The following is a 57,671-nucleotide window of genomic DNA, read 5'->3' on the forward strand; positions in this document are numbered from 1 at the left end:
GAGTAAAATATCCCCAATCGCTACTTCCTCGATTGGTATGGTCTTTTCTTCGCCATTTTTTATGACCTGTGCTGTTTTTTTCTGAAGAGACATCAACTGCTTGATGGCATCGCCGGTTTTACTTTTGGCTGTGTGTTCCAAATATTTTCCTAACAAAATCAGCGTGATGATCATATTGCTACTTTCAAAATATAAGTCCGATGAATGTGTACTGAAAAAACCATTGTATACACTAAGCGCAAATGCAGCGGTCGTACCGATTGCCACTAACACATCCATATTGGGTGCGTTTGTTTTGATGGCATGATACGCTCCTTCATAAAAGCGCCAACCAATATAAAACTGGACAGGAATTGCTAAAATCAGTTGGACCCATGGATCATGGAAAAAATGGACAAGCGTTCCATGAAAACCTAACATCATTGCAATCATCGCGATCATCATAGGAAGCGTCAAGAGAGCACCTATGATGACATCTCGCTTCATTTTTGTTAAATAAGTTTGCTTTTCTTCTGCAATTTTTTGCTTATGGGCCTCATCATATAAAATCGCACCATAACCAATGGTTTCAACACTTTGGATCAGTTCTTCGATCGATACTTCCTGATAATTGATCGTCGCTTTTTCTGTTGCCAGATTAACAGTCGCAGATAATACACCGGGCTGTTCATTCAACTCTTTTTCGATTCGTGCAGCACAATTGGCACAAGTCATTCCAGTAATCACCAGTGTGTCTTTTTTAGCTGGATGCTCCATTTAAATCACCTCTGCTTGATAGCCTAAATCATTGATTGCTTGACATACGGTTGATGGTTGGATCACTGTTTCATCTAATGACACAGTTCCGATCTCTTTTTTTAAGTTGACATTGATTTTTTTTACACCCGGTAGCGCATTGACCGTTTCTTCCACTCTTGCAACGCAATGTTTACAGCTCATTCCTTTGATCGTTACTTTTGTTTTCATCGCTGGTTTCCTCCTAGTTGTTTTGATGGCAATGACATTGTCCTGGAATGCAATTGCACTGGATATTTGTTACTGGCTCTTTTTTCTTTAGTTCTGCCATGATTTGGTCAATATCTGCTTGTGTTAAAGTTGCTTCTGAGACAAGATCTGCAATCGTCTCGCCGATTTTCTTCGCGCAAATATGTGAGAATAAATTCTCTGCGGCACTTTGCACAGTATCTGTTTCAGACACCGCTGGATGATAAATAAATTTTTTCCCTTCTTGTTCTGTCCAAATCGCTTCTTTTTTGACAAGTCGTCCTAATAACGTTTTGACTGTTGCTGCTTTCCAGCCCATTGATTCAGAAAGGATCTGTGTGATTTCCTGAGCTGTGGTGTCTCCTAATGTCCAGACGACACGCATGATCTCCCATTCTGAATCACTGATTTTGATTGGCTTTTTCACTTCTTCCATATGTATCACTCTCCTCTTCGTTTACAAATGTAAACTTCATTTCTAAATACAGATTACACTTGTAAACGAAACGTGTCAACTACTTTTACTTCGCCATTGCTCTAGAAATTTTTTTTGCTGTCGTGGACCATTCAAAATGACTAATTTCTCTTCTGCTCCTTGTTCATAGATTTTTTTGATCGCTAAGGGTTCCCTCTCGTTCTTGAAACGCCAAACAAAAAGTAAAAAGTCCAAATATTCTTTGTCGAATTTTTCTATAAATTCTTCTGGAACATCTGGACGGGTACTTTTATCTACTTTTCGTTTGAGCGAACGCTTGATCACACGATACATCGCTCGGTATCTCGGCAAGCGAAGCATTAGGATCAAGTCAGCTTGTTCAATTCGATCTTTTGCAATCGATAGATAATTTCCTTCGATGATCCAATCCTTGTTCTCCGCCATAAATTTTTCCTGTTCTTTTAACAACCATTGCTTGGCTGCTTTTCCATAGTCCGTTGCTAGCCACAATTGATCGAGAGCTAAAAGAGGGCTTCCTGTCGTTGCTTGTAAGCTTCTTGCAAGTGTGGACTTACCTGCACCCGACTGTCCAATAATCATTATTTTCATTTTGTCCTCCTTCGAATGGTCATCTTTTTATTTTACCTCTTATTCTTAATAACGTAAAAAAAGACCGAACCAATCGTTGGACTGATTCGGTCAAATCTTATTTTAAAGTTGAGAAACTGGTTCTTTCAATGGATTTTTCTTATTATCACGACGTGCGATCGCTGGTAAGATCATACCTAGTAAAATCAAAATGATCGGTGTGACGATATTTGAGATCAATTGGAACCACCAAGCTTTTGGATCAGCAGCGTATTCCACTTTTGGTACCATTCCCAAAATACATGCAAACGCAGTGAAAGCAAAACACCAAGCACCAAAGATGAATCCAACTTTAGGATTTTTCACGAACTTATATTCCGACGTGAATTTTTTGTATGCTTTGTTCAACATCATGTAGGCTAGGAATACCCATAAGTAACGCATTGGCATAACGACTGAATTTAAGTTCGTCAACCATTTAACTAATTCATTCATATCTTTGATACCAATAATCGGTAATAGGATGATGATACCGACTAAGATACCAGTTAACATGTAACCATTGACCAACGTTCCTTTACGGTTACGTTTACGTAACCAACTTGGCACAAATTCTGGATCTGCATCGGCTAACAAGATCTTCAATGGCGCATCAATAGAAAATGCCAAGGCAGAAATTTGACCAACCATATTCGTCAATGCATAGATGATCATCAATGCATTGCCAATACCATAATAGTTACCTAAGATTTGGAAGGCACTGTACGCACCGTTTGCCATTAAATCTTTAGGAATATTGTCACTTGCAAATAACATACCCATTGCTACAGAACCTAAAACAGCACAGATACCGACCATCGCTGCCAAAAAGATCATCCCTTTTGGAAATTCTTTTGCCGGGTTACGTGTAGAATTAACATAAGGAGAGATTTTCTCAGCGCCTCCTACAGCAAAGACTAACATTGAAACAGTCGTAAAGTAACTAAAGTCAAACTTAGGAATATACGTTTTGACTTGGTTCATATTTGCTGTCGCAAATTCCATCGTTGGATTGATGAATGGCGCAGTAACAGCAAGTAAAATGAATAATAATGACATGACGAACATCGCTGTACCTGCTAAACCACCGATAACTTTTAACGTTGATAAGCCTTTTGTTGATAGATACAAGAAAGCTAAGAAAATGATCAATGAGATCACTGCGACCATTTGGACAGACATCGTATTGACGATATCGCCATTTCCTTGAACTGCCCAGCCAGCTGCAATCAAAATCGCTTGTGGTTTTTGTGCTAAGTATGGAATGTGAACGACCCAGTATGTCCAGGCAGCATAATAAGCTAAGCGTTTATTCGAAGTAGTATTTTCTACCCAAGAACTAACGCCCCCTTTACTATCTTTGAATGCTGATCCTAATTGACCGACGATCAGTGCATAGGGGATAAAATAAATAGCTAGGATCAATAACCATGAAGTGATTACTGAGATTCCTTGTTGCGCGTAGTTATTGACGACATTCCCCATACCCCAGACCATGTTGAATGCAATCAACGCTACTGTAAACCAGCGCAGTTGTTTTTCGTTCATCTGATTTCTCCTTTATAAATATTTAATAATTATTCATTGACTATCATATTCAATTTTCATAATGTTTACAACACTTCGTTATTTTATTTGTGGATTATTTTAGGTAAAACACATTGTTTTTACATTTATTTTTCATTTTATCCTCTAACACCTAATCTAAAGGCTCACAAACATGAATTATTTTCTAACTATTTTGGAATTTTCAGAACAATTAAAATCTTCCAGTTATTTTAATCACAGAAAAACCACAGTCCTCAAATAAATGATTTCTGTGGTTTAACGGTGCTTTTTTGACTGTTTATTTGACTTTTTTGACAGATAGCCCACGCATGGCGTTTAAAACTGCTATCAGGGTCACACCGACATCGGCAAAGACTGCATTTCCCATAGAAGCAAAGCCAATAGCTCCGAGAACCAATACGATCACTTTTACTCCAATAGCAAACGCAATATTTTGCTTGACGATTTTCAACGTTTTTCTTGAAATTTGAATCGCCTCCGCAAGTTTTGATGGCTCATCGTTCATGATGACGACATCGGCTGCTTCAATGGCTGCATCACTGCCTAAACCACCCATGGCGATTCCCACATCTGCTCGAGCTAATACCGGTGCATCATTGATCCCGTCTCCGACAAAGGCAGTTTTCTGAGTCGTTTCGCTCATCAAAGCTTCTAATTTTTCTACCTTATCTTCTGGAAGCAGTTCACTATAGACTGCATCGACCCTTACCTCTTTTGCGACTTGTTCCGCAATCTTTTTTGCATCACCTGTCAACATCACTGTCTTTTTGACGCCGACTTTTTTCAATGTCTCGATAGCAAATGTTGCATCTGCTTTGATCGTATCCGCAATAACTAAATAGCCCATGAGCTGACTGTCGATCGCTAAATAGATCAATGTTCCTATTTCATGATTCTCTGGTTGCTCGACTCCATAGCGAGCCAATAATTTTTGATTTCCGACAAGTACCTCTTGTCCCTTGACCTGTGCGTTGATTCCTTCACCAGCGATTTCTACAGGTTCTTCAATTTCATATAACGGGCCACTGTAGGTATCCATGACCGCCTTGGCGATTGGATGTGTCGATAGATTTTCTAGACTCGCCACATATTTCATAAACGCTTTCTCGTCAATGGTAGAAACAACTTTTTGTACGGCAAAATCACCCTTAGTCAGGGTACCTGTTTTGTCAAATACCACTGTTTCTGTACGAGCTAAAAGTTCTAGATAATTTCCACCTTTGACAAGTATCCCCCGTTTACTAGCCCCACCGATTCCTCCGAAAAAGCTAAGTGGAACAGAAATGACCAATGCACATGGACAAGAGATCACTAGAAATGTCAATGCTCGATAAATCCATTCAGAAAAATCTCCTCCATAAAGTAAGGGTGGGACAGTTGCTAAAAGAACAGCTAAAGCAACAACGATCGGCGTATAGTAACGAGCAAACTTAGTGATGAATTTTTCAGCTGGTGCCTTTTTACTGCTTGCTGTCTCCACTAGTTCTAATAATTTGCTGATGGTCGAATTTTCATAGTTCTTTTTTACTTCGATGGTTAAAGGATGGGTCTTATTGATAAAACCACTTAATACATTTTCACCACTCATCACTTCTTTAGGCAATGATTCTCCTGTTAATGCAGATGTATCTACGAGGGATTGTCCCTTCAAAATCGTTCCGTCCAAAGGAATTCTTTCACCTGGTTTGACCATGACCGACTCACCGATCTGCACTTCTTCTGGTTGCTTATTTACCAAGCCGGTTTCAGTGATCACATGAGCAACTTCCGGTCGGATCGCCATCAACTCACGAATTGACCGACGAGACTGATCGACCGCAAAATGTTGGAAATACTCACCGATTTGATAAAACAACATGACAGCAACTGCTTCTGGATATTCACCGATCATCATCGCACCGATCGTTGCAATCGACATCAAAAAGTTTTCATCAAACACTTGTCCTTTACGAATATTGACGAACGCTTGCTTGATAACATCAAAGCCAATGAGAACAAAAATGGCCAAAAAAGTAATGAAACGAATTGGCTCAGCAGGCTTCCATAAAAACAATAAAAGCAAGCTAAGTGACGCTATGGCGATACGTAACAATGCTGTTTTATTTTCTTTTTCTGGTTCATGATTTTTACTTGTCTGCTTTTTCACTTCGATTATTTTGACATCTGGTTCTAATTGATGGATTTCTTCTGTTGCTTGCTTTTCAATCGTTTCAATGACAGCTTTATCTGCATCGATCATCATTTTTCCAGTCGCAAAATTGACCGATGCTTCTTTTACGCCAGGTATTGCTTGTACTTTTTTTTCGATTTTCATCGCACAATTTGCGCAATCTAAACCTTCTAATTGATAACTTTTCATTTTAAGTCCCTCCTTACTAAACATATGACTATCTCTTCATAAGTTATTATACATGAATGAGTATTCATATGTCAAATCATAGTAACAACGGATCATGATTTAAGTATCGTTCGGGAGAATCATTATTTCTTTAAGGTGTAAAAGAAGTTTCTTATGTAAAAGTGACGAATGATAAACTTTTTACAATAGAAAATAAAGGAGAATATCTTTGAAAGATCAAAAGATAAGGAGAAGAAATATGCTTGATTTTGACGGACAATACCATCAATTGGCACTTGCTCTAAGATTAGGAAATGCAGCAGCGTTTGAAGTTGTAGGTGCAGACGGGAAAAAGAATTACCAATTTTTATTTTCAAGATTTATCAAAATGATCGAAAATGATGTTGATCATGCCTTGATCAATGAAACGCAAAAAACTAAAGTGATCCAGTCTTTAAAAAGTACGATTACATACTACGAAATGAAAAAACCGGCAGAATTGCAACAGGAAATCGAAAATCTGAAAAAAAATGATCCAGCGAGTTTTATGATTATTCCTTCATACATTGTAAGTCCTTCTTATCATCATAATCATATTTATTCTTTGATCATCTATAAGCAAGAACATGACTATCTTGTCGCTAAAATAGATAAATTTGCGGCAAATACCAACATGGGTAATCAGTTATCAACTATCCCAGCAGATCATTTGGAAACGTTAAGTAAAATACTTTTTGCTACAAAACTCGAACATCATAGCGAATCTAAAGTCAATATCATTGATGCAATCAACCAACTCTCAGAAACGCCACCAAAGAATCTTGATTTTGACATGAGAGGATATGCGCTAATTCCTGTTTGCCCCATCTTAGAACCACTTACTGCCTTTCGAAGTGTCCTTCATCATTGCCAAGAGGCTACATTCACGCCCCCCTTTGCTGAAGGCAAAGTAAAACCAAAATTTTGTACATCAATAGCATTTCGCAAACGTTTCTATCAGACTTTTCTAGGTGAAAACACAAAGCATAATGAAAAATTTTCCCAGCTATGGAAACATTATGAACAGCGAAAAAACATCACTGGTCTAAAAGAAACTATCTCAAGAGATGACTTTGTTGAAATTTCGAATGATTTCGTAAAGAAAGTCTACCAAGATCCTAGAACACCTAAAACATTTGTTAAAAATCAATCCGTCGAGGTCGCACCTTATTATTATCATGTTTTTTATGATGATTCCAGACGATTGAAACCATTGGATGCTCACATCAGCGCAATCATTGATGGAACGGATCAATCATCAAAAGAGGCCTATCGACGAAAAGTAAAAGTTAAGAGCCAGCGATTTGGTGCAACAGCCAAAACATTCAGAGAAAGGATTTTTTCTGATAGACAGACCTCTAAAAGTAACTCCACAGACGTGCTAAGTCCAACTTCTCCAACACATCCGTCCCTTACACAAGCGAATTTTAATCATCGCATAGTAGACGCAACCAACAAATCGAATTTTTTGAGTAAGCAAATACCTAAAAAACATACAGATATCACTCGCTAAGTGTAAAAAAAGTAACTCTTTCGACAGACAAACAACTGTGCAAGAGAGTTACTTTTATATTTAGTGACTATTTAAACGATTTCTGCCCCAAACGGCATCAGCGCTAGGCGGGCTAATTTGAAGGACTGCTTTGCAAAAGGAATACCAATGATCGTGACACAAAGTAAAATCCCACTGATGACATGCCCTAGAGCAATCGGTAGACCTGACACGATCAACCAAATGATATTGACGATCAAAGATACGCCATTGTTTGTATAAATGACTTCTTTTCCAAAGGGTGCAAACGATAAAGAAGCTAGTTTAAAGCATTGTAGCCCGACCGGAATACCAACAATTGTGATACACCATAACACACCTGCTATCGCCCAACTAAGTCCACCGAGTAAACCACCAAAAATAAACCAAATAATATTTCCAATACAACTCATTGTTTCTTTCTCCATTCTAACGAGAGCCTTACGTTAAAAACTATTGAATTCTACTCTCTTGATTTTACGTTTTTTTGCTTCTAATAACCACTGCTCCATAAACTGAGCGGCTACGGTTCTTTCATGATCGACTGCTACAAAAATCGTTTGAATCAGTTCACCAGTTTGCTGATCTGCGTCAGTCGTTTCGATTTGTCTCGCTTGTCCAAAAGCGAAAATCATTGGTTTTTCTGCGTCATCTTGTGCTGCTATAAACGATATATTCAATGGATCGTTTATATCTGGCAACGTTAGTTCCTTCAAGAATCGATTTTCTTGTTGCCTGATCAACGTATTGATCATCGGTAGATCTGCTTCGGTTGCTGGCCGAATGATCATTCAAACCACTCTTTTCTTTTTTTGACCGTTTCTATCCAAATATTGGCAATAGTTTCATGACCCAGTAGTGTCGGATGGACACCATCATCCCCTGTGTATTTCTCATAGCCATATGAGATGCCTAAAGAATTCAACGTTCCATCTAACGGGACAAAAACTGCTTGATATTCTTTTGCTAGTTGACGAATCAAGTGGATCTTTGGATCAAGATCACTACGCCAACTTCTCCGATCTTCAGGCTCTGGCAAAACAAATGGTTCCATCAAGACGATTTTTTTGATGCCACTTTCCACTAAACGATCAAGTAAATACCGATAATCTGCTTCAAAACGAGTAAAGGATTCTTTTGTCGCAAATGCTTCAGGCTCGCCTACATTGTGCCATGTATCATTGATACCGATCAAAATTGAGACGATATCAGGTTTCAAATCGATGCAGTCTGCTTGCCAGCGCTTCTTGAGGTCTGCCAACTTATTTCCGCCGATTCCGCGATTGACGAATGTCCACGTGTTTTCTGGATCACTCGCAGCCAATTTTGCTGCTGTTAACAGTGCATAGCCATGACCGAGATCGTCAGTTTCTCTACCCGCATCTGTGATACTATCTCCAATGAATAAAAGTCGTTGTTCCATCTCATCCCCTACTTTCCATGCTACTTTTACGTTATTATCCCATACACGTCTAGCCAAAGAAAGAAGGAAATGGAACATTAGTGATTTTATAACTACTTCTTAAAAAAATGCGTTCCACGAAAATCCGATGAACGATTTTCGTGGAACGCGTCTTATTTCTTATGGGTAAATACGATTTAACAAACGTGGGAATGGAATTGCTTCACGTACATGATCGATCCCTGAGATCCAAGTCACTGTACGTTCTAAGCCTAAGCCGAAACCAGAATGTGGAACAGATCCGTATTTACGTAGATCTAGGTACCATGAGTATTCTTTTTCGTCTAAGCCATGATTCTTGATTTGTTCAAGTAAGAAATCATAGTCAGTCGCACGTTCACTTCCGCCGATGATCTCTCCATATCCTTCAGGTGCGATCATATCTGCACAAATCACGACATCTTCTCTTGTTGGATGTGGTTTCATATAGAATGGTTTGATCGCTTTTGGATAGTTCAAGATAAAGACTGGTTGTTCAAATGAGTTCGCAATGAACGTTTCGTGTGGTGAACCGAAATCATCGCCCCACTCGATATCGTCAAAGCCATTTTTCTTCAATAACTCGATAGCATCATCATACGTGATACGTGGGAAAGGTAATTTAGTATAAGTTTTCAATACTTCTTTATCACGTTCTAAGACGTCTAAAGCATACTCGCAGTTATCTAATACACTTTGAACTAAGAAAGCAACATATTGTTCTTGTACTTCTAAGCTTTCTTCTTGATGCGTGAACGCCATTTCAGGTTCGATCATCCAAAATTCGATCAAATGACGACGTGTTTTTGATTTTTCAGCACGGAAAGTTGGTCCAAATGAAAATACTTTACCAAATGCCATTGCAGCAGCTTCCATATACAATTGGCCACTTTGTGACAGATATGCTTTTTGGTCAAAGTAGTTTGTCTCAAATAGATCGGTTGTTCCTTCTGGCGCAGAACCAGTCAAGATCGGTGGATCGATTTTAACGAATTGGTTGTTGTTGAAAAATTCGTAGGTTGCACGGATGATTTCATTTCGAATCTGCATCACTGCGTGTTGGCGAGAAGAACGTAACCATAAATGGCGATGATCCATCAAGAAATCTGTTCCATGTTCCTTTGGTGTGATCGGATAATCATGGCTTTCACTTACTACTTCAATGTTCGTGATCCCGATCTCATAGCCAAATTTAGAACGGCTGTCTTCACGAATCTCACCTGTCACAAGGATCGATGTTTCTTGAGAAAGATTTTTTGCCATTTGGAAAACTTCCTCAGGCACTTCACTTTTTACGACAACTCCTTGGAAGAATGCTGTCCCATCTCGTAATTGTAAAAAGGCGATTTTCCCACTTGAACGCTTATTAGCGACCCAAGCACCGATCGTTACTGTTTCGCCTACATGTTTTTTTGAATCGATGATTTGAATTTGTTCCACGTAAAATTCTCCTTTGTCCTATAATAATTTCTATTCGTTTTGACTTTTACTCTCAATAAAACGTTGGATTCGTCGGATTCCTTCTTCTAACGTTGCTAGATTCGCCGCATAACTCAAACGAACATTTTCCGGTGCGCCGAAACCTTCACCTGTAACTAGAGCAACCCCTGCTTCTTCTAGTAGATCTTCGACCCACGGAGTCACTTGTTCATAGCCACATATCGCTAACGTTTCTTTCACATTCGGAAACAAGTAAAATGCGCCTTGTGGTCTTTTGACCGACACCCCGGGCAAATCAGCAACAAGCGGAAATACGATGTCTAGACGTTCTTCAAATGCTTTGCGCATCTCTTCAACGGTATCTTGTTCCCCTTGTAGTGCTTCCACAGCCGCATATTGACTGACTGCAGTTGGGTTACTAGTTGATTGTGACGCAATCGCAATCATCCCATCAATGATTTTTTGATCGCCGACCGCGTATCCGATACGCCAGCCTGTCATTGCATAGGTTTTTGATACACCGTTGATGATTATCGTCTGTTCACGTATTGCTTTTGAAATCGTTGCAATTGGAGTAAACTCATTGTCATTATAAACTAATCGGCCATAAATATCATCAGCAACTATTAAAATATCGTTTTTTACTGCCCATTCACCAATCTCTTGTAGTTCTTCTTTTGTATAGATCATCCCTGTCGGATTGGAAGGAGAATTGATAATGACTGCTTTTGTCTTGGAAGAACGTGCTTGTTCCAATTGTTCAAGGGTCACTTTGAAATCATTGACTTCTTGACCCGTGACAAAAACAGGGACACCTTCTGCTAACTTGACTTGTTCCCCATAGCTCACCCAATAAGGCACTGGAATGATGACTTCATCTTTTGGATCTAGGATCGTTTGGAATAAGGCATAAAGGGCAAATTTCGCCCCGTCTGTCACAATCGTCTGAGAAGCATCGTAAGTCAATCCATAATAGGTTTCCAGATACGAAACGATTGCCTGCCTTAATTCTGGAATACCCGCTGTCGGCGTATAATAACTTGCTTTTCCATTCTTGATGGCTGCGATCGCTGCTTCTTGGATATTTTCAGGTGTAGCAAAATCAGGCTCTCCTACGGTCAAACTGATAATGTCTTTCCCTTGTGCTTTCAATGCCTTTGCTTTTGCTGCAGTTGCTAGTGTTACGGAAGGCTCTAAGCGTTCCACTCTTTTTGACTGTTTCATCCAATCTACCCTTTCATCCGTCTTTTCTATATCCCGCTGATGACTTTGACTTCCTCTCCCGTTTCAAAAGAAATTAAATAATAATTCAACTGGTCATCTGGCGTTTTGGCAATGACTTCCCATACTGGTTCATCTTTGTACATCCCTAAGGAAGCTTTTTCCACTTGTTGATCGGGATGCTTCTGGCTGATTTCTTGGCGGGCAGCTTCTTCGGTCAATCCTGCTTTTTGTTCTAAAACTTTTACTCGCTCACCTGATTTAGGAATGATCACTGCAATATCTTGCCCTTTATCGTTTTGGCCTGTTAATGAAAAATAAGTGGCTTCTCGAGTAAACCAATAGAATTGGTCCACTTCCTCGAGATTTGCATATTGTTCAGCTAGCTTTGTCGCCTCTTGTTTCGCTTGCGTCATTGGGCGTGTCGCACGCAGATAAAAAATAGTGCTGATCACGATTACTGCTAATAAAGCGATGATCAAGCCTAATAACACGCGATTGATCGTATGTTCTTTGTTTGTCTGATTCTTCAAGGACTGTCGCTCCTTCTTTTTTCATTGATGTCCATTATAACAGATTTCGAGGTGAAAATAGTCCTCGATCATGGCTTAATTTCTTCGTTTTTGTTTAAGAAATCATGGATATCCTCACAAATTTGTTCAAAAGGCGCCTCTTGGACAGGTATTTTTTTAGGTAAAGCATGAATGATCCTCGCGCCATATTTTGCGGTCACCAATCGTCGATCTAAAATCAGCAAGACGCCTTTGTCCGTTTCCGAACGGATCAAACGACCTAAAGCTTGTCTGACCTTCAATGCTGCCTTTGGTAAGGATTCTTGATAAAAAGGATTGATGCCTTCTGATTCTAAATACGCATTTCTCGCTTTGACCATCGGACGTTGTGGATGATCGAATGGCAGTCGCGTAATGACGACTAATTGTAACGCATCTCCTGGCAGGTCGACGCCTTCCCAAAAACTATCTGCACCGAATAGTACGCTCATTTCAGAAAGAACAAAGCGTTTCAATAGTTTCTCACGACTGCCACCGATTCCTTGAGCTAAAATCTCTCTTCCTTGTTCAAGCATTGTCAAATGCATTCGTTGATATACCTTTTGTAAAACATCATGAGAGGTAAACAAAACCAGGATTGGTCTTTTTTCTTGTCTGATCAACTGGTATAACACATCCGTTAGATAATCGACATATGCTGTACCACTTAATTGATTGATCTCTGGTGCTTCTTTTGGTACGAAGATCCGTGCTTGTTTTTCGTAATCATAAGGAGAGGCAATGACTTTCAGCGGAGTTCCTTCAATTCCTAATCGTTTCGCTAAATATTGACGATCTGGACCTACTTTTAATGTCCCACCTATATATAAAATCCGTTCATAGCGCTGATACCAAACTGTGTTTGGGATCAGTGCGGCAGTGAAATCGTGGAGATGGAACATCGTCTGCTGAGGGGTGGCACCCGGAACGAACCAATGGACTAAACTTTCTTGCCAATTCTCCAACCATTCTTCCATAAAACTTGCTTGTTGATCTAAACGATCAAATAAAGCATACAAACTTGCAAGATCGACACGCATTTGCTTCGTCCAACTTTCTTGAAGCACCTCTAACCCTGAACGGATCCTGTACTGCAATTCCTTTATTTCTTGGTAAAAAAGATGAAGATGGTCAATGGCTGTACTTGCTTCAAAAGATAATTTATCCAAGTCCTCTTTCATGATCATGACTTCTTCCGGGTAAGTTTGTCTTTTTTGTTGAGGTACGATCTCAAGTAGCCCTTCAGCTAAACAAAGCTGTGCCTCACGAAGCGCAGACAACTCTTCTTTGTAGATATCAAGCCAGCGCTGGCCTTCATGATTGGCTGGAAGATAGCCTTTGAAGCGATCGAACAAACGGTCAGGTTCTTCGAATAATTGTACTTCCTTGTTAAAATAGCTCAAACTGAATCGTTGATCATTGACTTTTTCAGCAATCTCAGGCAAATGATGTGCTTCATCAATCAATAAATAAGGACTTTCAGGCAACAACGGTGTCTTTCTTTGTGTTTCTTGGACTAAAAAAGCATGGTTGACGATCAAGAAGTTACTTTGCTTGATTTGTCGATGCAAGAATCGAATAAAATCTTGTTCATAGAACGCTTGTTTTTTCGCTAAAAAGTCAAGCCCGCGATGCGAAACATCTGTAAAAAAGGCATGATTCAAATTCGTTAGATGCAACTCATCTAAATCTCCTGTTTTCGTCCGTGTCAGCCAGACAAGAACCGTCATTTGATAGAGTGCATACTGCTTTTGCTCTTTTGGCTCAAGTAGTGTGGCTTTAAACCGTTGCAAATCGAGATAATGGCGGTAGCTTTTGATAATCGTCGCTTGGATCGGTTGGTCGAATAATTGGTTTAACAAAGGAATATCTTTTTCCATGATCTGCTCTTGTAAAACAAGCGATACCGTACTGATAACTGCCGGCTTCTCCGGTGTGGCTAAGTAGCTAAGAGGCAATAGATAACCAATCGTCTTACCCATACCAGTCGCTGCTTCGATCATCAAATTTTTCGATTCATCTTTGGTAAAATGATCATAGACAACATTCATCAAACGATTTTGTTCTTTACGATATATCAACGTTTTTCCAAATATTTTTTCTTTCGCTTGTTTTTTTCTTGGATAATCTTTATGGCCATAGTAAACTTCTGAAAACAGTTCGACTTCTTTTTTTTGTAAGGCGATCCCCTCGATGATTTCCAGTTCATCGGATAAAGGGGGTGGTTGCTTTCTCAGTTCGTTGGTGATTTGTTCGATGAATAATCTGGTATCCATCCCTGTATGCTTGCTCAGTTTCACGATCTGTTCAAGCGTCACTAAAGGTAACTGACGCATCCGTTCTTCAATCAGTAAGAGCAACTGTGCTGTCACTTCTGCATCACTGTCTGCCTGATGGGGGTTATCGTGGATAAAACCCAGACTTTCTGACAAATCAGCTAAACGAAAGCTCGGTTCGGTCGGCAAAAATATCTGTGCCAACTCGACCGTATCGATTCCCGGAATCTTTAATTTAGGTACGCCACAGCGAGTCAATTCATGATTCAAAAACTGATAATCAAAATAAATATTATGCGCCACGAAGATAGTATCCGCTAGAAGGTTGTAAATCGTTTGTGCTACATCTTCAAAATAGGGTGAACGATGGACACGTTGATTGGTGATCCCTGTCAAATGCTGGATCTGTTTTGAGATTTTTCGCCCAGGGTTGATATCCATCGAATAACGAGAGGTGATCCGCCCATCTTCGATCATGACACATCCAAATTGGATAATGCGATCTTCTTTTGGATTTGTCCCAGTCGTTTCAATATCAACGACTGCATAAGTTTTCGGTTTCAACATATCTTCCTCTTCTCTTCCCTCTAGTCTTCTTTTGAAATTATACTACAAATCACTTGAAAATTCTTAGGAAATCAACCTAAAGCATACGTCTGTTGTTATCTTTGCCACTAAGAGAAACAGTAAGTCCACTTCCAGCCTCCTTCTCTCGTTATCACTCATCCAACCATGCAAGGCGATGTCTAAGGTGTAGAGAATCAGAGCATATGAAAAGAAAACACAAAAAAGCCCAGACCGCTAGGAACTAGCAGACTGAGCTTTTATTTAGTAGTGGGTTAATTAAGCTTTAACAACGTTAGTTGCTTGAGGGCCACGTTGACCTTCTTCAACATCGAAGTTTACTGTTTGGCCTTCTTCTAAAGTTTTGAATCCATCACCTTGGATAGCTGAGAAATGAACGAATACATCGTTGCCGTTTTCTGCTGTAATGAAACCGAAACCTTTTTCTGAGTTAAACCATTTCACTGTACCTGTTTCCATAATAAAAATCCTCCTTGTGTATCAAACACATATTTTGCAATTACTTGAATGGTGAATATCTGGAAGATGTTTATTTGAAACAAACTACCAAGATTACCGAACAAAAACTACATAGTTATTGTAGCACATTAATTACAGTTTAGCTAGTAAATTTTGGACTTTTTTTATTTTTTTTTCATTCTTTTGCTTATTTCTCCAAAAAAAACGAACGTTTTTAATTTACACTTAAAAAAAATTCACTTTTCAACTTGCTGATCTTCTCATCTTTCTCCTGAGAAATAAGAAAAAGCCACGAAATCAAGTAAATGATCTGCATGGCTTTTCCTTTTTTATTAAATGGATGACCAATCGTTTCTAGGTACTGTTCCTAGAGACTAATAACGTAATATCGCAGTCAAACTCTTTTCGTCAGGCGCATCTTTTTGATCCAAGATAAAGACTTGTCCGCCATTAGTGATCACGTCGTCAGCCAGTTGATTCAACACTTGTCGACGGTCGTATTCTGTTTCTGGGTCTTCACCAAATCCGTCAGCAAGATTAGAGGTTGCGATAAATAAGTGAGAAATCTTCCCTTCTTTCGCTGCTGGCACGATGTCCACTAGTTGATCCAAGAATTTTTTATCTAACAATTGATTGTAGCTACTTGCTTCCTTCGCTGCCAGTTCATCCGAAAGTTTCTTCGCACCTGCTTCGATATCTTTTAAAGATAATTGGGCAGGTGAAGCTGAGATCGCCACATCTGAACGGTAATAAGGGTTTTTTGCCACTTTTTTGAACATTGTTTGATTTTCAGGCAACGCGTACAAGTACACAGGCCATTTTTCAGGATTATCCAAGCTGTCTTTGAGAAATTCATCGACCGCTTGATAATAGTTGATCCAGTCAATTTCAACTTCTTCATCCTTAGGGTTAACTCCATGGAAAGTTGAACCTTCACTTCCGTTTGACGAGTAGTTGATCCCTCCGCCTGTCAGCTCAGATCCTAAAGCTGTCACCACATCTGTAGGTGCTCCTTCTGGTAGTTCAACTTCTTTTACTTGTTTGTTGCTTACTTCGTAAAGCTTCATCGAGTCACGATTCAATCCTAGTAAATAATACGAGTAGTTAAAATGTCCATTTTTGATGATCGCTAATAAATAAGGTAGGTCACTTACATAATATTGATCATCTACTGGAATGCTCAAACGATGAACAATGGTACTTTCAAGAGACAAGATCACCGCGACACTCGCAGTGGCACTGCGCCAAAATGAAGCATCTTCTAGTAGTTGATCGATCTTTTTTTGAAAAATCGACCAATCATGCTCCGCATATTTCTTTTCAAAACGTTTTTTTGCTTCTTTTGCAAAGTTCTTGAATTTGATCTGATCTTTTTCCACATCTTGATGTGCAACGTGAGTGTTTAGCATAATAGTAATAAATGGTCCTTTGGCACCTTCTGAAGTCAGTTGTGACAGTAACTCTCTATCCTTTTTCGCCATAAACGTACCCCTCCTAAAAATCATTTCTTCAATACTACTAACTAAAGTCTACCACAACCATTTTTATCCATAAAACAAAATGACCCCTAGACAAAAAAACGTTTTCAATCTCATCTCTAACTAAGGCTTGTTTTCTTCAACTATTCTTCAAAATTTCATCAATGATTCGTTACATTTCACAGCGAAATTATTCATACCTAACTGATAACATAAAGAAAAGTAGAAATCGAGGTGTTTTTATGCAATTATTGATGATATTTAGTTTACTATGTATGACTGCTCTATTTGTATTCACTGCCTTTCGTCTAAATGAACCCGAGGCTCAACCTGTGCGAGTCAAAAAGAATCAACGCTAACTATCCTTTTGTGTTCGTTTGGTTTATCTAAAGTTTTTTTCAGAAAGATTGAAACTACGCACACTCTCTGATAAAATTTTAATTTGTAGCAAATCAAATTAGAAAACAAGGAGATTGGACATGGGCACTAAGAAAAAACATTTCGCTTTACTGTTGGCAACGCTTCTTTTGACGTTAGGATCATTCTTGCCAACTTTATCCGTACAGGCCGATGAAGCATTTTCTGTGAATTCCCAAGCAGCCTTTGCTGTGGATGCAACAAGCGGAAAAATTTTATACGACCAAGACGGAGAAAAAACAATGGGGATCGCGTCAATCTCAAAAATCATCGGGTTGTACATCGTACTTGACCAAGTCAAAGAAGGAAAATTATCCTGGGATGATGAAGTGGCAATCTCCGATTATGCTGAAACATTAAGCATCGCACCTAATTTATCGAATGTTCCCTTACATAAGGAGAATACCTATACTGTAAAAGAACTTTTTGACTCTGCCTTTATCCAATCAGCCAACGCATCAATGGTCGCTTTAGCTGAAAAGATCTCTGGTAGTGAAACAGCATTTCTGACTGTCATGAATGACCAGTTAAAAGAATGGGGCATTGAAAATGCAACGATCGTCAATGTTTCTGGGTTGAACAATGTTTACCTTGGCGCAAATCGTCCAGAAGGGACTGGCGAGGTAGATGAAAATCAAATGTCCGCAAAAGACGTAGCAATCATCGCACGTCACCTGTTACTCGATTTCCCTGAGGTACTAGAAGTGACGAGCACTGCAACAAAAATGTTTGGTGAAAACACACAATCCCCGGTGGAAATGGTCAATTGGAATTGGATGCTTCCAGGTTTTATCAACTTCAAAGAAGGCGTTGATGGACTAAAAACTGGAACAACTGATTTTGCTGGTGCTTGTTTTGTCGGTACCATCGAACGAGACGGCAAACGCATCATTACAGTCATATTGAATGCTGAAGGTCATGAGCAAAACCCAAGCGTTCGCTTCACCGAGACGGCTCGCTTGATGGATTATTGCTATGATAACTGGTCAGTCAAAGAAATCGGTAAAGCAAACGCAAGCATTCCTTCACTCAAATCGATCGATGTGAAAAACGGAAAAGAAACTTCTGTCAATGTCGTATTAAAAAGCCCAGTCAGTGTCTGGGTCAGAAATGATATGGATACGGGTCAATTGACGATCACACCTAAGATCGATGAAACAAAGGTAAAGGATAATGAACTTGAAGCACCGATCGTTAGAGGCACAAAGGTTGGCACAGCCACCATCACTTTAGCTGATGATCAATTGGGTTACTTAGAAGATGGTGCCTCTCCAAGCACAGACATCATCACTGCTAGTTCGGTGGAAAAAGCGAACATCTTTGTGATTGGCTGGCGCAATGTCACTAATTTTTTCAGTAATCTATTCTAAATAAAAATTCCAAATAGTTAGATCAACTACTTACCCAAACAGTCAAAGCTGGCTCTTCTTCACGAATCGACGAGACGCCATCAACCTTTACTGTTTGGGTATTTTTCTGTTTCTTACAGAAAATAAATGTATTTTCTATTTTTTCTTTTTTTATAACAGCATTTTTACAAATTTTTCGTTATACTGTAGATGGTAGATTGTTACTTGTAGGGTTGGTCTATGAGGGGCGAGTAACACTATCAGTTCGTGTTGAATAATCATCACTAGTCTGTTAATCAGCTGTTTCCTTTTTCATTCGCAGTGATGACTCCACGATTAGAAAAAGGAGTTGGTATTATGAATTTAACAAGAGATTTGATTTTTTCGATTCTCTATATCATTGGGATGGTTGGGATCATCACCTGGCGCAGGAAACAAAAAGATCCAGCGTTATTCTTTTATTGTGGTACTTGGACATTCGCATTGATGCTTACGTATTTCATTGTATTAGAGATCTTTTATGCGAGTTTTTATTTCTTGATCCCTCTCGCTTTTTTCAGTATCTTTGCTTTTTTTTACTTTACCGAAAAAAGGCGACTACTGAATGGTTTGATCTTCAATTTATTTTTGATTAGTTTCGGCGCTTATTTATTACTCTTGCTTTTTGAGACTCAGAATATCTTTATTGGTGGGATTTTTGCTTTGATTGCAGTACCTGCTCTATTGATTTTACTATTTGGTATATATATTTTGGTCGTCTTTCTCATTTGGAATGGCATCATCGTCTTAAAAAGAGAATCACGTTCACTGGCTAATCTTTTGACTTTACTACTAGGGATTGCATTAACACTATATATAGTTGCCACTGTATTTTTAATCAATTACTTGCCAGCGTGGATCAATGTTCTTCTTTCTGGTATAGCAGTCATCTTGATTTATCTATTTATTGTCTTCTATAATTTTATGACTGTCTCTTTCTTATATCAGTTCAACCGACCACGTTATAACCAGAATTATATTATTGTATTAGGCGCAGGCCTGATCAACGGGGAACGTGTTTCTCCCCTGCTAGCTAAACGGATCGACAAAGCGATTGCCTTTTATTGGGCCCAAAGTCATGCTACGCTCAATCCACCGATTCTTTTGATGTCTGGTGGTCAAGGTGCAGACGAAAAGTTACCAGAAGCAATTGCCATGAAAAACTATGCCTTGGAAAAAGGGATTCCAGAGCGAGACATTTTAGTTGAAACAAATTCAACAACCACTTTAGAAAATATGCGTTTCTCTAAAGAATTGATGGATCGTGAATCTGGCGGTGGCGCTTATCGTGCGATTTTCAGTTCAAATAATTACCACATTTTCCGTGCAGGACTCTTTGCGAAGCAAGCACAGTTAAAAGCCAATGGTATTGGTGCAAAAACAGCCTTTTATTATTTGCCGAATGCTTTTCTTAGAGAATATATCGCGATCTTGATGTTGCACAAAAAACGTCACATGATCGTATGTGGTACTATCTTTGGACTGACTGGATTGCTAGCTTTGATCACACTTATCGCCTAAAAAAAAAGAAGTTGCGCTTCATGCAACTTCTTTTTTTCTTTCAATCAGTAAACTATTCTCTCTGGTCTTTTTTCATTGGTAAAAATAAAATCCCTTTTTTGATCATTACTTTTTGTGCGGAGTAGATTCCGTTATTTCCTGAACACATGAAACTGATCAAACAAATCATAAAAAAGAAACTAGCTGCTTCTCCTCCAAATAATTCGATCCCCATAACAAAACAAGCAATTGGTGTATTCGTCGCTCCAGAAAACACACCAATAAATCCTAATGCAGCTAGAAAAGGAATCGAAACATGCAAGATGGGCGCTAAAGTTGCCCCTAGAGTTGCGCCAATCTCAAACAAAGGGGTTACTTCCCCACCTTGATAGCCAGCGCCTAAAGAAAGGACAGTAAATCCCAATTTTCCGATAAAATCATAGGCATGTGCTTTTCCGGCAAATGCATCTTGCAATAAAGGTAAGCTAAGTCCTAAGTAGCGTTGTGTTTGTAAAATCAGTGCAACAACTACGACAATTCCTCCACCAATAAAATTTCTAGTGATTGGATGTTTGAACCATTTCAGATACCACTTTTTCAAAAAGACGATCGAACGACTAAAAACCCAACCGATCACGCCAAATGCGATACCCGCCACCATCAATTTGCCAAATAGAGCAGGACTCCACCCTGGAATTTCCCCCATCTTATAATGGATATGTGTGACACCAATACTTTCCGTTACAAAATTAGCAAATAAAGCAGCAAAAAAACTGGGAAAGATCGCTTCTGTTCGCATCTTTCCGATCGCTAGTACTTCAAGTCCAAACAATGTGCCTGCTAAAGGTGTCCCAAACACTGAACTAAATCCCGCACTGATCCCACTAATGATCAGCACCTCTCGTTCGATAGGACTCAATTTTAATCCTCTTGCTAGATTTTCAGCTAAAGCGCCACCCATTTGGACTGCTGTTCCTTCTCGGCCGACAGAACCGCCAAAGAGATGCGTCGTGATCGTACCGAAAAGCGTTAAAGGAATCAATCGGAGCGGGATTTTTTCTTCCCCACCATTCCCTTGATCAATGACCAGATTATTCCCACGACTGGCATTTCCACCGTATCGTTGATAAAGAAATGCAAACAATGCCCCACTAACGGGTAATAGATACAATAACCAAGTATGTGCTTCTCGTAAATCCGTCACCACGGTTAAGCTATTTAGAAAAAAAGCGGAAAGTCCTCCCATTAGTACGCCTAAACAAGCAGTGATCACTAACCATTTCAACATATATGTTCCTACTCTGAATGGATTAAGTAAACGTTGAACCATTTTTCTATTCCTCCCCACAAAAAAAGCCTACTAAAAAAACGGATTTTCCGATTTTTAGTAGGCGTCATTAGTCATCTATCGATCGACATTTAAAGGCGAACACCATCACCTATTCATTTACAGAAAGTCTATCATACATTCTCAAGAAAAACAATGGCGCTATTTTTCTTTCTTCACGATGTCTGTAAATTCATAGAATGGTGCCAGCTTTACTAGTTGCTGATTGCACTGATCACTATCATGACAAATGTAATTTCCTTTTTTAGTATACGTGCCATCTGATCCTGATTTTGTCGTAGAAAGAAACATCGAAACACTCGAAGTCTTATGGCAAATCGCGCACACTCCTTTGATGATCGTCGGAGAAAGTGTGCCATGGACACCTTGTAGCCGCTCATCTGCATAATAAAGCAGATATTTCTTCTGTGTTCCTGGATCATTCCAGCCCACATAAGTATGCTCTTTAAGATCCAATGTTTGCCAATCTGGGTGTTTCAGCTTTTTCACTTTTCGGAATATTTTTTCCACTTGGATTTTTGATGGTTGCTTGAATGGCGCAACATGTTCTTTTAAACGTTCGAGCAATTCTGTCGCTTTTTCTTTTTTCAAGTTTGTGTCCATGATTTGCTTCACAAATGGTTCAAGTAAGGCGATTACATTAGGATCATTTTCTACTACCTCGTTGATTCGTTCTGTGGCTAATGCTTGAACAGTTGCGACAGTTTTTTTATCATTCACTGAATGATAGACATTTAACAGTTGCTCGATTTCTCGTTTGATAAAGAAATATTGATACGTTTTGATTGTTGTTTCCATGATTTTTTGAGTCCTTTCTTCTTTCAAAAGTAGCTACTTTGAAGAAAAAAGAGTCCTTCAACAAAGTAAGCTTAATAACTGAAGTCCTTGAACTCTGCTAAATAAGATACGTATGGCATCTTATCATCACCCCCTTTATGCTTTTTTTCATCTATGTACATTCACCTAATAAAGAGTTAACCTTATAAAACTTGTTTCGTCAACTACTTTCCCACAAAAAAACAGTCAAAGGTTTCCCATGATCGGGACCTTCGACTGTTTTCGTTCGGCTGGTCAAATAGTTAGATCGACTGTTCTTTTCCAAAATATCGTTGCCATTTTTGTTTCATTGTATCTGTTACTGGTTGCGCCGCTTCTTTCACTGCACAATACTTGTCAACAAATGTCACAATATAGCTTTCTTTGTATTTTGGTGGAGCGATCGTTGCCCCCCACATATGTTTCAAGATGATGTCACGCTCTAAATCAGAAAGTTCAGTAATCTTTTCTGCATTTTTCACAGCGATCCTAGGATGCACATACGCATGTGTGCCTTCATCAAATTTTGTTGTACGCCAGTCATAATAGAATAGGTCATGTAAAAGTCCTGCACGTGCAGTAGCTCTTGCATCTCCCCCCCATTTTTTTGCTAATTTGTAACTATGATAAGAAACACTGATCGAGTGTTCCAATCTTGTCGAATGTACATGTTGGATATAATCAGCTAATTTTTGTACTGCTTCTGTTTCTAATAGATCTTCGATATAAGACATGTATTCTTCGTCTTCACGCCATTTTTCTGTCATAATTTTCGATCTGCCACCTTTTTGAATTTCATTTATCGTTGAAATTGTACATAGTATATCATTCATGTTCGGAATATTCTAGTGAGGTTGTTTAAAAATCCAAAAAGCTTAATAGTTCCTTAATCAAGAAGAAAGATGATACAACAATATGCCCGTAGCTACACCGACATTCAATGATTCAGCATGACCATTCATTGGGATATAGATGTTTTTATCAGTTAGTGCTAATAACTCTGACCGCACACCTTGCCCTTCATTTCCCATAATGATCACATAATTTTTTGTTGGTACGACGGTTGGAAGAGAAACAGCTTCTTCATTGAGTTCTGTTCCGTATATCGCAAATCCTTTTTCTTTCAATTCAGGAATGAGCGCGTCTAACTCTTGTGAGATAACTGGTAAATGGTAATTGCTTCCCTGCATACTTCTTAAAACTTTGGTGCTATAAATATCAGCTGAACCTTTCCCTAAGATCACACCTGCTAAACCAAACGCATCTGCTGTTCGGATCATCGTTCCGACATTTCCAGGATCTTGGACATTGTCTAAAAGCAACCAGCCTCCTGTATCTATTGACACCTGGCTAACTTCTAACGGCATCACTGCCACGATTCCTTGTGGTGTTGGTAGATCAGAGATCACCGCCATCACCTCATCCGTGACTAAAAAGCAATCCAATGTGTGTTGTTCGACCCATGTCCCCCATTCTGACCAGCCTCTTTCAGTCAGAAAGATCTCTTTAGGTATGACTTTGGCATTCACAGCTTCTTCGATCAAGTGAAACCCTTCAAGCAGGTACTCCTGTCCTTCTTCGCGGTGCTTCTTTTTATGTAATTTTTTTATTTCTTTGATTCTAGGATTTTTTGCTGATTGAATTTTTTTCACGTTTTCCACCTCACTTCATTATAGCATGGAATCAATCGTTGGGCTTGTTAGTTTTATAAAAAATCGTTATCATAAATTTATCAAATAGAGGAAAGAGTGGTGCTTCAAATGAAAAAAGTTAAAATGAATGTTCAAGGGCGTGTCCAAGGTGTAGGTTTTCGTTATATGACAAAAATAGTAGCTGATCAATTAGGCGTGACAGGAACAGTTAAAAACGAAGAAGATGGTTCGGTGACGATCGAAGCCGCTGGTGAGGAGGAAACCATCGATCAGTTCATCAAAGAAGTCAAGCAATCACCTAGTCCCAGTGGTCGTGTCCAATATGTCGACTTACAAGAACATCCGATGATGGAAGAACGAAAGAAATTTGATGTAATTGGCTAAATTTCTCTTCTTGAACGCACATATGAAGAAAGTCGTTGTTGCCGTCTACTGACAGATGATTTTTTCAATTGTCTGTTCTTTTACTGGTCTTCCCTGTCCCTCACATGATTGGCTAAACTTAGGGGAATTATTTGAATTTTCTATGAAGTTCATTGAATTATTCTTATATTTTTAGTATAGTTAAGCTTGTGTAAAAATTTTAAAAGAGGAAGTATTTTATGAATAAATGGAAAAATTGGTTACTAGGTTCTGGTCTTGTAACACTCTTACTTTTCTTATCTGGTTGTGTCAGAATGGACTCTGAAGGAAACCCTGATACATCTGGGATCGTCTATCGCGTATTAGTACATCCTATGGGACAAGCGATTACATATCTTGTGCAGAATTTCAACTGGTCATACGGTTGGGCTGTTATCTTGATGACTGTGATCGTGCGAATCATCATTTTACCTTTAGGAATCAGTCAATCGAAAAAGACAATGATCCAATCTGAAAAAATGCAAGCATTGAAACCTCAAGTCAGTGCCGCCCAAGAAAAACTAAAAGCGGCAACGACCCGTGAAGAACAAATGGCTGCGCAAGCGGAGATGCAACAAGTGTATCGCGAAAATGGGTTAAGTATGACTGGCGGAATCGGTTGTTTACCTTTATTGATCCAAATGCCGATCTTCTCAGCACTGTACTTCACTGCTCGCTATACAGAGGGTATCCGTGAATCGACTTTTTATGGGATCGATTTAGGGAATCCAAGTTTGGTCTTAGTTGCGATTGCCGGGATTGCTTACCTTATCCAAGGGTATATCTCAACGATCGGTATTCCTGAAGAACAGAAAAAAACGATGCGCACCATGTTGATCGTTTCACCTGCGATGATCGTCTTCATGTCGATCAGTGCTCCTGCGGGAGTGACCCTTTACTGGGTAGTCGGTGGTATCTTTAGTTGTCTACAAACATTCATCACCAATGTGATCATGAAGCCACGCTTAAAAGCACAGGTCGCAGAAGAATTGAAACAAAATCCACCGAAACAAGTCGTGACACCTCGCAAAGATGTGACACCTGAAGAAACGACGAAAACAACGAAAAAAATCAATACACAAGCAACCAAGAAAAATGCTAACGGTCGAAATGCCGGTAAACAGCAACGTAAAAAATAAAAGGTTTGGGATGTTCGCATCCCAAACCTTTTTTTGTTTCAAGCTTTCACTTGATCCGTCTTATTTTGTAATGATTTGATCCAGACTAGCAATACTTAATGCCATGTCAGCAATTTGTTGCAACTGTGCTAAACGGTTGTTACGGACAGCTTCATCTTCGACCATGACCATCGTTTGATCAAAATACTGATCGATAACTGGTCTTAAGCTGACTAATTGCTCATAGTTCTCTTTAAGTGTACGTTCCGCAAACTGAGCTTTCACTTTCTCAACTGCTTCGTACAATGCTTGCTCTGCTTCATTTTCAAATAAGCTTGGATCAATTTCATTCGTTGTTCCTTCGGCTTTTTTCGCTAGGTTCATCACACGCGTCAAAGCTTCCATTGATGGTTTGAAGTTTTCATCTTGCAAACGTTCTTTCAATAGACGTGCGGCTGCAAAAACGGTTGTCAAATTACTTTCCTTCGCATTCAAGACAGCATCGATCACATCGTGGCGAATGGCTTTTGTCATCAATCGTTGGCGTAAACGACCTTTGATAAAGTCGATCACATCACTTCCTTGAACGAAAGCTAACCCGAAACGCTCTTGATTTTCATTGATTGCCGCATTCACTTCTTGTTGTAATTGTGCCAATGGGAAAGCCCATTGTTTTGCTTCAATGATCCGAACGATCCCATATGCTTGTCGGCGTAATGCGTAAGGGTCGTTTGAACCACTTGGCACCATTCCTACAGTGAAGAAAGAGAAAATGCTGTCTAATTTATCGGCAATAGCCAAGACTGCACCAATCGTTGTTTCTGGCAATTCACCTTCACTGGCGATCGGTAAATAATGTTCACGGATCGCTGTCGCAACTGCTGGATCTTCTCCATGCAACAACGCATATTTTTCACCCATGATTCCTTGAAGTTCTGGGAATTCTCCAACCATGTTCGTCACTAGGTCAAACTTATAGATTTCGCCGGCACGTTGTAATGCAGCTAGTTCTTCCCCTGATAAACCGACAGATTTACCGATAACAGATGCAATCACTTGCACACGTTGCATTTTTTCATATATGCTACCGATCTTTTCATGGAAAGTCACTGATTTCAACTTATTGACATAATGTTCGATTGGGAATTTTTTGTCTTCATTGTAAAAGAATTCCGCATCTTCTAAACGCGCAGTCAGTACTTTTTGGTTCCCACGAATAACGTTATCTAGCTTCACACGATCGCCATTTCGTACAGCGATGAAATGTGGTAAGAGTTGTCCTTCGGCATTTCGCACATCAAAATAACGTTGGTGTTCCTTCATGGAAGTCACGAGTACTTCTTCCGGTACAGACAGATATTTTTCTTCAAAATCACCAGCAAAAACAGTTGGATACTCCACTAGATTATTGACTTCTTCAAGTAGATCTTCATCAAAATCGATGTGCCAATCATTTTTTGTTGATAATTGAGTCGCTTGTTCCATGATTATTGCTCTTCTTTTTTGTGGCGAAGCAACTACAAATTGCTCAGATAGCTTTTCTTCATATTCCGCTGGATGAGCAAATGTCACATCTTCACCTAAGAAACGATGCCCACGAGAAGCACGTCCAGTTTTCACATCTAAAAATTCAAACGGGATCACTTCTTCTCCAAATAGTGCCACGATCCAATGAATCGGGCGAATGTATTCAAAGTCAAAGGAAGACCAGTGCATTGTCACAGGGAATGTCATGCTTTTAATCACATCAATCAATCCTGTCAAGACTTCGATCGCCGGTTTACCTTGAGTATATTTCGTCACATAGACATATTCCACACCTTTGATTTCTCGGAAGGTGATATCGTCTGTTGTCAATCCTTGCCCACGAACAAATCCCTGAGCTGCTTTAGACCAGTTGCCTTCAGCATCTAATGCGATTTTTTTCGCTGGACCTTTCACTTCTTCTTCACTGTCAGCCTGACGTTCCGGCACATTTGTTACTTTGATCGCCAAACGTCTCGGAGTCGAGAATGTTTCGATTGCATCGTAAGTCAATTGATTGTCCATTAAAAACGCTGCTGTTTTTTCTTCTAATTGCTTCATGCTTGGTGTCACCACATGCGCTGGCATTTCTTCCAAGCCAATTTCTAATAATAAGTCCTTTGCCATCTTATTCACCTTCCTTAACAGTCGTTGGATTTTCTGATTGATTATTCAGCAATGGGAATCCAAGTTTTTCACGTTCTGCAACAAAGATTTTCGCCACAGATTTCGCCATGTTACGAATGCGAGCCAAGTAGCCAGCACGTTCAGTCACAGATACTGCACCACGAGCATCTAATAAATTGAAGGTGTGACTACATTTTAAAATGTAATCATATGCTGGATGGACCAGATTTTCTTCAATACAACGTTTCGCTTCTTTTTCAAAGCGATCAAAATTACTTAATAATAATTCTTGATCACTCACTTCAAATGAATATTTTGAGTGTTCGTATTCAGGCTGTTTGAAGATCTCGCCATATTTGACACCTGCTGACCATTCAAGATCATACACACTTTCCACTTCTTGGATATAAGAAGCTAGGCGCTCCAATCCATAAGTGATTTCTGAAGTGACTGGTTTACATGGCAAACCGCCGACTTGTTGGAAGTACGTAAATTGCGTGATTTCCATGCCATCTAACCAGACTTCCCAACCAACACCGGCACACCCCATCGAAGGGTTTTCCCAGTTGTCCTCAACAAAGCGGATATCATGTTCCAACGGATCGATCCCTAACAAACGCAAGCTTTCCAGGTAAAGTTCTTGGATATTTTCTGGTGATGGCTTCATCACCACTTGGAATTGATGGTGTTGATATAACCGGTTAGGATTCTCACCATAACGACCATCAGCTGGTCGACGTGATGGCTCAACGTAAGCGGCATTCCAAGGTTCTGGACCGATTGCTCGCAAAAATGTGTAAGGGCTCATTGTACCTGCCCCTTTTTCTGTATCGTATGCTTGCATCAGCATACAACCGTTCGATGACCAAAATTTTTGTAATGTCAAAATCATTTCTTGAACTGTTTGCTTCTTACTCATATAATTACCCCTTTCATCTTAACCAAGAATCAAAAATAGTAACAAAAAAAGTCCCTATGTTTGCGTAAACAAACATAGGGACGAATATCTTCGCGGTTCCACCCTACTTCCGAGCGACTCGGCAGCTTCGTTGATCGTACTCACAAGTGCCTCTTCAAAAACCGTTAGCATTCGGCTCACACTCTCCCGAACTCGCTTGTGCCACTTGATTTTCTACTGATCTTGATCATCGTACGTATGTGAATATTGAATATCCTTCATAAATGACATTCGTCTATTGAAAAAACAATAGTTACTATCTAGGCTTTATAATAGACGTTAACCCAGTACTTTGTCAAATATTTTTGAAAAAAATCCATTGTTTCAAACAATTTTTCATTCCTCTGCAGGGTTTTCCTTCGTTGCCTCATTGGTCGGTTTCATGATATGTTCCCAACTTTTCATTTGATCAATAAACTTTTTACTTTTTAAATGGATGCCCACGTATTCTTCATATAACAGATCAATCAATTGGCGAATCTTTTGTTTCGTTTCTTCTTTGAGGTCGATCCCACTGATGCGATCATACGAGATTGCTGAGAAGAGCCGTACGAAGTGAACTGCACGTGGGTCCGCGTGATACCGATGATGATCTAACTCCCAGTGATTTTCACATAAGACGCCACCATATTTGGATGAATAATCAAATTTTCCTTGCGTCTTTCCACACACTGCACAGTGGGTCCAGACTGGCGAGATCCCGAAACGTTGCAATAATTGGATCTCAAAAATATTCGTAATGATCTCTGGGTCATCTCCTTGATCCATGCGTTGCAATGCTTGGTGTGTGAATTGAAATAGATTCGGATCATATTGCCGATCCTCGATCGCCGCATCCACTAAGTTCAACAAATAAGTCCCGTAACCGCTGAGAAAAATATCTTCTTGTATCTTACGAAAGGAGTGGACATCTTTTACACTGTTAACAAAGGACAAACCGTCATTATGAAAATGACCAATATAAATTGCTTCCGTAAAAGGCAACAATGCGGGTGCAATCGGTTGATTTTGACGATGGATCCCCTTGACATAAAACATCATTTTTCCTGCCGATTCTGTAAATATCTTGACTAATTTATCTTTTTCCTTGTAGTTGCGACTAGAAAGGATGATTCCTTTTGATTCTGCAAGCTGACTCATCGTCACACCTCCTCTGACTTTAACGTAGATTGCTTTTTTTAAATTGAAAAGAAGGAAAAAGTCATGCGAGCATCCGTGAAGTCGAGACAAAAGTAACTATTACTTTTATTCCAGACTCTTAATTGCTTCCATGACTTAGTTGTCCTCTAACTTCTATAACTGGATAACTGGTGTTCGAAAAGCTGACCCTCAACACTAAGCTGAAAAATCAAAAAATATGAAAAGCTATTTTCGATTTTCTTGTCTTATTACTCAGTGCTGAACGCTTCTTTCATAACCTATGATAAACGGTGTTCGAAAGCCAGCTCCTTCAATAGTAAGGCGAAACGTGAAAAAATATGGAAAGCTATTTTCCCACGTTTCGCCTTACTATTCGGAGCTGACCGGCTTTCTCACAACCTTGTTTAATACTCGTCTTGACGATATCCAAAGTCTTGTAAATAGACTCGTTTATCTCGCCAATCTTTTTGGACTTTTACCCAAAGTTCTAGAAAGACTTTGTCTCCTAGCAGATTCTCAATATCTCTTCGTGCTTTTGTTCCAATGTCTTTCAGCATCTTACCGCCCTTACCGATAATGATTCCTTTTTGACTATCACGCTCTACGATGATCGTAGCTTGGATATGGATTTTATTATTCTCATTACGTTTCATCGTATCAATGACTACTGCGACTGAATGGGGTACTTCATCTCGTGTCAAAAACAAGACTTTTTCCCGAATCAATTCAGAAACGATAAAATACTCCGGATGGTCAGTGACTTGATCGTCTGGGAAATATTGCGGGCCTTCAGGCATTTCGTCCACTAAGACCTCCATCAAACGTTCGACATTGTTTCCTTCTGTCGCAGAGATCGGAACAACTTGGGCAAACTCCATTTGTGAGGAATAATCTTCAATAATCCCTAACAACTCATCTGGATGGACTTTGTCGATCTTATTGATCACTAAATATACCGGTGATTGAACATTTTTCAAGCGTTCGATGATGAAATCGTCGCCTTTTCCTCTTTTTTGATCGGCGCTGATCATGAACAATACCGCATCAACTTCACGTAAAGCACTATAAGCTGTTTCTACCATAAAATCACCTAAGCGATGTTTGGGTTTATGGATTCCTGGTGTATCAATAAAGATCAATTGTGCTTCAGGAGTCGTATATACTCCTTGGATCTTATTTCTTGTCGTTTGCGCTTTATCACTCATGATCGCGATTTTTTGACCAACGATCCGATTGAGCAACGTCGATTTACCAACATTTGGTCGTCCGACGATTGCTACAAATCCAGATTTATGTTCTGACATAATTACTCTCCTTTTAATTAAAAAACAGTTGATATATTTTTGGACCAAATAAGATGATCCCAACGATCACAGCGAAGCAAGCAGTCAATAACACTGCCCCAGCTGCCATATCTTTGATTTTTTTTCCAATGGGATGAAAATGGAAGTCTGTGAACATATCCACTACATTCTCAAACACAGTGTTCATGATTTCGACGATCCATACGAGAAAGACTGAAAGGAGCAACCATAGCCACTCCATTCGATCCAATTGAAAGATGAAACCCATGATCAGAGCAATGATCCCAAGAGCCACATGTTTCTTCATATTTCGTTCTTCATCAAAAACGGTTTTGACTCCTTGTAAAGCAAACTCCACTGACATCAAAAAATGTTTGTTTTTATCTACTTTTTGTTCTTCTCTTTTATCTTTTAAGTCCATAAGCATCTAAAATCTCTTTCTGTAAGCCAAACATTTCCGCTTCATCTTCAGGTGTCATATGGTCGTAGCCGTTGATGTGTAAAAATCCATGGACGGCTAAGAAGCCTAGTTCGCGATCATAGGAGTGACCATATTCTTCAGCTTGTTCTTTTGCCCGATCGATTGAGATCATGATATCTCCCAATACACGAGGCATTGGCTCATCGTCCTCTTCAAAAATCACTGGGATCTCGTCTTCACCTTCATCTTCTAACGCAAAACTGATCACATCTGTTGGTGCGTCTTTGCCACGGTACGTACGATTGATTTCTTGGATAGACGGATTATCCATGAAGGTCACCGACATTTCCGTCTCATCTGATAAAGAAAGTTTTTTTGCTGCAAATTGAAGCAATTCTTCAATTTCTTTGATTTTCGTTTCAGATACAGTGTTTGTTTCATCGATAAATGTAATATCCATTAGTCATCGCTTCCTTCTTGCTATTCTTTTTCTTGTTTCATTTTTTCTGCTTCAGACTTCATCTTAGGGTATTTGATCCTAGAGTGGAAGGTACTGCTCAATCCACTAACAAGAGATTTTTCAACTTTGCGGATTTCTTTGAGTGTCAATCCACTATCATCAAGCTGACCATCAGAAATCCGTTCTTCAATCAAATTATGCACAAAAGCTTCGATTTTTTCACTGGTTGGATGATCCATCGCTCGCACAGCGGCTTCGCAACTATCCGCAATATTGACGATCCCAGCTTCCCGTGTTTGCGGTCTAGGGCCAGGGTAACGGAATTGTTCTTCTGTTACTTCTGGATTACGTTCTTTTGCTTTGATATAGAAATAACGCATCAAAGTCGTCCCATGATGTTGCTTACAAATATCGATTACCATTTTTGGCATATCGTACTCTTCTAAAATCTTCGCACCGTCAGTCACATGCCCAAAAATAATTTGTTTACTATCTTCAGGAAGTAAAAAGTTATGGGGATTTTCCGCACCAGAAGGTAAGTTCTCCACGAAAAAGCTGGCATGTTTGATTTTGCCGATGTCATGGTAATAACAAGCCACACGTGTCAACAACGAACGTCCACCGATCTCAGCAACTGCATTCGCACTCAGATTCGCAACCATCATACTATGATGATACGTTCCCGGTGCTTCTTCTAGCAATTGCTTCAATAATGGATGGTTTGGATTACTCAATTCATTTAGAACGATCACACTGTCATCATTCACTAATAGCTCAATATAAGGGTGCAGACCAATCGTCAGTAAATACGACAGAAATGCGCCCATGAAGCCACATACAAGTGTCAACCAAGTGGTGCCATCACTAAAGCTCATGCCTTGATAAACCACTAAAACGACATCCATCAATAATGGAAAGACAACGACCCACATGATTGCTGGAAACCATTGTTCTGAAATACGTTGTCGTTTTAAAATTGCTGCTAAAAAGCCGGCAAATAGGTACGAGACCAAAATCACAGTCAAAAAATTCGTACCAATCGAATTGTAAAAAATGAATAGCGCTGAAACTGCTTGGAACAACGCAGCCATGATACCCGCTCTTCGATTCACGAAAAAGTTCAAGACTAGCGGTACAAACGCTGCTGGGTAAAGTAACGGAATGTAAGTCGCTTGTTCTGTTTGAAAGACTTGGAAAAATTTCATCAATAAAATACTGATGGACATTGCTGTTACGTAGAAAAGTATATACTCTGTTCGTTTGAAAAGATCTTTATACTGTAGTGAATTGTAGAACAACACACCAATTTGTAACAACACCGCTAAAATCATTGCTACCAGAGGAAAAATCGAAGTAGATTGACTCGTCAAACCTAACAATTCTAATTTTTTCATAGCCGCTGCATCGATTTGATTTCCTTCACGAACAATAATCTCCCCTTGGAAAATCATGACGGGTTGGATGGAGTCACGTGCCTCTTGCTTCAATTCTTCTGTTCGTTTCTCATTTAACACATCATTCACAACAATGCCCTGATCGACTAAATAGCGGATCATTTCTTGTTGTTCTGCCGAAACATTCAAATACTGGATCTTATCATTTGCTTCTTGTTTAAAATTATCTAAATCACTTTCTCGAACTTGCTTACTCATTTGTTCATCAATCAATTTCAAGCTTTCATCACGAACCGTCGTAATTTCACTTTCTGACATATTCATGATCGTTGAGTAAAAACTATTTGGTAATTTTTGGTAGAACGCGACATCATCCGCATTTGAACTTTCGAATATTCGTTTCAATGCAGCTATCCGTTCTTCTACTGTTGGCTTTGGTACATTTTCATCTTCTTTTGCCTTACTGACTTTTTCTTCATATTGTTTGTCGATCGTGTCATTCGCACGACTGATCAAAACAAACAGTTGATTGATCCGACGATCTTGTTCCGAAGCTAGGTCACTTTGGTAGGTGTACTCAGGTGTTACAGCTTCAGCTGCTAATTTCCTTTTTTGTTCGGTTTCTTCCGTGTTCTCAATCGTTTTATTGGCACGGATACTTTCTTCCGCTACTTGTCCCTCTCTAAAATCATTGGGCTTTTGCTTCACGCTGCTAAACGTGATCCCACACATTAAAAGAAAGAAAAGCAATAAGAGAAAAGGTGCTGCAGCTTTCCCTAATTTCGCTTGAAGCTGCTGCAATATTTTGTTCAACATGTGGTAATCCTCCTAAAAAAGCTATTCTTGATGAAGATCCGCTTTTTCATAAGCTTTGATGATTTCTGCCACGACAGGGTGACGAACAACATCACTCGCTTCAAAATTCACAAAATCGATTTTTTTGATTTGTTTCAGTGTTCGTTCTGCATGGATCAATCCACTCATCGTGCCTTTTGGCAAATCGATTTGGCTCGTGTCCCCATTGACGATCATTTTTGACTGATAGCCAAGCCGAGTCAAAAACATTTTCATTTGGGCAACTGTGGTATTCTGCGCCTCATCCAAAATCACAAAGGCATCATCTAACGTTCTACCCCGCATATAGGCAAGTGGTGCAATCTCGATGATCCCTCGCTCCATCAAACGATTGGTATGATCTAACCCAAAAATTTGATACAGAGCATCATAAACTGGCCGTAAATATGGATCGACTTTTTCCTTCAGATCTCCAGGTAAGAATCCAAGATTTTCACCTGCTTCGACGGCTGGGCGAGTCAAGATGATTTTTTGGACTTCACCTTTTTTTAAGGCAGCAATCGCTAATACGACAGCCAAAAATGTTTTCCCAGTACCAGCTGGTCCTACACCAAAGACCACATCATGTTTGGCGACAGAATCGACGTATTTTTTTTGTCCGCTATTTTTGACACGGATCGGTTTGCCATTGCGATCTTTGACGATCTCTTGTTCATACATCTCAACAAAATAGTCCAATGTCCCTTTTTGAGCCATTTTCAAGGCAGTGACCACATCAGGCATACTGATATGGATCCCTCGTTTGATCAATTCTTGTAACGTTCGGATCACGGAAGCAGCCAAAGAAATATCGGTTTCTTCCCCGATGATCTGGATCACTTCACCTCTTGTGTGGATCGTTGTTTCAGTTGTTTCTTCGATCAGTTTGATATGTTTATCATGTGACCCTAAAAGCATACTGATATCATCAGTTGCTGTTAATCTAATATCCAAAGAACTAGACGCTTCTGTCAAAAATAGACATCTCCTTTATTTCAAATCGTTCTTACCTATTCTACCATAATCATGAAAAACTATATAGCGAATAAAATGAGACGACTTGAGAAAAAAGTTTTCTTCTGGAATTCAGATAAAAACTTAAATCCTCTTGTTTTTTTATGAACGATCATTTTATAGATGTGTCTTACAACACATCTTGTTTTCTTTCCAATATCTTATTTGCTTTTATTCACCATTCTATCAGTCTATTTTTAAAAAAACTTGAGCGAACTAACTACTCAGTACATTGATTTATTGATATAATAGAGAAGGAAACGAGGAGATGACATGAAATCAGCTGTATTATTAAAAATAAAATCATTAGAATCAAGTTTTACTTCTAGTGAACACGACATCAGCAAGTTTGTAATTGAAAATCCTGAATATGTTATTTCAAATACTATCACAAATCTAGCCAAAAAAACGAATACTTCAGAAGCGAGTATCAACCGTTTTAGTAAAAAAATTGGCTTTAAAGGTTTTAATAAGTTTAAAATTGCATTGGCCCAAAGTATGAACCAATTAGAGGACCAAGAAAAATCCTTCGATGAATCAAACTTAATTAAGTACGTAACCCTTGATTACCAAAAGATGTTAACGAATACATGCGCGATGTTGGATACAAAAGATATCGAAGATGCCGCTTCGATGATTACACTCAATCGTAAAGTATTTATCTTATCTATCTACAATACTTCTTTTGTCAGCAAGGAATTTGCCTTCAAGTTACGACAATTAGGCATGGAAGTCACTACCCTAAAAGAAAACCTAGAAACGCAATTAGCTATCGAAAATATGAGCAGTGATTCCGTTTTGATTGCTGTTGTTCCATCGGTCATCACTAAAGACATCATCCCCTTCTTGACGAAAATCAAACGAAAAGACGTAAAGACTATCTTGATTTCCAGTAATGATAATCCAAAAGTCAGCGATATGATCGATATTAAATTCATCATCCCAGATCATATGTCCGCAAACAATTCATTAGTCATGACAAATTCTATCATGACTTCTCTCGTTTTTGATATTATCTTTGCAACGATTTTACGAGACAATCGCGGGTTACGCCAACGTAAGTTAAGTAGCGACACAATCATCAACTCGTACGAATCAGCAGATTCAGCTATTTATGAATGGTAAAAAAATACTCAATCAACCTGAAAAAGTTGATTGAGTATTTTTTTATTTTTTTGCTACTTCCTGTAATAGCTTATGCGCCAATGCAAAATTTCCAATCGTCGCACTCGTATTATCTTGAAATATAGAAACAACAATAAAGTCAATCAAATCAGGAACTGCTACATAACTTGCATTGATCATTTCAAATTGTTCACGAACTTTTTCTATCAATCGTTCAGTGATTACGCCCCCACCAAAAATAATTTTCTCTGGGGCAAAATTCACTCGTAAATTATATGCCAGTTGTGCTAGATAATAAGCTTCAATCGTCCATATATCATCATTTTCTGAAACCTTTTCTCCTTTTATTCCTGTTCGTTTTTCAATGCTGGGGCCCGCAGCTACGCCTTCAAAACAATCACTGCCATGATAAGGACAAACGCCAGAAAAATCAAAGTCGTTCTTGTGCCGGTTAACAAATCCATGTCCGATTTCTAGATGTGTAGTGCCTCCAATAAAATGATCATTCTGGATGACTCCTGCTCCAATGCCTGTTCCAACTGTGACATAGACACAAGAACTAGCGGATTTAGCATGCCCAACAGCGTATTCTCCGTAAGCACTCGAATTTACATCTGTTGTTAAAAATATTGGATTTGAAAACCATTTTTCTACTGCCTGAATAAAATTAAAACCGCGCCACGCCTTTTTTGGAGATGCTAAAATTTCTCCATAAGTCGAAGAATTTTCATCAATATCTATTGGACCAAACGTTCCTATCCCCAATGCATCGACATGATATCGACTAAAGAAGTCTTTGACCTGTTCCATTGTTTTATCCGGATCTTCAGTTGGAAAAATACTTGTTTCAAGAATCTCAAACTGCTCATTACCAATTGCACACACAAACTTCGTGCCACCAGCTTCAATGCTGCCGTATCTTTTACTAGACATTTGATCCTCCTTTCAAAAACATGTAGGACTATGAGGTCGAGACAGAAGTTTTTAACCTCTAGAAATAAGGCACCACCCACGAAAATTGTTCTTCAAATTTTTGTGGGTGGTGCCTTATTTTTAGAAGAGGTTACTTCTGTTCTCGCCGTTTATTCGGTTTAAGGTGGTACGAGAGGGCTAATGCTCACTCTCATCTAAAAACCAAAGAGTCGGTGTGCTAAAGTAACATCTGACCACAACACAGGATAGGAAAGACGTCATGAGCTGTCCTGTACCCACTGAATAAGCGGCAAATTTTTGGATTTTATCTCCTATTTCTCGGAGTTACTCACTAACGGCCAATCCTCTCAGTGCAGAATGTTTCTTTCACACCGACTGTTCGCCTACGTTCTTTTCAATTTGTTAAATTGATCGTACTCTACTTCAATATCTGTTATAGATAAGCGATTTGTTCGTAACAAATACTGATAATCATAGTAACTGGGTAAATATTTTAGTTCCAACAAATTTTTTACAAACGAATTCGCTGCGATTTCGCTTGTCCTGCGAATATGAGCTTTTCGAGAGTAGCCAAAGATTCTTGCACTTTCGATCGGTGGAAATTGATCATAGATATGGTTACTTCCTTTTTCTTCTAAATAATGAAAGTACTCATGTGTCAAAATAATCTGTTTCATCTCTTTCAGGCTCAATTTGTTTACTTCTGCTAACTGAGCAATTGATTTTTCATATAAATAAACCAGATGATTCCCCTTCCGATCTGATTCGAACTGAGCGCGCATTTGTACTTTATAAAAAACTCCATCATGTTTTTCTTCTATAATCTTGATATTATTTTCTGAATATAAGTCAAAAATATCTTTCGATTTTATTTTTAAAGCAAAATCTTTACCGATAGCCAAAGACTTTTCAAGGTAGCTCAAGATATCTATTACCGGTATCTTATGAAAAAACATATCTTGTTTTAATTCCAAATACGCTAAAAATTCGTCTGTAAAATAATCCATTGTTACTCCTTCTTATTTATAAGCTACTGCAATGATTTCTTCTTTTTTATCTAAATTCTCTGTCTCAACATCCATGATCGACGTTAATTGTTCTAGAGTTTGCATACCAGTCAAGTCTAACATTTTTTCTCTAAAGAACAAGAAGACCTTAGGAATGGTTGCATTAGCATCCGAATAAATCGTATGTTCATCAATAAACGAAAGAAATTCTTCATTCGATTGGTTCTTAGAAAATTTGAAATAATGCGCATTGCTATGCTTGAAACGCACAACACCTTCACGATCAACGACACATACATTTGTACGTTTACTCTTGAAAAAGAATTTCTTTTTAATGACTGTTGCATCCAGTAAGTTCCAGCGTCCAACTTGTGCAGTAAGCATGATACTATTTGTGTCTAGTCCTAACGCTTCAGAAGTAATTGTTTTTAACTGGTCTTCAGTGACATCTGACGCTCCTAAGCTCTTTTGGCGTAGTTCTGTAGCGCCAGTCGCTACCGCACGAACGATATTACGTTGTGTATCAATTTCAATATTTACTTCAACAGTTTCTTCATTAGCACCAGATTGAACGATTTTTTCAATCACTTCCGCACGAATCTTTTTAATATCATTTTCACTAGGATTTGTGATGGAACGTTCGATTTGTTCGCGAACCATGGCTAATGCTACACCAATCGTTGAAATATAAGGCGCATTTTTTGCTAACTTCCACTTATAGTCAAAATGTTCCGCTAAGGCAGGTACCACGATTGCACCTGATCCACCACCGCCAACGAGTGTGATAAAGTTACGATCCATTTCGTATTCATCGATCAGATCATCGATAACTGGTTCTAATTTTTCCATCGCTAGCTTCATCACTACTTTGGCAGCTTCTTCAGCAGAGGTTCCTAAATACAAGCCTAACGCATCCCAAGCTTTTTTATTTGCTTCCGCATTTCCTTGCGCGTAATCATCTTCCGGTACATAACCTAGCAAATTGGCTGCTCCAGCTAAAGTATAAGAATAAGTATTTGTTCCTGTACCTTGAACAACTACGTATTCATTCGGATCTCCTTCTCTTGGAGAAACAAATTCGATCGACGGATCAGCTAAATTTCCCACGTCAGTAAAGCATTCATACTCTAACCCAGCAATATGGGCACTCCGTGGACCTACATCAACGATTTTTTTGTCTTTCACACGGATCATGCTTCCCCCAGCAACTCCCAAAGTACGAACATCTAATGAGCGAAGGTATGTTTTATGTCCTCCAACATGGGCATATTTGATCATTACTTTCCCATTTTTTATGACAGAGATATCGACACTCGTTCCTCCAACTTCAAAAAAGATCCCATCACTAACTTTTTCATACATCAAAGCACCCGCAACTCCAGCGGCTAATCCTGATAGCATCGTTAAAATCGGACGTTGCCGGACTTCATTGATACTCATTACACCACCATCGCAACGCATGATCATTAACCCAGATTGGATTTTAGTATCTAATACTGCAGATTCAGTCATGTTAGCTGTTTGCATCATTTTTGGGATTAATGAAGCATTTACTACTGCAGTTCTTGTACGCATTTTCAGTCCATAGAGCTGAGAAATCTCATGTCCACCCGTAGCATACAATTTTTCTTCTTGAGCTTTTTGGATCACACGCATTTCATTCTCAGGATCATCCACAGAGTAGGCTTCACTAGCTACGATGACTTGGCAATCTTTACTGACCAACTCGTCGATATTCTTTTCAATCTCTTGCTCGGTTAATTTAGAGGAATCAACAAAGACATGTTCAGAATGCAAATACTTGTTTGGAGCTAATTCAATATGTTCGATGGCAGTCTCTTTTCTCGCAGTACGTGCATCCATACCGGTACCCATACCTACGATCCCAACTTTTGCTACATCCCCCTCAAGCAACGCATTCGTTGCTTGAGTCGTACCGTGGGCAATAAAAATGACATCTTCTGGTGCGATATTATTTTCAGCCAAAAGTTTTTGGATTATTTTTACGATCCCTCTGGCTACCCCTTCTTCATGGGTAGTTGGGATTTTTAATTTTGCAATCACTTCATATGTCTCATTATCGATTGCTACTGCATCCGTAAAAGTGCCACCTACATCAATTCCGATTCTTACTTTTTTCCCCATTTTCTCTACCTTCAATCTTTAATTAATATAGGAAGAACGAGGCGACAACTAAACCAACGAAAGTTGAAATTGCTACCCAGCCAATTGTTTTCTTCATTACTTCATTGACATCTGTTTTAATGAAATCTGAAACCCAGACATTGTGTGAATTTGTTGGATCACAAACAGATTGTACATTACTGTCCAAACGCAATGCGACCATCGCAGCAATCGGATTCATACCCCCAGCAACTAGCAGTGAAATGATCCCACTTCCTAACCCCCAAACATTTAGTGGACCACGATAAATTGCTAATGGTGAAAGAAGTCCAAAAATCAAAATAAACATCAATTGATTTTTAGGGATCATGATAGAGATCGCTGGTTGTATTCAGAAGACATCACAGCATTCAGCAACATGCCAATACCGATCATCAAACCTGCAGCTCCTGCTACTTCTTGGATTCCTTCAACAAATGCGCTACTCACTACATGAATTGGATTTTTAGGTGTACTCAAAATCAAGGTTGCGATAATCCCTACAATAATCGCTGCAACTAATGGAACTTGGAAAGCAAAAACTAACACAACAGGGATGATTGGTGAAATCAAAGCAATGCTACGAATCTGACCATTCTTACCTTGCTTAACAGGCATCGCCCATGCTTTACGGCGTTTCCCACTGAATTGAACATAATAAACGACCATGATCACAGCAATAATGATCAACGGTAGACCAACCATCCATGAATAAGAAGTAACTTCACTTAATTTCAAACCTAGTACATCAATATAGACAGCTAGCGTTGAAACAGAGAACGTTACACCAATACCATTTGCTAAAAGTAAAATGATCCCACTAACCATTGGTGACAGACCAGCCGAGATCATGATCGGTACAATAATCGTCCCAACTAAAATCACCATGCCTAGCCCATTACTTGCCGCAAAAATGATGGAACAAACTGCTAGAAAGGATAACGCAATCGGTAACGCCTTATCTCCAGCCATCTCTGCTGCTTTTTTAATGATCGTTTCAGTAACACCAACTTTAGATAGCACTTTTCCGAATAGCGATCCAAAAATCAATCCTGAAATTGCGGTAGACATCCGCATAGAACCGGCTTCCAAAACATCTTTAACAATTGTGAATTGTTCAGGATCTTTGGAGATGATAGTAATTCCTGCAATCAAAGAGATTGCAATTGCCATGATTGGTAATGCCAGAATAGTTGGTACCTTTCTCGTCATCATCAACCCAACTAAAACGAAGAATACTAAAAGTATCCCTACTAATTGTACTGTTGCCATTGTTTTCCTCCTAAATTTCGATGAAGCTTTTTTGCTCGATCAGTTTATTTTGTAATTCTTTAATGTTGATTTCTCCAACTGTTTGTTCTTCTTTTGCTGCTATATAAGCTGCTGTTCCGGCAGCTTGTCCTAAGGCAGTCATCGTCGGTGTTGTCCGTATTGCTGCTTGGGCTTCAAAGGAAGCAGATACACACCTTCCAGTGACGATTAAATTATTGATCTCATTCGTGATCATGATTTCATAAGGAATGCGATAATAACTATCAAACACCGACTTATCGAATTTCTCATGAGCAACTTCTTCTGTTTGATTAGCATGTACGGAAACAGTTCCTTCACCTTTTGGGTTGTGGATATCGATTGGATAACCAGAATGGGCGATTGTTGATGCAAAAGGTTTATTCTCTAATACATCTTGATTTGTTAAAGTATATTTTCCTTTAATCTGTCTTGTTCCTCGTACACCAACACTTGGTCCGCTGTACGCAATTTTAGCATTTTCAAAACCTGGTACTGACTCTACTAAAAAATGATATAGTTCTTCACATTGCTTACGGCCGATCATTTCCGCCTTGGTCAGACCTTCAGCAGATACCCCACTCTCATTAATGATTCGTGAAGTATTCATAATGAATTCTCCTGGTACATTTGTTTCAAAGAAGAGGATATCTTCCCTTGGAATATTGATCCTACCTTCTTCCTTCGCTTGTTTAAATTCAGCATCAAAACCAACAAAAGATAAAATCTCGGTATTTTTCATGACGTTTAAGTCTCTATTTAATCGCGGAAATTTTTCTGGATCATCTAACACTGCAGCACGGAGTTTTTGTGTGTCAACGCCGTACACTTTTAGATTCATTGTCATCGGTTGCATGGCATTATCCGTTTCTCGTCCTAATTGGAATGGCACCTCAGACATTACCGCTAAATCTCCATCACCTGTTGCATCAATGAATACTTTACTTGAGATTTTGCTGATGCCATCTTTATTGACAACAGTGACATTTTTGATCTCGCCAGCTTCTTTCTCCAAGCCAATCAAATAAGTATGGAATAAAATAGAGGCACCTGACTCGCTGACCATCTCATCTAAAATGATTTTCAATCCTTCTGCTGAGAATGGCGTTACATAAGAGATATAATTCGTTGAATCTAGAACGTGTCCTGGAGAATAACCTCTCTCTACTAACCGTTCAACCATTTCTTGTCCTAATCCTAAAATTACTTGCTTATCACCGGCAAAATAAGTCATCATGGGCCCAACACCGTTGGCTGTTAACGTTCCGCCAAAATAACCGTTTTGATCAATGATCAAAGTTTTTGCACCATTTCTGGCAGCAGCAATTGCTGCAAATGCTCCAGACATGCCTCCACCAACTACAACTACATCATAATTTTCTTTTAAACTAGATGAATCCAAAAAAACAACCCCTTTCTGTTTGCGCTTACAAAAATAATAATACACCATTTCCAAAAACTGTCAATACTTATGGAATTTTTTTTCACTCAGGTGAATGTGTAATATATTATTGGGATTATCTGATAATAACTCTTTTAAATTAGTATTTTATGTCTCTTAATCGAATGAATAAAATCAGCAATTAATAATAGTTATAAAAATGGTTTTCTACCTCATTTTCATAAAAAGTCAATATAATAGAAAACCGCTAAGATACTTAACTAAACTAATTTTATTCAGTAATGTATGTTTACTTGCTGTATTGTTTCGTCTTTGGTTGCTAAAAAATTGAGACGATTTTATAAAGCTTTTGGATAAACACAAAAAAACTACGGACACTTTCGCGTCCGTAGTTTCGTTTGCTAAGATTAAGACTGCAATAGTTCTTTTACGATAGCATTTACTTGATTTCCATCAGCTTTTCCTTTGACTTTAGGCATGATGACTCCCATGACTTTACCAAATTCTTTTGCAGATGAAGCACCTGTTTGCGTGATCGCATCTTGAACAAGTTGTCGAATTTCTTCTTCAGAAAGTTGCTCTGGCATATACTTTTCGACTATCACAATTTCACTTTTCACTTTTTCAGCTAAATCGTCACGTCCAGCTTCCTCGAATTCATGCAAAGAATCACGGCGTTGTTTCATTTCGCGAGACAACACTGTTAGTTCTTCTTCTTCTGTCAAGTCGTGACCTTCTTTAATTTGCTCGTTTTGTATAGATGACTTGATCATACGAATCACCTGTAAAGATTCTTTATCTTTAGCTTTCATCGCTGTCTTCATGTCATCGTTCAATCTACTTAGTAGTGACACACTACCAACTCCAATTCATCAAAGAACTAGAATTTTTTGCGTTTTCTAGCTGCTTCAGATTTTTTCTTACGCTTTACACTTGGTTTTTCGTAGAATTCACGTTTACGAGATTCTTGTAAAGTACCCGCTTTTGACACGGAACGTTTGAAGCGACGAAGAGCATCGTCAAGTGATTCGTTTTTGCGAACGACTGTTTTTGACATATTAATTCCCTCCCTCCGAGCTTAAAAAGTAACCGTAATTGTTATTGAAATGTTAATCTCAAGAAACAAGACTGTTCTATAAACATTATAGCTAAAGCAGTTTTGACCGTCAAGAGAATCTTATGATTTTTTTAAATAATCACCTGTTATTTTATTGAAAATTATTATTGACAGCTCTCACAGCGTCCAAATATCTCAAAGCGATGCCCTTCAATGGTACACCCACTGAGTTGTTCTTCAAAATAATTCATTGGGCACATATGGATTTCTTTTGTCGTCCCACAAACGGTACATATGAAGTGGTGATGATGCCCAATCTCGCCTTGACAACAATGAAAACGGAATTTCATTTCTCCATTTAGATCCGTTTCTTCCAAAAGATCTAACTCTGAAAAGTCATGTAAATTACGATAGATCGTATCATAGCTGACTCCTTTAAATTCCTGACTCATATAGTCAAAGACTTCTTTTGCAGAGACGTAACGATTTCGTTTGATTAAATATGCGAGTAATGCTTCTCGCTTTTTCGTGTATTTGAACCCGTTATTTTTCAATGTTTCTAAAGATTGTTCAATCAATGTTTGTTTATTCATCATTATCCCCCAAATCAAAATGATTACGAAGTATGTACACTCGAGTATGGTATAATAAACCTAAAAAAAAAGCAAGCGAGGTTTTTTATTTATGACTGCCGAATCAAATGAAGTCGTCACCTTTTTTGTCATTTCCGACTCTGCAGGTGAAACAGCAACAAAATTAGCTCAAGCCACAATGGCGCAATATCCATCCATCGAATTTAGTTTATTTCGACGAACATTTGTGACTGATCCAGAGACGTTGCAACGTGCTCTAAATGATGCATTGTCAGAACAAGCATTAGTTCTCCATACATTGATCAACCAAGAATTGGTGGATTTAACAAATGACTTTTGTCAAAAAAACAAATTATACAGCTTTGATGTATTGACCCCGCCAATCGCAGAAATCGAGCGCTTGACTGGTATCAAACCGACACGTCAACCAGGGGCACTTCACTTATTGAATGAAAATTATTTTAAACGGATCAAAGCGATGGAGTTTGCGGTGAAATATGACGACGGAAAAGATCCTCGAGGTTTTTTGGAAGCCGATGTTGTCTTACTTGGTGTTTCCAGAACTTCTAAAACGCCGTTAAGTTTGTTTTTAGCCAATAAAAATTTAAAAGTAGCGAATCTCCCACTGATACCTCAAGCACATATCCCTAAACAGTTGTGGGAAATCGATCCGAAGAAGATTGTTGGATTAACAAATAACCCTGATATTTTAAATAACATTCGTAAAGAACGCATGCGTTCATATGGCCTGAATCCAGATACTGCGTACTCCGATATCGAAAAAATTCGTGCAGAATTGGAATTTGCCAATGAACTTTATGAAAAATTAGGGTGTGTCGTCATCAATGTTGCTTCTCTTTCCATTGAAGAAACAGCTTCGTTGATCTTGAATGAGTTAGAGCTGGAAGACCATAGCTATTACGGCACAGAGACTTCGGAAGAAAAGTAGAAATTTCTTATCTTTCTAAATAATAAAAAAAGGGTTTGATCGGCGCATCAGCGTCTTTCAAATCCTTTTTTTAATGACTTTAGTTAGTTCTTTTGATGCTCTACATGTTTGATCGTTTGTTCTAAAATATCTAATACATGAAAGTCATCCAAACTGTAAAGGATCGTTTTTCCTTCACGTCGTGATTTCACCACATGGTTTTCACGTAACAAGCGTAATTGATGAGACACAGCCGATTGTTCCATTTGAACAGATTGACTGATCGACGTCACATTTTTTTCACCATCTTTTAAATAAAGTAAAATATTCAAACGTGTCGGATCACTTAATACCTTGAATAATTGACTCACTTTTTCTACTTTAATGTTTTGATTCCCCGACAAACGATTCACCTCCAAAAAAAGACTGACTACTAAAGTGTACCACTTTTTTCGTCAGTCTCAACTGTTTATTCTTCTGTCATTGATTTGATGCTAGCTTCAAGTGCAGCAATTTTTTCTTGTGCTGCTTCGTTTGAATCACCTTTGACACCAATATAAAATTTGATTTTTGGTTCCGTTCCAGAAGGACGAATCGCGATCCAACCGTCTTCTTCTAGTGTATATTTCAATACATCTGAAGGTGGAGTCGTTAGTTTTTCTACATTTCCTTGGGCATCTGTTTTTGTTAGTGCCTTGAAATCTTCTGTTTGTAAAACTTTTTCTCCAGCAAATTCAGTTGGTGCATCTTTTCTGAATTTCTCCATCAGTGCAGCAATTTTCGCTGAACCTTCTTGACCACTCATTGTGACTGAAATTGTTTTTTCTGCATAATAGCCATACGTTTCAAAAATCGATTGTAACCCATCATAAAGGGTCTTATCTTGTTTTTTATAAAATGCAGCAACTTCTGCTAATAATAATAGTGCTTGAATCGCGTCTTTATCGCGAACGAATGGTTTGACTAAATAACCGTAGCTTTCTTCAAAACCAAACATGAATGTATGCGCCTTTGTTTCTTCAAATTGTTGGATTTTTTCAGCAATAAATTTGAAGCCAGTCAAGACGTTCATCATTTCTACACCATAATGTCTAGCGATTGCTGTCGGTAGTTCACTTGAAACGATTGATTTCAAGACCGCCGCATTTTCTGGCAGTGTTCCTTTTTCTTGGTGAGCTTCCAGGATATATTGGACAAGCAAAGCGCCGATTTGATTTCCTGTCAATACTTTGTATGAACCGTCTGGCAAGCGTACAGCTGCACCTAGACGATCGGCATCTGGATCAGTAGCAATCAATAGATCTGCGCCTTCTTTTTCGCCTAAACGGATTGCGTATTCAAAAGCAGAGTGTTCTTCTGGATTTGGTGATTTGACTGTGGTGAAGTCTGGGTCAGCGACTGCTTGCTCAGGAACCAAGACAAATTGTTCAAATCCCGCTTGAGTCAACGCACGCTCACCTAACATTTTACCTGTTCCGTGTAACGGCGTGAAGACTAGCTTCAATTCTTTCCCTAATGTTTCTACTAATTCATGATTGATCGTCACTGCTTTGATTTCTTCCAAGTACGCTTGGTCGATTTCTTCGCCGATGATCGTGATCAAATCACTATTTTTTGCTTGTTCTTCTGCTAAAACTTCTACTTTTAGTGGATTGCTGATGTTTCGTACATATTTTGTCAATGCGTCTGCATCAGCAGGCGGCATTTGTCCACCATCTTCGCCATAGACTTTATAGCCATTATATGCCGCTGGATTATGAGAAGCTGTAACCATGATCCCAGCGAATGCGTTAAGATGACGAACCGCAAATGAAAGCTCTGGGGTTGGTCGTAAGCTTTCAAAGACAAAAGATGGAATACCATGTTGCGCTAAAGTTTTTGCCGCTTCCATCGCAAATTCTGGCGATTGATGACGTGAATCATAAGCGATCGCTACCCCACGTTTTTTTGTTTCTGCTCCTTGTTCATCCATAAATTGTGCAAGCCCTTCTGTTGCTTGACGTACAGTATAGATGTTCATTCGATTAATTCCAGGCCCTAAGATCCCGCGCATTCCTGCTGTACCAAATTCCAAAGGTGCGTAGAACGCATCTTCTAATTTTTCAGGATTTTCACTTAATTCTTTTAATTGTTTTTTTAAATTTTCTTCTAATGATTCTTCAGTTGCCCATTGCTCGTAAACTTGTTTCCAAGACATGAAGCTGACACCTCTTTCTAAAAATATGTTCCTTTCTAAGTATAGCATTCTCTTTTTAGATAGCAAAGCATAAGAAAAGGTTGTGAAAGAAGCGCTCTGACCTGAGCAGTAAGATGAGAAATCAGAAAATAGCTCTTCATATTTTTTGATTTATCAGCTTAATGTTGAAGGTCAGCTTCTTGAACACCGTTTATCTAGGCTGTGAAAGAAGCCCTCTGACCTGAGTGAAAAAGTCGTTCAGCACAAAAAAACCGTACCATCCCTAAAATAGTAGAAACTATTTTAGGATAGTACGGTTCATTGTACATAGTAGTTACTTCCACCGTCTATTCAATTATTGAAGATATCTAATCATCTAGCTCATCGATTTTGATTTTCTAGACGCTTTCGATCTTATTTTATCAATAAACGAGCATTATGCTTTTGGCGTTTCTTCTAAAGCTTCCAAGTATTTATATACTTGTTGTCCAGCAATCCCGCCATCGCCTACTGCTGTAGTGATTTGGCGTAGATCTTTTTCTCGTACATCGCCAATGGCAAATACACCAGGCATGTTCGTACGCATGTCTTGATCTGTTGGAATCCAGCCAGCATCATTTGTGATTCCAGCTTTGCGGAAAGGTTCAGTCAACGGATCTAGTCCAACATAGATGAACACACCGTCAGCTGCTAATTCGATTGCTTCCCCTGTTTTTGCGTTGTGCCCTTTGACACCAGTAACGACCATATCATTTCCGATGATCTCATCAGTGATCGTATCCCAAACAAATGAGATTTTTTCGTTCGCAAATGCGCGATCTTGGATGATTTTTTGCGCTCTTAATTCATCACGACGATGAACGATAACGACTTCTGAAGCAAATTGTGTCAAATACACAGCTTCTTCTACCGCAGAATCGCCACCACCAATCACGACTAAGCGTTTGTTACGGAAAAATGCACCGTCACAAACCGCGCAGTAAGAAACACCACGTCCAGCATATTCTTCTTCGCCTGGTACCCCTAGTTTACGATGGATACAACCAGTTGCAATGATGACTGTTTTCGCTTCGTAACTTTTGTCTTCACAGATGACTTCTTTATAGTTGCCATGATCTTTGATATCTTGGACGATACCATAGACATTTTCAGTTCCAAATCGTGAAACACCTTCATACATTTTATACGCAAGGTCTGGACCCATGATCGAATCAAATCCAGGATAATTTTCTACTTCTGCGGTATTGTTCATTTGCCCGCCAGGTGCCCCTTGTTCGATCATCGCTACTGATAAGTTTGATCTTGAAGCATATAGAGCAGCGGTCATACCAGCAGGCCCTGCGCCAATTACGATTACATCATACATATGTAGATTCCTCCGTTTTAAAATCAAGTAAGCCTACTTTACAGCCAATCACACAAAAAGTCTATTGTTCTGCCTACGAGTTTCGAATAGATATATTATACTCGAAATCGATAGACAAAAACAATAGACATTCTTATTCTATCCTATTTGTTCGCTAGATTTTCACCATTCGAAGCAATCACTTGTTTATACCAATCAAATGATTTTTTCTTTGTCCGTTTCAATGTACCATTGCCTTCATTGTCACGATCAACATAGATAAAACCATAGCGTTTCTTCATTTCACCAGTTCCAGCAGAAACCAGATCGATACAGCCCCAAGTCGTATAACCTAAAAGATCAACACCATCTAATTCGACTGCATCTTTCATCGCTTGGATGTGTGAAGCAAGATATGAAATGCGATAGTCATCTTCCACATAGCCATTCTCATCCGGAGTATCTACCGCGCCCAACCCATTTTCGACAATAAACAATGGTTTTTGATAACGATCATAAATATCATTCAAGGTTACCCGTAAACCTAATGGATCAATTTGCCAGCCCCATTCACTTGCTTCTAAATAAGGGTTTTTCGTTGATTCAAAGATATTTCCTGCGGTTTGTTCTAATAGTTTTGGATCGGTTGTTGAAACACGAGAAGAATAATAAGAGAATGAAATAAAATCAACGGTATGTTGTTTCAATAATTCTAAGTCTCCTGATTCCATTTTGATCTCGATGCCTTGGCGTTCCATTTCTTTTAGCGCATATGCTGGGTATTCTCCTCTTGACTGCACATCGATAAAGAAGTAGTTTTCGCGGTCTGCTTGGCGTGAAGCCCAGACATCTTCTGGTTTACATGAATAAGGATAATAAGCCCCCGCAGCTAACATACAGCCGACTTTATTCTCAGGGTCGACTTCATGCGCGATTTTTGTGGCAATCGCACTCGCTAGTAACTCGTGATGAGCTGCTTGATATTTGACTTGCTCTACATTGTCGCCTTCTTCAAAATACAAGCCAGCACCCATGAACGGTGCATGTAAAATCATGTTGATTTCATTAAAGGTCAACCAGTATTTTACTAATCCTTTATAGCGGTTAAAGATCACGTGACAAAGATTTTCATAAAATCCGACTAATTCACGCGAACGCCATGCCCCGTATTCTTTGACTAAATGCATTGGGCAGTCAAAATGAGTAATCGTTACTAAGGGTTCGATCCCATACTTTTGACATTCTTTAAAGACATCTTCATAGAATTTCAACCCTTCTTCGTTTGGCTCTTTCTCATCACCTAATGGAAAAATACGGCTCCAGGCAATCGATAGACGGTAGGTTTTAAAGCCCATTTCTGCGAATAAGGCAATATCTTCTTTATAGTGATGGTACATATCGATGGCTTCTTTTGCTGGATAAAAATGTTCGTCATCAAACTCAAACATTTTTTGTTGACCGGTAATCACTGGAAAACGATCTGGACCAATCGGCACGACATCTACATTGGCTAAGCCGCGCCCTCCTTCATCGTATCCACCTTCACATTGATTGGCAGCTGTTGCGCCACCCCATAAAAAGTCTTTTCTAAATCCCATCGTTGTTATACTCCTTCCACTACACGTTTTTCTGACAATTATCTTGCTAATTCATCTTGCACTTCGATGCCTTCTGCTGTTAAGCGATCGATGGCTTCTTTAAATTGTGGTAAATACTCTTGATGAGCAATAAATAATTCATCCATCATGCGTTTCGCTGTTTTACCAGAACGAACTAATGGATTGATCGTAAATGCTTGTAACGCTGTCCCATAATCACCTGTGACAGCTGCTTCGATCGTCAACAACTCCATATTTTTCATCACTTGTAACCAGCCACGTTCTGCTGTAGGTAATGAACCAAAAGCAACACTTCTTGCTCCTTGCGCGCCTACATACGCTGTTACTTCAACGACACAGTCTGCTGGTAGATCAGGCACTGCCCCATTGTTTTTCGTTGAGACAACGATTTGAGTTTCTTTATTGCCATAGATCGAAGCAATCGTTTCACAAGCAGCATCCGAATAATAGGCACCGCCTCGTTGTTGTAATTGTTCTGGTTTATGATCGAGTTGCGGATCTTTGTATAGCTCAAACAATTCCGCTTCTGTTTGTTTGACTTGTTGTGCTCGCGTTCCGATCGTGCGGTATTCTTCCAACGCATGCTCCAACATTTCTTCTTCACGATAGTAATAGCGATGATAGCCACAAGGAATCATGTTCATTTGATCGAGTTGTTCTCTAAAGAATGGCACATCGAATATATTTTTTGGCAACCCATTATCTTCCGCATAAAGTTGTTCGATCAAATCTTCGGTACGATCATTTCCTTTTGCATCCGCTACTTTGTGCCAATGGAAATGGTTCAGCCCAGCAAATTTATAAATCAACTCTTCTTTCTTTTCACTGATCATGACTGGCTCTGTCATCATTGCCATTACGGGAACATTGCACAATCCAATCACTTTGTCCCATTTCCCATAACGAACGACTGCTTCAGTCACCATACCGCTTGGATTAGCAAAATTGATCAACCAAGCGTTCGGACAAAGGCGTTTCATATCTTCAACTACTGCTAAGATGACTGGGATCGTCCGAAACGCCTTGAACATCCCACCAGCACCATTGGTTTCTTGGCCTAGCATGCCGTAGTAGGCTGGAATACGTTCGTCTTTTACACGAGCATCCAATTGACCGACCCGAAATTGTGTAGTGACAAAGTCCGCATCTTTCAATGCTTCCTCACGATCCAAGGTCGCATAGATTTTCACGTCATATGGAGAAGCATCCCACATCCGTTGGGCCATTTCACTGACGATCGCTAGTTTTTCACGCCCAGCTTCGATATCGACTAACCAGATTTCACGAATCGGCAATTCATCGTAACGTTTGATAAAACCTTCCATTAATTCCGGTGTATAACTACTTCCGCCACCAATTGTCGCGATCTTGATTCCTTGATTCATACACTCACTCCTTCGTCTTTTTTACAACTCTATTATCATTTTTGTAAATAAAAGTCACAATACTTTTTGATTACTTTGAATAATCATTTACAAAATGATCGATATTCTTGTGATTTTTTGTAAATTTATTGCGCATAACAAAAAGAAAAATAATAAAAAAAAACAAATAAAGCCTAATCTTTTAATCAAAATTAGCGAGTAAAGGAATTACTTCTCTTTGATTTGTTCCATTGACACACTTAATAATACCGTTTACAATTATTTTACATACTTTTAACTAAAAACGTAAAAAAGAGGATCGAATTATGCTATTAAAGGAAAAGCTTAAACAAATCAACTTTTCACCTTCAGAAAGCGAAGTCATCCGTTTTCTCCAAGCCAATGAAACAACTCTGGCCGATCGAACGATTCAACAAATTGCAGCAACTTGCTATGTCCATCCTTCTACTTTGATTCGGATCGCCAAAAAAATGGGGTTTCACGGATGGGTGGATTTTAGAGATGCGTTCATCGCTGAAACAGAATATCTGCAAGGCAACTTTCAAGAAGTGGACGCCAATCTCCCTTTTTCCGAAAATGAAGGCATCATGACGATCGCTAATCGGATTGCGGCACTTGAACGTATGACGATCCAAGATACGTTATCCTTGTTGATGCACGACGATCTCCAACAAGCAAAACAACTTCTGCTGCGAGCCAATAAAATCGTATTATTTTCGAGTGACACCAACACCTTGATCGCTCAATCCTTCAAATTGAAAATGAATCGGATCAAACAAGAAGTGACCATTGTGCCAACTTCTGGTGAGTCTTATTACGATGCCTACAATTGTCAGCCTGAAAACTGTGCAATCTTGATCTCCTATACGGGAGAAAATCAGATGATGCTTCGGACTGCTGAAATTTTGAAAGAAAAAAATGTGCCGATTTTATCGTTGACGAGCATCGGTGAGTCCAGTTTGTCCACAGCGAGCGATGTGGTATTACGCCTGACAACACGTGAACGATTGTACTCAAAAATCAGTAGTTTCACGATCAATACGTCGATCTCCTATTTGTTGGATGTTTTATATAGTTGTGTCTTTGCTGAACAGTATCGTGAGAACCTCGATTATTTGATCGAAGTCGGTCAAAAAGTCGATACACGACAGATCAGTTCATCCATTATGAAAGAAGAACTATTTACCGATGCAATCGAAGATGGCGATTAGTCTACTTTTATAGCGGGAACGATCAGAAAGATTCGTTCAGAACAAAGTTGCTCCTTGAAATTCACTCTCTAATTAAATAGCTGAACTTCTAAGAAAATAAGCCGTAACATCCAAAATATGAGAGGAGATTCTCGGATGTTACGACTTTTTTTGGAATCAGGTACTTAGAAACATCCTCCTGTGGAAAAATGCTCTTTAACACCAAGCTAACTTTCTAAAACCTTGATTTTAAAGGATTTAAACTCATCAAGTCAACGCTGTGATCAACTCATCCCCATTCGTCACGATCTTCGATTGATTCTCGACGATATCCAGGTAATCTGCTGAATTGGTAATAATGACAGGGGTTTCTACGCTATAGCCTTCACTTTCGATCGCATTGATATCAAATCGCAATAAGACGTCTCCTTGTTTCACTTTATCCCCTTGTTTCACAAAAGATTCAAAATGTTTCCCTTGCAATTGTACAGTGTCTAAACCAACATGGATCAACAGTTCCAATCCACTTTCAGAAACTAAACCGATCGCATGTTTTGAAGGAAATAGCGTCATCACTGTCCCATCGAATGGTGCAACAACTTCCCCTTTTTCTGGATAGATCAAGATTCCTCTTCCTAACGCGCCTTTAGCAAATGCTTGGTCTTTTGCTTCGCTTAAAGATGCAATACCGCCTTGGATCGGTGTTTTGACGATTTCTTTGATTTTACTTTCTTTTTTCTCAGGTACTACTTCTTCCGTATCTTTCCATAACAAGAAAGTCAAAGTAAAACCAATCGTTGCTGCAATTGCAATACCGATAAAGGCATTGTACATGCCACTTGCATCGCTACCACTAATGAAGTTCACCACTCCGAAGATGCCCAGTCCACCCATTGTATAACCTGTCGTACCACTCATCATCAAATAGACACCAGAGAGCGAGCCACCAATCATTGAATAAATGAACGGGGTCTTTTTAGGTAAAGTGATTCCATAGATGGCTGGTTCTGTTACGCCAAAGATTCCTGAGATAAAGGCAGGCATACATAAGGCTTTCATTTTCTTGTCTTTAAACTTGAAGTACATCGCTAACACAACGGCAGTTTGTGCAAAACTTGCCCCAAAAACACCTACCAGCATTTGACTTGAGCCATTTTGTGCCAGCTGCATGATCGCCAAAGGAATGATACTCCAATGTAGACCGAAGATAACTAATACTTGCCAGAAGAAACCTAGGACCCCACCATATAATGCTGGTGAAAAATCCATCAATGCTTGGAAACCTGCACTCAACCACTCTGTTAACAAGCTAACGATTGGGCCAATCGCCAAAAAGCCGATCGGTAGAGCAATCAATAAGACCATAAAAGGAACAACAAATGTTTGGACAACTGTTGGAACGATCTTCTTCGCAAATTTTTGCACTTGTCCGGCAAAAGCAATGATAAAGATGACAGGAATGACACTTGATGTATAAGAAGCTCCTACCCAGGGAATACCCAAGAAACTTTCATACGCGGGCAATCCTAAAAGGCTAAGCGGCGCTGCAGCACCTTGATTGGCTGCTTCAAAGCCACTTTGTAATGCCGGTCCTTGTACGGTCGGATAGACAAGGGCTGCACCGATGACGATGCCGACCATTGGATTCAATTTGAATTTTTTAGCTGCTGTATACCCTAAAATAACTGGCATGAAATAAAAGATCGAATCACCGATCCCATTTAACATGATATAAGTTCCGGAAGTCTGCTCATAGAATCCTAAAAAGATAAATAATGCATTCAATCCTTTGACCATCCCGGCAGCTGCTAAAGCTCCTAAGAAAGGCTGGAAACAACCACTTAAAATATCGATCAAACGATTAAATATATTGCCTTTCGCAGGGGCTAATTCCGCATCTTCTGAAATCCCTGCTACACTTAATACATCTGCATATACGTCTGGTACATGATTACCAATGACTACTTGGTATTGCCCACCGCTTTTCATGACGGTCACGACACCATCCATATTCTTCAATGTCTCGTCATCTGCTTTACTTTCGTCTTTTAGCCGAAAACGCAAGCGAGTCACACAGTGCGTCAAACTACTGATATTTTCTTTTCCGCCAACATATTTCACGATTTCTTTTGCTAAATCTTGGTATTTTCCCATGTTCTTTTCCTCCAATTGTTTGATTGAAGGTTTAGCCAACTCAATGTCACTATCCTTTGGTACTCATTCGTTGAACCCACGGCCCTCCTTTTAGTGATTTTTTAAATGATTATTATCTGCCAAACGAGCCAGATGGATCGTTAAGTAGACAATTTCATCGTCTGACATATGATAATTAAATGTTTCCTGTAAGAATAAAGCGATTTTGTCCACGCAGCCAGAAGCCGTTTGGTATTTTCGCTGGATCATCTGGATCAGTTCTTCCTCGACCTCACCTTCTTGGGTAAGGGACGTGTTCATCACACGGCTGAGAAAAAAACGAAGATGCGTGACAAATCGGAAAAAATAAATCGATTCTTCATCAAAGGGTGTTTGATAATAATAGCGAACGATATTCAAAATATCCTGAATGGTTTTCGTAAACTGGTACATATTGTTCATACTATCTTGTTCTGATTGTGCATTGACTAAATGAAGGGCAATGAATCCAGCTTCATTTTCGGATAAATCAAATCCATATTTATGATGGACTCTTTCAATCGTTTTTTTACCTATTTGGTATTCTCTCGGAAATAATTGCTTGATATCATATAATAAAACATTAGGTAATCCAACGCCGGTTTTATAACGTTTAATCGCATTGTATAAATGATCGGTCAATGAAATATAAATGGATTCATTCAATGTCACATCTAACTTTTCTTTCGTATACTCGATGATCTCGTAGGAGAGTTCGAGGTATTCCATCGGGATATCCTCCGCTAATTTTTGAAAATGCCTCGACAGTCGATCATCTGTCAAATGAAATTCTTTATCCACACCCGCTTCTAAAATAGCATCACCAATCTTTTTTTTGAATGCTAATCCTTTTCCCATAACGATCATTTCTCGATTTAATTTGTCCCTTGTGACAACGACATTATTATTTAGAATTTTTTCAATCCGCATAATATCCCCTTTCTATGATTGTCACTCCTAAAAAAACAAAAAAACCCAAAAAGTCAGCCATGGAATCGATTCATGGTGACTGATTAGGTTTAGCTTGCGTGATGCAATCACTATCCAACAGTATGTTCTTTTCTTCATAGTAGCGAAACAATTTTAAAATGTCAACGCTTTCTTTTGTATTATTCCTATATTTCTAAAAAAAATTCTTTCACGTTAACATGGAAACTACCCCTCCCCCAGAACAGCCATTAACCAGCCAGTAAGAATAGCGATTGACTTTTTTTGATTTGGATCACACCGCTGGCAATCAAGTCATAAAAAATAAGCCTTGATCCCCAAAAGTTGGCACGTTTTTGGGGATCCAAGACTTATGAGTTGAAGCTAACTATTTTTATCACGGCTTACGATACAAGTGTTTCAAAAACAGATATCTTTATTCTTCCCTGTTACTCACTTTGTAATTTGTACATATCTGCGTATAGCCCTTCTTCAGCTAAAAGTGTTTCATGGTTGCCTCGCTCCACGATATGTCCTTTATCTAATACGAGGATCAACTCTGCATCGCGGATCGTCGACAGACGATGAGCAATAGCAATCGTTGTCCGACCTTGACGCATCTTCGCAAGTCCTTCTTGGATCAACACTTCTGTTTCTGTGTCGATATTCGCCGTTGCTTCATCCAGAACTAAGATTTTAGGATCCGTTACAATTGTTCGAGCAAACGTGATCAATTGGCGTTGCCCACTCGAATAGCTTGCCCCTCTTTCAATCACTTTTGAATGATACCCTTTCGGTAAGTCTTCGATGAACTGATTCGCTTGGACAAACTCAGCGGCTTCACGTATTTGTTCATCTGTGATCTCAGGATTCATCATTCGGATGTTTCCAGCGATATCCCCGTAAAATAAGAACGCATCCTGTAACACTAGGCCCATTTTATTGCGTAATTCAGCAATTGGATACTCACGAATGTCGTGATCATCAATCAAGATCTGTCCTTCATAAAACTCATAAAAACGCATCAACACATTGATGATCGAACTTTTTCCACTTCCTGTATGTCC

Annotated in this window: 52 protein-coding genes and 1 riboswitch (2 of these 53 only partly in view); of the genes, 8 read left to right on the top strand and 44 right to left on the bottom strand. The window is 39.0% G+C overall.

The genetic code is table 11. The features are described 5' to 3' along the window. From IGJ00_RS10555 to IGJ00_RS10580, 6 genes are all read right to left on the bottom strand, one after another. Positions 1-756: the beginning of a heavy metal translocating P-type ATPase gene (locus tag IGJ00_RS10555; RefSeq protein WP_142433331.1), read on the bottom strand. Its footprint begins 1,428 nt before the window's first position; the window shows 756 of its 2,184 coding nt (coding positions 1-756); it begins with the start codon at positions 754-756; the stop codon falls past the left edge of the window. Continuing rightward, complete coding sequence (copZ, locus tag IGJ00_RS10560) at positions 757-966, bottom strand: copper chaperone CopZ (RefSeq protein WP_071867486.1); 210 nt, start codon at positions 964-966, stop codon at positions 757-759. Positions 967-979: 13 nt separating this feature from the next. Next, positions 980-1,420, bottom strand: a complete 441-nt coding sequence (locus IGJ00_RS10565; protein ID WP_074799525.1) for a CopY/TcrY family copper transport repressor — start codon at positions 1,418-1,420, stop codon at positions 980-982. 75 nt (positions 1,421-1,495) lie between these two features. Continuing rightward, positions 1,496-2,029, bottom strand: a complete 534-nt coding sequence (locus tag IGJ00_RS10570; protein WP_074799526.1) for a topology modulation protein — start codon at positions 2,027-2,029, stop codon at positions 1,496-1,498. Positions 2,030-2,131: 102 nt separating this feature from the next. Further along, on the bottom strand, positions 2,132-3,595 hold the full coding sequence (locus tag IGJ00_RS10575) for an APC family permease (protein ID WP_074799527.1): 1,464 nt from the start codon (positions 3,593-3,595) through the stop codon (positions 2,132-2,134). A 298-nt stretch (positions 3,596-3,893) separates the two neighbouring features. Then, entirely contained in the window at positions 3,894-5,975 is a 2,082-nt protein-coding gene (locus tag IGJ00_RS10580; protein ID WP_438844416.1) for a heavy metal translocating P-type ATPase, read from the bottom strand. A 238-nt stretch (positions 5,976-6,213) separates the two neighbouring features. Between IGJ00_RS10580 and IGJ00_RS10585 the strand changes: the two genes are divergently transcribed. Next, the gene (locus IGJ00_RS10585) at positions 6,214-7,506 is read left to right on the top strand and encodes a hypothetical protein (RefSeq protein WP_438844417.1); all 1,293 of its coding nucleotides are present in this window, start codon (positions 6,214-6,216) and stop codon (positions 7,504-7,506) included. 71 nt (positions 7,507-7,577) lie between these two features. On the opposite strand, the gene IGJ00_RS10590 is transcribed toward IGJ00_RS10585, so the two are convergent. The 9 genes from IGJ00_RS10590 to IGJ00_RS10630 all read right to left on the bottom strand — a co-directional run bounded on the left by IGJ00_RS10590 (position 7,578) and on the right by IGJ00_RS10630 (position 16,978). After that, entirely contained in the window at positions 7,578-7,937 is a 360-nt protein-coding gene (locus tag IGJ00_RS10590) for a YccF domain-containing protein (protein ID WP_438844418.1), read from the bottom strand. Between the two features lie 33 nt (positions 7,938-7,970). Beyond that, on the bottom strand, positions 7,971-8,315 hold the full coding sequence (locus tag IGJ00_RS10595) for a hypothetical protein (protein ID WP_195513502.1): 345 nt from the start codon (positions 8,313-8,315) through the stop codon (positions 7,971-7,973). Beyond that, on the bottom strand, positions 8,312-8,947 hold the full coding sequence (locus IGJ00_RS10600; protein WP_071867478.1) for an SGNH/GDSL hydrolase family protein: 636 nt from the start codon (positions 8,945-8,947) through the stop codon (positions 8,312-8,314). The genes IGJ00_RS10595 and IGJ00_RS10600 overlap by 4 nt, the downstream gene beginning before the upstream one ends. 159 nt (positions 8,948-9,106) lie before the next feature. Then, on the bottom strand, positions 9,107-10,405 hold the full coding sequence (gene asnS, locus IGJ00_RS10605; protein ID WP_010734979.1) for an asparagine--tRNA ligase: 1,299 nt from the start codon (positions 10,403-10,405) through the stop codon (positions 9,107-9,109). A gap of 30 nt (positions 10,406-10,435) precedes the next feature. Then, the gene (locus IGJ00_RS10610) at positions 10,436-11,629 is read right to left on the bottom strand and encodes a pyridoxal phosphate-dependent aminotransferase (protein ID WP_071867477.1); all 1,194 of its coding nucleotides are present in this window, start codon (positions 11,627-11,629) and stop codon (positions 10,436-10,438) included. Between the two features lie 26 nt (positions 11,630-11,655). Beyond that, positions 11,656-12,159 carry a cell wall elongation regulator TseB-like domain-containing protein gene (locus IGJ00_RS10615; RefSeq protein WP_071867476.1) on the bottom strand — a complete coding sequence of 168 codons (504 nt, stop codon included), beginning with the start codon at positions 12,157-12,159 and terminating at the stop codon, positions 11,656-11,658. Positions 12,160-12,227: 68 nt separating this feature from the next. Then, positions 12,228-15,017 (bottom strand): helicase C-terminal domain-containing protein, encoded by a 2,790-nt coding sequence (locus tag IGJ00_RS10620; RefSeq protein ID WP_438844579.1) that lies wholly within the window; start codon positions 15,015-15,017, stop codon positions 12,228-12,230. A 279-nt stretch (positions 15,018-15,296) separates the two neighbouring features. Continuing rightward, positions 15,297-15,497, bottom strand: a complete 201-nt coding sequence (locus IGJ00_RS10625; protein ID WP_005875554.1) for a cold-shock protein — start codon at positions 15,495-15,497, stop codon at positions 15,297-15,299. Positions 15,498-15,871: 374 nt separating this feature from the next. Continuing rightward, the gene (locus tag IGJ00_RS10630) at positions 15,872-16,978 is read right to left on the bottom strand and encodes a baeRF6 domain-containing protein (RefSeq protein WP_438844419.1); all 1,107 of its coding nucleotides are present in this window, start codon (positions 16,976-16,978) and stop codon (positions 15,872-15,874) included. A 476-nt stretch (positions 16,979-17,454) separates the two neighbouring features. Between IGJ00_RS10630 and IGJ00_RS10635 the strand changes: the two genes are divergently transcribed. Further along, the gene (locus IGJ00_RS10635; protein WP_438844420.1) at positions 17,455-18,762 is read left to right on the top strand and encodes a serine hydrolase; all 1,308 of its coding nucleotides are present in this window, start codon (positions 17,455-17,457) and stop codon (positions 18,760-18,762) included. A gap of 336 nt (positions 18,763-19,098) precedes the next feature. Next, positions 19,099-20,301, top strand: coding sequence for a YdcF family protein (locus tag IGJ00_RS10640; protein ID WP_071867472.1), 1,203 nt, complete (start codon positions 19,099-19,101; stop codon positions 20,299-20,301). 52 nt (positions 20,302-20,353) lie between these two features. Here IGJ00_RS10640 and IGJ00_RS10645 read toward each other — a convergent pair whose 3' ends face one another. The 4 genes from IGJ00_RS10645 to IGJ00_RS10660 all read right to left on the bottom strand — a co-directional run bounded on the left by IGJ00_RS10645 (position 20,354) and on the right by IGJ00_RS10660 (position 24,096). Further along, entirely contained in the window at positions 20,354-21,610 is a 1,257-nt protein-coding gene (locus IGJ00_RS10645) for a voltage-gated chloride channel family protein (RefSeq protein WP_438844421.1), read from the bottom strand. Positions 21,611-21,661: 51 nt separating this feature from the next. Then, a riboswitch (Fluoride riboswitch) is annotated at positions 21,662-21,729 on the bottom strand. A 40-nt stretch (positions 21,730-21,769) separates the two neighbouring features. After that, the gene (locus IGJ00_RS10650) at positions 21,770-22,426 is read right to left on the bottom strand and encodes a FusB/FusC family EF-G-binding protein (protein WP_195513498.1); all 657 of its coding nucleotides are present in this window, start codon (positions 22,424-22,426) and stop codon (positions 21,770-21,772) included. Positions 22,427-22,707: 281 nt separating this feature from the next. After that, a complete protein-coding gene (locus IGJ00_RS10655) occupies positions 22,708-23,211 on the bottom strand; it encodes an HD domain-containing protein (protein WP_071866780.1) in 504 nt (167 codons plus the stop codon). A gap of 123 nt (positions 23,212-23,334) precedes the next feature. Then, entirely contained in the window at positions 23,335-24,096 is a 762-nt protein-coding gene (locus IGJ00_RS10660; RefSeq protein ID WP_071866779.1) for a TrmH family RNA methyltransferase, read from the bottom strand. A gap of 108 nt (positions 24,097-24,204) precedes the next feature. On the opposite strand from IGJ00_RS10660, the gene IGJ00_RS10665 reads away from it, so the two are divergent. Continuing rightward, complete coding sequence (locus IGJ00_RS10665) at positions 24,205-24,480, top strand: acylphosphatase (RefSeq protein WP_034687338.1); 276 nt, start codon at positions 24,205-24,207, stop codon at positions 24,478-24,480. A gap of 218 nt (positions 24,481-24,698) precedes the next feature. Continuing rightward, the gene (gene yidC / locus IGJ00_RS10670) at positions 24,699-25,637 is read left to right on the top strand and encodes a membrane protein insertase YidC (RefSeq protein ID WP_019723692.1); all 939 of its coding nucleotides are present in this window, start codon (positions 24,699-24,701) and stop codon (positions 25,635-25,637) included. Positions 25,638-25,697: 60 nt separating this feature from the next. Here yidC and glyS read toward each other — a convergent pair whose 3' ends face one another. From glyS to IGJ00_RS10710, 8 genes are all read right to left on the bottom strand, one after another. Then, a complete protein-coding gene (gene glyS, locus IGJ00_RS10675) occupies positions 25,698-27,767 on the bottom strand; it encodes a glycine--tRNA ligase subunit beta (protein WP_438844422.1) in 2,070 nt (689 codons plus the stop codon). Between the two features lies 1 nt (position 27,768). After that, the gene (gene glyQ, locus IGJ00_RS10680) at positions 27,769-28,686 is read right to left on the bottom strand and encodes a glycine--tRNA ligase subunit alpha (protein ID WP_010734964.1); all 918 of its coding nucleotides are present in this window, start codon (positions 28,684-28,686) and stop codon (positions 27,769-27,771) included. A gap of 375 nt (positions 28,687-29,061) precedes the next feature. Beyond that, positions 29,062-29,865 (bottom strand): DNA repair protein RecO, encoded by an 804-nt coding sequence (gene recO / locus IGJ00_RS10685; protein WP_430603847.1) that lies wholly within the window; start codon positions 29,863-29,865, stop codon positions 29,062-29,064. Positions 29,866-30,269: 404 nt separating this feature from the next. Beyond that, positions 30,270-31,169 carry a GTPase Era gene (gene era / locus IGJ00_RS10690; protein WP_010734962.1) on the bottom strand — a complete coding sequence of 300 codons (900 nt, stop codon included), beginning with the start codon at positions 31,167-31,169 and terminating at the stop codon, positions 30,270-30,272. 13 nt (positions 31,170-31,182) lie between these two features. Further along, entirely contained in the window at positions 31,183-31,590 is a 408-nt protein-coding gene (locus IGJ00_RS10695) for a diacylglycerol kinase family protein (RefSeq protein WP_029594236.1), read from the bottom strand. After that, entirely contained in the window at positions 31,574-32,050 is a 477-nt protein-coding gene (gene ybeY / locus IGJ00_RS10700) for an rRNA maturation RNase YbeY (protein WP_010734960.1), read from the bottom strand. Before ybeY ends, IGJ00_RS10695 begins: the two co-directional genes overlap by 17 nt. 20 nt (positions 32,051-32,070) lie before the next feature. After that, positions 32,071-34,260, bottom strand: coding sequence for an HD family phosphohydrolase (locus IGJ00_RS10705; protein WP_074799537.1), 2,190 nt, complete (start codon positions 34,258-34,260; stop codon positions 32,071-32,073). Positions 34,261-34,281: 21 nt separating this feature from the next. Continuing rightward, a complete protein-coding gene (locus IGJ00_RS10710; protein WP_010734958.1) occupies positions 34,282-35,253 on the bottom strand; it encodes a PhoH family protein in 972 nt (323 codons plus the stop codon). Positions 35,254-35,565: 312 nt separating this feature from the next. On the opposite strand from IGJ00_RS10710, the gene IGJ00_RS10715 reads away from it, so the two are divergent. Continuing rightward, the gene (locus IGJ00_RS10715; protein WP_438844423.1) at positions 35,566-36,417 is read left to right on the top strand and encodes a MurR/RpiR family transcriptional regulator; all 852 of its coding nucleotides are present in this window, start codon (positions 35,566-35,568) and stop codon (positions 36,415-36,417) included. Positions 36,418-36,459: 42 nt separating this feature from the next. On the opposite strand, the gene IGJ00_RS10720 is transcribed toward IGJ00_RS10715, so the two are convergent. The 9 genes from IGJ00_RS10720 to IGJ00_RS10760 form a co-directional block, all read right to left on the bottom strand. Beyond that, on the bottom strand, positions 36,460-37,350 hold the full coding sequence (locus IGJ00_RS10720; RefSeq protein WP_438844424.1) for an ROK family protein: 891 nt from the start codon (positions 37,348-37,350) through the stop codon (positions 36,460-36,462). A 383-nt stretch (positions 37,351-37,733) separates the two neighbouring features. Continuing rightward, complete coding sequence (locus IGJ00_RS10725; protein WP_438844425.1) at positions 37,734-38,357, bottom strand: hypothetical protein; 624 nt, start codon at positions 38,355-38,357, stop codon at positions 37,734-37,736. A gap of 12 nt (positions 38,358-38,369) precedes the next feature. Then, the gene (locus IGJ00_RS10730) at positions 38,370-40,502 is read right to left on the bottom strand and encodes a hydantoinase/oxoprolinase family protein (protein ID WP_438844426.1); all 2,133 of its coding nucleotides are present in this window, start codon (positions 40,500-40,502) and stop codon (positions 38,370-38,372) included. Between the two features lie 22 nt (positions 40,503-40,524). Continuing rightward, the gene (locus IGJ00_RS10735) at positions 40,525-40,851 is read right to left on the bottom strand and encodes a hypothetical protein (RefSeq protein WP_438844427.1); all 327 of its coding nucleotides are present in this window, start codon (positions 40,849-40,851) and stop codon (positions 40,525-40,527) included. Next, positions 40,848-41,792, bottom strand: coding sequence for a citrate transporter (locus IGJ00_RS10740; protein WP_438844428.1), 945 nt, complete (start codon positions 41,790-41,792; stop codon positions 40,848-40,850). Before IGJ00_RS10740 ends, IGJ00_RS10735 begins: the two co-directional genes overlap by 4 nt. Positions 41,793-41,802: 10 nt before the next feature. Continuing rightward, complete coding sequence (locus IGJ00_RS10745; RefSeq protein WP_438844429.1) at positions 41,803-43,212, bottom strand: FAD-dependent oxidoreductase; 1,410 nt, start codon at positions 43,210-43,212, stop codon at positions 41,803-41,805. Between the two features lie 407 nt (positions 43,213-43,619). Continuing rightward, positions 43,620-44,066, bottom strand: coding sequence for a GatB/YqeY domain-containing protein (locus IGJ00_RS10750; protein WP_010734957.1), 447 nt, complete (start codon positions 44,064-44,066; stop codon positions 43,620-43,622). 26 nt (positions 44,067-44,092) lie between these two features. Continuing rightward, a complete protein-coding gene (gene rpsU / locus IGJ00_RS10755) occupies positions 44,093-44,269 on the bottom strand; it encodes a 30S ribosomal protein S21 (RefSeq protein WP_002356740.1) in 177 nt (58 codons plus the stop codon). A 164-nt stretch (positions 44,270-44,433) separates the two neighbouring features. After that, positions 44,434-44,862 carry a Fur family transcriptional regulator gene (locus tag IGJ00_RS10760; RefSeq protein ID WP_010734956.1) on the bottom strand — a complete coding sequence of 143 codons (429 nt, stop codon included), beginning with the start codon at positions 44,860-44,862 and terminating at the stop codon, positions 44,434-44,436. A 91-nt stretch (positions 44,863-44,953) separates the two neighbouring features. Here IGJ00_RS10760 and IGJ00_RS10765 point away from each other — a divergent pair, with 91 nt between their 5' ends. After that, positions 44,954-45,811, top strand: coding sequence for a pyruvate, water dikinase regulatory protein (locus IGJ00_RS10765; RefSeq protein WP_065095734.1), 858 nt, complete (start codon positions 44,954-44,956; stop codon positions 45,809-45,811). An 83-nt stretch (positions 45,812-45,894) separates the two neighbouring features. Here the strand turns inward: IGJ00_RS10765 and IGJ00_RS10770 are convergent, their stop codons facing one another. From IGJ00_RS10770 to IGJ00_RS10790, 5 genes are all read right to left on the bottom strand, one after another. Beyond that, positions 45,895-46,194 (bottom strand): ArsR/SmtB family transcription factor, encoded by a 300-nt coding sequence (locus IGJ00_RS10770; RefSeq protein ID WP_065095735.1) that lies wholly within the window; start codon positions 46,192-46,194, stop codon positions 45,895-45,897. Between the two features lie 65 nt (positions 46,195-46,259). Next, positions 46,260-47,987, bottom strand: a complete 1,728-nt coding sequence (locus IGJ00_RS10775; protein WP_034687360.1) for a phospho-sugar mutase — start codon at positions 47,985-47,987, stop codon at positions 46,260-46,262. A gap of 415 nt (positions 47,988-48,402) precedes the next feature. Continuing rightward, positions 48,403-49,332: a thioredoxin-disulfide reductase gene (gene trxB / locus IGJ00_RS10780; RefSeq protein ID WP_071866775.1), complete on the bottom strand. Its 930-nt coding sequence runs from the start codon at positions 49,330-49,332 to the stop codon at positions 48,403-48,405. Between the two features lie 143 nt (positions 49,333-49,475). Beyond that, complete coding sequence (locus IGJ00_RS10785) at positions 49,476-50,909, bottom strand: 6-phospho-beta-glucosidase (RefSeq protein ID WP_438844430.1); 1,434 nt, start codon at positions 50,907-50,909, stop codon at positions 49,476-49,478. Between the two features lie 38 nt (positions 50,910-50,947). Next, a complete protein-coding gene (locus IGJ00_RS10790) occupies positions 50,948-52,315 on the bottom strand; it encodes a 6-phospho-beta-glucosidase (protein WP_438844431.1) in 1,368 nt (455 codons plus the stop codon). A 305-nt stretch (positions 52,316-52,620) separates the two neighbouring features. Here IGJ00_RS10790 and IGJ00_RS10795 point away from each other — a divergent pair, with 305 nt between their 5' ends. Further along, entirely contained in the window at positions 52,621-53,526 is a 906-nt protein-coding gene (locus tag IGJ00_RS10795; RefSeq protein ID WP_195513494.1) for a MurR/RpiR family transcriptional regulator, read from the top strand. A gap of 246 nt (positions 53,527-53,772) precedes the next feature. On the opposite strand, the gene IGJ00_RS10800 is transcribed toward IGJ00_RS10795, so the two are convergent. The 3 genes from IGJ00_RS10800 to IGJ00_RS10810 form a co-directional block, all read right to left on the bottom strand. Next, positions 53,773-55,659 carry a beta-glucoside-specific PTS transporter subunit IIABC gene (locus IGJ00_RS10800; protein ID WP_438844432.1) on the bottom strand — a complete coding sequence of 629 codons (1,887 nt, stop codon included), beginning with the start codon at positions 55,657-55,659 and terminating at the stop codon, positions 53,773-53,775. A gap of 90 nt (positions 55,660-55,749) precedes the next feature. Beyond that, entirely contained in the window at positions 55,750-56,607 is an 858-nt protein-coding gene (gene licT, locus IGJ00_RS10805; RefSeq protein WP_019723114.1) for a BglG family transcription antiterminator LicT, read from the bottom strand. A gap of 446 nt (positions 56,608-57,053) precedes the next feature. Continuing rightward, positions 57,054-57,671: the 3' end of an ABC transporter ATP-binding protein gene (locus IGJ00_RS10810; RefSeq protein ID WP_071866771.1), read on the bottom strand. Its footprint extends 1,161 nt past the window's final position; the window shows 618 of its 1,779 coding nt (coding positions 1,162-1,779); its start codon lies off the right edge, out of view — the gene reads right to left on this strand; it ends in the stop codon at positions 57,054-57,056.

It is taken from the genome of Enterococcus sp. AZ062, assembly GCF_051715065.1.
GTDB lineage: Bacteria > Bacillota > Bacilli > Lactobacillales > Enterococcaceae > Enterococcus_B > Enterococcus_B mundtii.

Coding starts and splice junctions, on each gene's coding strand:
- IGJ00_RS10635 (WP_438844420.1), top strand. CDS start 17,455: ATGGGCACTAAGAAAAAACATTTCGCTTTACTGTTGGCAACGCTTCTT.
- IGJ00_RS10800 (WP_438844432.1), bottom strand. CDS start 55,659: ATGGGAAAATACCAAGATTTAGCAAAAGAAATCGTGAAATATGTTGGC.
- IGJ00_RS10740 (WP_438844428.1), bottom strand. CDS start 41,792: ATGGCAACAGTACAATTAGTAGGGATACTTTTAGTATTCTTCGTTTTA.
- yidC (WP_019723692.1), top strand. CDS start 24,699: ATGAATAAATGGAAAAATTGGTTACTAGGTTCTGGTCTTGTAACACTC.
- rpsU (WP_002356740.1), bottom strand. CDS start 44,269: ATGTCAAAAACAGTCGTTCGCAAAAACGAATCACTTGACGATGCTCTT.
- licT (WP_019723114.1), bottom strand. CDS start 56,607: ATGCGGATTGAAAAAATTCTAAATAATAATGTCGTTGTCACAAGGGAC.
- ybeY (WP_010734960.1), bottom strand. CDS start 32,050: ATGGATATTACATTTATCGATGAAACAAACACTGTATCTGAAACGAAA.
- IGJ00_RS10570 (WP_074799526.1), bottom strand. CDS start 2,029: ATGAAAATAATGATTATTGGACAGTCGGGTGCAGGTAAGTCCACACTT.
- IGJ00_RS10785 (WP_438844430.1), bottom strand. CDS start 50,909: ATGGGATTTAGAAAAGACTTTTTATGGGGTGGCGCAACAGCTGCCAAT.
- copZ (WP_071867486.1), bottom strand. CDS start 966: ATGAAAACAAAAGTAACGATCAAAGGAATGAGCTGTAAACATTGCGTT.
- era (WP_010734962.1), bottom strand. CDS start 31,169: ATGTCAGAACATAAATCTGGATTTGTAGCAATCGTCGGACGACCAAAT.
- IGJ00_RS10595 (WP_195513502.1), bottom strand. CDS start 8,315: ATGATCATTCGGCCAGCAACCGAAGCAGATCTACCGATGATCAATACG.
- IGJ00_RS10790 (WP_438844431.1), bottom strand. CDS start 52,315: ATGAATCAAGGAATCAAGATCGCGACAATTGGTGGCGGAAGTAGTTAT.
- IGJ00_RS10775 (WP_034687360.1), bottom strand. CDS start 47,987: ATGTCTTGGAAACAAGTTTACGAGCAATGGGCAACTGAAGAATCATTA.
- IGJ00_RS10610 (WP_071867477.1), bottom strand. CDS start 11,629: ATGAAACAGTCAAAAAGAGTGGAACGCTTAGAGCCTTCCGTAACACTA.
- IGJ00_RS10730 (WP_438844426.1), bottom strand. CDS start 40,502: ATGGGGAAAAAAGTAAGAATCGGAATTGATGTAGGTGGCACTTTTACG.
- IGJ00_RS10600 (WP_071867478.1), bottom strand. CDS start 8,947: ATGGAACAACGACTTTTATTCATTGGAGATAGTATCACAGATGCGGGT.
- IGJ00_RS10645 (WP_438844421.1), bottom strand. CDS start 21,610: ATGGTTCAACGTTTACTTAATCCATTCAGAGTAGGAACATATATGTTG.
- IGJ00_RS10795 (WP_195513494.1), top strand. CDS start 52,621: ATGCTATTAAAGGAAAAGCTTAAACAAATCAACTTTTCACCTTCAGAA.
- trxB (WP_071866775.1), bottom strand. CDS start 49,332: ATGTATGATGTAATCGTAATTGGCGCAGGGCCTGCTGGTATGACCGCT.
- IGJ00_RS10765 (WP_065095734.1), top strand. CDS start 44,954: ATGACTGCCGAATCAAATGAAGTCGTCACCTTTTTTGTCATTTCCGAC.
- IGJ00_RS10650 (WP_195513498.1), bottom strand. CDS start 22,426: ATGGAAACAACAATCAAAACGTATCAATATTTCTTTATCAAACGAGAA.
- IGJ00_RS10760 (WP_010734956.1), bottom strand. CDS start 44,862: ATGAATAAACAAACATTGATTGAACAATCTTTAGAAACATTGAAAAAT.
- IGJ00_RS10590 (WP_438844418.1), bottom strand. CDS start 7,937: ATGAGTTGTATTGGAAATATTATTTGGTTTATTTTTGGTGGTTTACTC.
- IGJ00_RS10575 (WP_074799527.1), bottom strand. CDS start 3,595: ATGAACGAAAAACAACTGCGCTGGTTTACAGTAGCGTTGATTGCATTC.
- IGJ00_RS10640 (WP_071867472.1), top strand. CDS start 19,099: ATGAATTTAACAAGAGATTTGATTTTTTCGATTCTCTATATCATTGGG.
- IGJ00_RS10630 (WP_438844419.1), bottom strand. CDS start 16,978: ATGGCGAAAAAGGATAGAGAGTTACTGTCACAACTGACTTCAGAAGGT.
- IGJ00_RS10720 (WP_438844424.1), bottom strand. CDS start 37,350: ATGTCTAGTAAAAGATACGGCAGCATTGAAGCTGGTGGCACGAAGTTT.
- IGJ00_RS10665 (WP_034687338.1), top strand. CDS start 24,205: ATGAAAAAAGTTAAAATGAATGTTCAAGGGCGTGTCCAAGGTGTAGGT.
- IGJ00_RS10735 (WP_438844427.1), bottom strand. CDS start 40,851: ATGATCCCTAAAAATCAATTGATGTTTATTTTGATTTTTGGACTTCTT.
- glyQ (WP_010734964.1), bottom strand. CDS start 28,686: ATGAGTAAGAAGCAAACAGTTCAAGAAATGATTTTGACATTACAAAAA.
- IGJ00_RS10695 (WP_029594236.1), bottom strand. CDS start 31,590: ATGGACTTAAAAGATAAAAGAGAAGAACAAAAAGTAGATAAAAACAAA.
- IGJ00_RS10625 (WP_005875554.1), bottom strand. CDS start 15,497: ATGGAAACAGGTACAGTGAAATGGTTTAACTCAGAAAAAGGTTTCGGT.
- IGJ00_RS10580 (WP_438844416.1), bottom strand. CDS start 5,975: ATGAAAAGTTATCAATTAGAAGGTTTAGATTGCGCAAATTGTGCGATG.
- IGJ00_RS10705 (WP_074799537.1), bottom strand. CDS start 34,260: ATGTTGAACAAAATATTGCAGCAGCTTCAAGCGAAATTAGGGAAAGCT.
- glyS (WP_438844422.1), bottom strand. CDS start 27,767: ATGGCAAAGGACTTATTATTAGAAATTGGCTTGGAAGAAATGCCAGCG.
- IGJ00_RS10715 (WP_438844423.1), top strand. CDS start 35,566: ATGAAATCAGCTGTATTATTAAAAATAAAATCATTAGAATCAAGTTTT.
- IGJ00_RS10585 (WP_438844417.1), top strand. CDS start 6,214: ATGCTTGATTTTGACGGACAATACCATCAATTGGCACTTGCTCTAAGA.
- IGJ00_RS10655 (WP_071866780.1), bottom strand. CDS start 23,211: ATGACAGAAAAATGGCGTGAAGACGAAGAATACATGTCTTATATCGAA.
- recO (WP_430603847.1), bottom strand. CDS start 29,865: ATGAGTCAGCTTGCAGAATCAAAAGGAATCATCCTTTCTAGTCGCAAC.
- IGJ00_RS10725 (WP_438844425.1), bottom strand. CDS start 38,357: ATGGATTATTTTACAGACGAATTTTTAGCGTATTTGGAATTAAAACAA.
- IGJ00_RS10565 (WP_074799525.1), bottom strand. CDS start 1,420: ATGGAAGAAGTGAAAAAGCCAATCAAAATCAGTGATTCAGAATGGGAG.